This window comes from Pseudomonas sp. H1_F01 (assembly GCF_054681425.1).
In genome coordinates this window covers 3782930-3837563 of record NZ_CP162823.1, presented here as the reverse complement: position 1 = coordinate 3837563, position 54634 = coordinate 3782930, and the positions used below count along the sequence as shown (strand labels likewise).

60 protein-coding genes (2 of these 60 cut by a window edge) are annotated in these 54634 nt (G+C 59.2%); 32 read left to right on the top strand and 28 right to left on the bottom strand.

Translation table 11 applies throughout. The features are described 5' to 3' along the window. Positions 1–794: the 5' portion of a LysR family transcriptional regulator gene (locus AB4O09_RS17500; protein WP_028237056.1), read on the bottom strand. 91 nt of this gene lie to the left of the window's left edge; 794 of the gene's 885 nt are visible here — the first part of the coding sequence; the start codon lies at positions 792–794; its stop codon lies off the left edge, out of view. Between the two features lie 113 nt (positions 795–907). Here AB4O09_RS17500 and argC point away from each other — a divergent pair, with 113 nt between their 5' ends. Beyond that, the gene (argC, locus tag AB4O09_RS17495) at positions 908–1837 is read left to right on the top strand and encodes an N-acetyl-gamma-glutamyl-phosphate reductase (RefSeq protein WP_431093313.1); all 930 of its coding nucleotides are present in this window, start codon (positions 908–910) and stop codon (positions 1835–1837) included. A 28-nt stretch (positions 1838–1865) separates the two neighbouring features. Here argC and AB4O09_RS17490 read toward each other — a convergent pair whose 3' ends face one another. After that, the gene (locus tag AB4O09_RS17490) at positions 1866–2657 is read right to left on the bottom strand and encodes a response regulator transcription factor (protein ID WP_431093312.1); all 792 of its coding nucleotides are present in this window, start codon (positions 2655–2657) and stop codon (positions 1866–1868) included. A gap of 138 nt (positions 2658–2795) precedes the next feature. On the opposite strand from AB4O09_RS17490, the gene AB4O09_RS17485 reads away from it, so the two are divergent. The 3 genes from AB4O09_RS17485 (at position 2796) to AB4O09_RS17475 (ending at position 6109) form a co-directional block, all read left to right on the top strand. Next, positions 2796–3899, top strand: coding sequence for a polyamine ABC transporter substrate-binding protein (locus tag AB4O09_RS17485; RefSeq protein ID WP_013693184.1), 1104 nt, complete (start codon positions 2796–2798; stop codon positions 3897–3899). A 152-nt stretch (positions 3900–4051) separates the two neighbouring features. Further along, positions 4052–5380 carry a type VI secretion system tip protein TssI/VgrG gene (gene tssI, locus AB4O09_RS17480; protein ID WP_003201251.1) on the top strand — a complete coding sequence of 443 codons (1329 nt, stop codon included), beginning with the start codon at positions 4052–4054 and terminating at the stop codon, positions 5378–5380. Positions 5381–5647: 267 nt separating this feature from the next. Continuing rightward, positions 5648–6109: a GNAT family N-acetyltransferase gene (locus AB4O09_RS17475; protein WP_013693185.1), complete on the top strand. Its 462-nt coding sequence runs from the start codon at positions 5648–5650 to the stop codon at positions 6107–6109. Between the two features lie 185 nt (positions 6110–6294). Here AB4O09_RS17475 and AB4O09_RS17470 read toward each other — a convergent pair whose 3' ends face one another. Then, complete coding sequence (locus AB4O09_RS17470) at positions 6295–7191, bottom strand: LysR family transcriptional regulator (protein ID WP_003201254.1); 897 nt, start codon at positions 7189–7191, stop codon at positions 6295–6297. 163 nt (positions 7192–7354) lie between these two features. On the opposite strand from AB4O09_RS17470, the gene AB4O09_RS17465 reads away from it, so the two are divergent. The 3 genes from AB4O09_RS17465 (at position 7355) to AB4O09_RS17455 (ending at position 9477) form a co-directional block, all read left to right on the top strand. After that, positions 7355–7993 carry a hydrolase gene (locus AB4O09_RS17465; RefSeq protein ID WP_003201256.1) on the top strand — a complete coding sequence of 213 codons (639 nt, stop codon included), beginning with the start codon at positions 7355–7357 and terminating at the stop codon, positions 7991–7993. Between the two features lie 122 nt (positions 7994–8115). Next, the gene (locus tag AB4O09_RS17460; RefSeq protein ID WP_027912264.1) at positions 8116–8652 is read left to right on the top strand and encodes a dihydrofolate reductase family protein; all 537 of its coding nucleotides are present in this window, start codon (positions 8116–8118) and stop codon (positions 8650–8652) included. Positions 8653–8763: 111 nt separating this feature from the next. Then, positions 8764–9477, top strand: coding sequence for a class I SAM-dependent methyltransferase (locus AB4O09_RS17455; protein ID WP_460069180.1), 714 nt, complete (start codon positions 8764–8766; stop codon positions 9475–9477). 15 nt (positions 9478–9492) lie between these two features. Here the strand turns inward: AB4O09_RS17455 and AB4O09_RS17450 are convergent, their stop codons facing one another. Both AB4O09_RS17450 and AB4O09_RS17445 read right to left on the bottom strand, forming a co-directional pair. Beyond that, positions 9493–11196, bottom strand: coding sequence for a S8/S53 family peptidase (locus tag AB4O09_RS17450; protein ID WP_460107260.1), 1704 nt, complete (start codon positions 11194–11196; stop codon positions 9493–9495). 187 nt (positions 11197–11383) lie between these two features. Further along, positions 11384–11683, bottom strand: coding sequence for a hypothetical protein (locus tag AB4O09_RS17445; protein ID WP_003201264.1), 300 nt, complete (start codon positions 11681–11683; stop codon positions 11384–11386). 126 nt (positions 11684–11809) lie between these two features. Between AB4O09_RS17445 and AB4O09_RS17440 the strand changes: the two genes are divergently transcribed. Continuing rightward, positions 11810–12115: an NIPSNAP family protein gene (locus tag AB4O09_RS17440; protein WP_039011797.1), complete on the top strand. Its 306-nt coding sequence runs from the start codon at positions 11810–11812 to the stop codon at positions 12113–12115. Between the two features lie 96 nt (positions 12116–12211). Here the strand turns inward: AB4O09_RS17440 and arsH are convergent, their stop codons facing one another. Next, positions 12212–12946, bottom strand: coding sequence for an arsenical resistance protein ArsH (arsH, locus tag AB4O09_RS17435; RefSeq protein ID WP_003201268.1), 735 nt, complete (start codon positions 12944–12946; stop codon positions 12212–12214). 206 nt (positions 12947–13152) lie between these two features. On the opposite strand from arsH, the gene AB4O09_RS17430 reads away from it, so the two are divergent. Continuing rightward, positions 13153–13869 carry a class I SAM-dependent methyltransferase gene (locus AB4O09_RS17430; RefSeq protein ID WP_212795821.1) on the top strand — a complete coding sequence of 239 codons (717 nt, stop codon included), beginning with the start codon at positions 13153–13155 and terminating at the stop codon, positions 13867–13869. Positions 13870–13892: 23 nt separating this feature from the next. Here AB4O09_RS17430 and AB4O09_RS17425 read toward each other — a convergent pair whose 3' ends face one another. Together AB4O09_RS17425 and AB4O09_RS17420 are read right to left on the bottom strand one after the other, a co-directional pair. Beyond that, entirely contained in the window at positions 13893–14054 is a 162-nt protein-coding gene (locus AB4O09_RS17425; RefSeq protein WP_080766468.1) for a DUF2986 domain-containing protein, read from the bottom strand. 36 nt (positions 14055–14090) lie between these two features. Then, the gene (locus AB4O09_RS17420) at positions 14091–15029 is read right to left on the bottom strand and encodes a hypothetical protein (RefSeq protein WP_039011801.1); all 939 of its coding nucleotides are present in this window, start codon (positions 15027–15029) and stop codon (positions 14091–14093) included. Positions 15030–15348: 319 nt separating this feature from the next. Between AB4O09_RS17420 and AB4O09_RS17415 the strand changes: the two genes are divergently transcribed. Next, entirely contained in the window at positions 15349–15900 is a 552-nt protein-coding gene (locus tag AB4O09_RS17415) for a cytochrome b (protein ID WP_003201275.1), read from the top strand. A gap of 162 nt (positions 15901–16062) precedes the next feature. Here AB4O09_RS17415 and AB4O09_RS17410 read toward each other — a convergent pair whose 3' ends face one another. Both AB4O09_RS17410 and AB4O09_RS17405 read right to left on the bottom strand, forming a co-directional pair. After that, positions 16063–17091 (bottom strand): alpha/beta hydrolase, encoded by a 1029-nt coding sequence (locus AB4O09_RS17410; protein ID WP_460107259.1) that lies wholly within the window; start codon positions 17089–17091, stop codon positions 16063–16065. Between the two features lie 25 nt (positions 17092–17116). Then, positions 17117–17563, bottom strand: a complete 447-nt coding sequence (locus AB4O09_RS17405; protein WP_460107257.1) for a cyclophilin-like fold protein — start codon at positions 17561–17563, stop codon at positions 17117–17119. Between the two features lie 125 nt (positions 17564–17688). On the opposite strand from AB4O09_RS17405, the gene AB4O09_RS17400 reads away from it, so the two are divergent. The 6 genes from AB4O09_RS17400 to AB4O09_RS17375 all read left to right on the top strand — a co-directional run bounded on the left by AB4O09_RS17400 (position 17689) and on the right by AB4O09_RS17375 (position 25709). Next, entirely contained in the window at positions 17689–18582 is an 894-nt protein-coding gene (locus tag AB4O09_RS17400) for a LysR family transcriptional regulator (RefSeq protein WP_305444455.1), read from the top strand. Between the two features lie 230 nt (positions 18583–18812). After that, complete coding sequence (locus tag AB4O09_RS17395) at positions 18813–19295, top strand: formate dehydrogenase subunit gamma (protein ID WP_003201284.1); 483 nt, start codon at positions 18813–18815, stop codon at positions 19293–19295. Next, positions 19289–20848 (top strand): formate dehydrogenase beta subunit, encoded by a 1560-nt coding sequence (locus AB4O09_RS17390; protein ID WP_003201286.1) that lies wholly within the window; start codon positions 19289–19291, stop codon positions 20846–20848. The genes AB4O09_RS17395 and AB4O09_RS17390 overlap by 7 nt, the downstream gene beginning before the upstream one ends. Further along, complete coding sequence (gene fdhF, locus AB4O09_RS17385; RefSeq protein ID WP_013693204.1) at positions 20845–23721, top strand: formate dehydrogenase subunit alpha; 2877 nt, start codon at positions 20845–20847, stop codon at positions 23719–23721. The genes AB4O09_RS17390 and fdhF overlap by 4 nt, the downstream gene beginning before the upstream one ends. Then, positions 23718–23939, top strand: a complete 222-nt coding sequence (locus tag AB4O09_RS17380; RefSeq protein WP_003201292.1) for a formate dehydrogenase subunit delta — start codon at positions 23718–23720, stop codon at positions 23937–23939. The genes fdhF and AB4O09_RS17380 overlap by 4 nt, the downstream gene beginning before the upstream one ends. 99 nt (positions 23940–24038) lie before the next feature. After that, positions 24039–25709, top strand: coding sequence for a hypothetical protein (locus AB4O09_RS17375; protein WP_212795823.1), 1671 nt, complete (start codon positions 24039–24041; stop codon positions 25707–25709). 99 nt (positions 25710–25808) lie between these two features. Here AB4O09_RS17375 and AB4O09_RS17370 read toward each other — a convergent pair whose 3' ends face one another. The 6 genes from AB4O09_RS17370 to AB4O09_RS17345 form a co-directional block, all read right to left on the bottom strand. After that, on the bottom strand, positions 25809–26330 hold the full coding sequence (locus tag AB4O09_RS17370; RefSeq protein ID WP_003201296.1) for an AidA/PixA family protein: 522 nt from the start codon (positions 26328–26330) through the stop codon (positions 25809–25811). A gap of 310 nt (positions 26331–26640) precedes the next feature. After that, positions 26641–26952: an isochorismate lyase gene (locus AB4O09_RS17365; protein WP_003201298.1), complete on the bottom strand. Its 312-nt coding sequence runs from the start codon at positions 26950–26952 to the stop codon at positions 26641–26643. A gap of 60 nt (positions 26953–27012) precedes the next feature. Then, positions 27013–27531: an isochorismatase family protein gene (locus AB4O09_RS17360; RefSeq protein WP_003201300.1), complete on the bottom strand. Its 519-nt coding sequence runs from the start codon at positions 27529–27531 to the stop codon at positions 27013–27015. A 422-nt stretch (positions 27532–27953) separates the two neighbouring features. Next, positions 27954–28235, bottom strand: coding sequence for a hypothetical protein (locus AB4O09_RS17355; RefSeq protein ID WP_013693209.1), 282 nt, complete (start codon positions 28233–28235; stop codon positions 27954–27956). 637 nt (positions 28236–28872) lie between these two features. After that, the gene (locus AB4O09_RS17350; RefSeq protein WP_460107255.1) at positions 28873–30012 is read right to left on the bottom strand and encodes an epoxide hydrolase family protein; all 1140 of its coding nucleotides are present in this window, start codon (positions 30010–30012) and stop codon (positions 28873–28875) included. 17 nt (positions 30013–30029) lie between these two features. Then, on the bottom strand, positions 30030–30491 hold the full coding sequence (locus AB4O09_RS17345; RefSeq protein WP_013693213.1) for a GNAT family N-acetyltransferase: 462 nt from the start codon (positions 30489–30491) through the stop codon (positions 30030–30032). Positions 30492–30620: 129 nt separating this feature from the next. Here AB4O09_RS17345 and AB4O09_RS17340 point away from each other — a divergent pair, with 129 nt between their 5' ends. Then, complete coding sequence (locus AB4O09_RS17340; RefSeq protein ID WP_003201306.1) at positions 30621–30920, top strand: DUF2628 domain-containing protein; 300 nt, start codon at positions 30621–30623, stop codon at positions 30918–30920. Between the two features lie 20 nt (positions 30921–30940). Here AB4O09_RS17340 and gcvA read toward each other — a convergent pair whose 3' ends face one another. Further along, a complete protein-coding gene (gene gcvA / locus AB4O09_RS17335) occupies positions 30941–31855 on the bottom strand; it encodes a transcriptional regulator GcvA (protein ID WP_003201308.1) in 915 nt (304 codons plus the stop codon). 106 nt (positions 31856–31961) lie between these two features. Between gcvA and AB4O09_RS17330 the strand changes: the two genes are divergently transcribed. Next, a complete protein-coding gene (locus AB4O09_RS17330; protein WP_003201310.1) occupies positions 31962–32570 on the top strand; it encodes a LysE family translocator in 609 nt (202 codons plus the stop codon). 9 nt (positions 32571–32579) lie between these two features. On the opposite strand, the gene AB4O09_RS17325 is transcribed toward AB4O09_RS17330, so the two are convergent. The 4 genes from AB4O09_RS17325 to xylA form a co-directional block, all read right to left on the bottom strand. Next, positions 32580–33716, bottom strand: coding sequence for a sugar ABC transporter permease (locus AB4O09_RS17325; RefSeq protein ID WP_003201312.1), 1137 nt, complete (start codon positions 33714–33716; stop codon positions 32580–32582). Beyond that, complete coding sequence (gene xylG / locus AB4O09_RS17320) at positions 33717–35273, bottom strand: D-xylose ABC transporter ATP-binding protein (protein WP_060613825.1); 1557 nt, start codon at positions 35271–35273, stop codon at positions 33717–33719. A 178-nt stretch (positions 35274–35451) separates the two neighbouring features. Then, the gene (xylF, locus tag AB4O09_RS17315; RefSeq protein ID WP_013693217.1) at positions 35452–36453 is read right to left on the bottom strand and encodes a D-xylose ABC transporter substrate-binding protein; all 1002 of its coding nucleotides are present in this window, start codon (positions 36451–36453) and stop codon (positions 35452–35454) included. Positions 36454–36599: 146 nt separating this feature from the next. Next, positions 36600–37916: a xylose isomerase gene (gene xylA, locus AB4O09_RS17310; protein ID WP_013693218.1), complete on the bottom strand. Its 1317-nt coding sequence runs from the start codon at positions 37914–37916 to the stop codon at positions 36600–36602. Between the two features lie 154 nt (positions 37917–38070). On the opposite strand from xylA, the gene AB4O09_RS17305 reads away from it, so the two are divergent. The 3 genes from AB4O09_RS17305 (at position 38071) to AB4O09_RS17295 (ending at position 40980) form a co-directional block, all read left to right on the top strand. Further along, the gene (locus AB4O09_RS17305) at positions 38071–39258 is read left to right on the top strand and encodes a XylR family transcriptional regulator (RefSeq protein ID WP_003201321.1); all 1188 of its coding nucleotides are present in this window, start codon (positions 38071–38073) and stop codon (positions 39256–39258) included. Between the two features lie 96 nt (positions 39259–39354). After that, positions 39355–40482, top strand: a complete 1128-nt coding sequence (locus AB4O09_RS17300; protein WP_060613827.1) for a saccharopine dehydrogenase family protein — start codon at positions 39355–39357, stop codon at positions 40480–40482. 3 nt (positions 40483–40485) lie between these two features. After that, entirely contained in the window at positions 40486–40980 is a 495-nt protein-coding gene (locus AB4O09_RS17295; RefSeq protein WP_003201326.1) for a DUF2269 family protein, read from the top strand. Here AB4O09_RS17295 and AB4O09_RS17290 read toward each other — a convergent pair. Then, the gene (locus tag AB4O09_RS17290; protein ID WP_043042853.1) at positions 40977–41462 is read right to left on the bottom strand and encodes a thiol-disulfide oxidoreductase DCC family protein; all 486 of its coding nucleotides are present in this window, start codon (positions 41460–41462) and stop codon (positions 40977–40979) included. The genes AB4O09_RS17295 and AB4O09_RS17290 overlap by 4 nt on opposite strands. Positions 41463–41574: 112 nt before the next feature. Between AB4O09_RS17290 and AB4O09_RS17285 the strand changes: the two genes are divergently transcribed. Then, on the top strand, positions 41575–42513 hold the full coding sequence (locus AB4O09_RS17285) for a hypothetical protein (RefSeq protein ID WP_032833048.1): 939 nt from the start codon (positions 41575–41577) through the stop codon (positions 42511–42513). A 131-nt stretch (positions 42514–42644) separates the two neighbouring features. Here AB4O09_RS17285 and AB4O09_RS17280 read toward each other — a convergent pair whose 3' ends face one another. After that, entirely contained in the window at positions 42645–42881 is a 237-nt protein-coding gene (locus tag AB4O09_RS17280) for a hypothetical protein (protein WP_003201330.1), read from the bottom strand. A gap of 151 nt (positions 42882–43032) precedes the next feature. Here AB4O09_RS17280 and AB4O09_RS17275 point away from each other — a divergent pair, with 151 nt between their 5' ends. Next, positions 43033–43374 (top strand): hypothetical protein, encoded by a 342-nt coding sequence (locus AB4O09_RS17275; RefSeq protein ID WP_003201332.1) that lies wholly within the window; start codon positions 43033–43035, stop codon positions 43372–43374. 114 nt (positions 43375–43488) lie between these two features. Here the strand turns inward: AB4O09_RS17275 and AB4O09_RS17270 are convergent, their stop codons facing one another. After that, positions 43489–44382, bottom strand: coding sequence for a LysR family transcriptional regulator (locus tag AB4O09_RS17270; protein WP_003201334.1), 894 nt, complete (start codon positions 44380–44382; stop codon positions 43489–43491). 93 nt (positions 44383–44475) lie between these two features. On the opposite strand from AB4O09_RS17270, the gene AB4O09_RS17265 reads away from it, so the two are divergent. The 4 genes from AB4O09_RS17265 to AB4O09_RS17250 all read left to right on the top strand — a co-directional run bounded on the left by AB4O09_RS17265 (position 44476) and on the right by AB4O09_RS17250 (position 48158). Further along, positions 44476–45483, top strand: coding sequence for an aldo/keto reductase (locus tag AB4O09_RS17265; protein ID WP_013693221.1), 1008 nt, complete (start codon positions 44476–44478; stop codon positions 45481–45483). A 111-nt stretch (positions 45484–45594) separates the two neighbouring features. Further along, positions 45595–46389 (top strand): DeoR/GlpR family DNA-binding transcription regulator, encoded by a 795-nt coding sequence (locus AB4O09_RS17260; RefSeq protein ID WP_003201338.1) that lies wholly within the window; start codon positions 45595–45597, stop codon positions 46387–46389. Positions 46390–46520: 131 nt separating this feature from the next. Beyond that, the gene (locus AB4O09_RS17255; RefSeq protein ID WP_003201340.1) at positions 46521–47447 is read left to right on the top strand and encodes a Gfo/Idh/MocA family protein; all 927 of its coding nucleotides are present in this window, start codon (positions 46521–46523) and stop codon (positions 47445–47447) included. A 15-nt stretch (positions 47448–47462) separates the two neighbouring features. Next, a complete protein-coding gene (locus AB4O09_RS17250) occupies positions 47463–48158 on the top strand; it encodes a tRNA (adenine(22)-N(1))-methyltransferase (RefSeq protein ID WP_013693223.1) in 696 nt (231 codons plus the stop codon). 47 nt (positions 48159–48205) lie between these two features. Here AB4O09_RS17250 and AB4O09_RS17245 read toward each other — a convergent pair whose 3' ends face one another. After that, positions 48206–48583 carry a hypothetical protein gene (locus AB4O09_RS17245; protein ID WP_027911756.1) on the bottom strand — a complete coding sequence of 126 codons (378 nt, stop codon included), beginning with the start codon at positions 48581–48583 and terminating at the stop codon, positions 48206–48208. Positions 48584–48697: 114 nt separating this feature from the next. Here AB4O09_RS17245 and AB4O09_RS17240 point away from each other — a divergent pair, with 114 nt between their 5' ends. Then, on the top strand, positions 48698–49324 hold the full coding sequence (locus AB4O09_RS17240) for a hypothetical protein (protein WP_003201348.1): 627 nt from the start codon (positions 48698–48700) through the stop codon (positions 49322–49324). Between the two features lie 25 nt (positions 49325–49349). On the opposite strand, the gene AB4O09_RS17235 is transcribed toward AB4O09_RS17240, so the two are convergent. After that, positions 49350–49715, bottom strand: a complete 366-nt coding sequence (locus AB4O09_RS17235) for a CPBP family intramembrane glutamic endopeptidase (RefSeq protein ID WP_223528722.1) — start codon at positions 49713–49715, stop codon at positions 49350–49352. 102 nt (positions 49716–49817) lie between these two features. Between AB4O09_RS17235 and AB4O09_RS17230 the strand changes: the two genes are divergently transcribed. Further along, positions 49818–50030 (top strand): hypothetical protein, encoded by a 213-nt coding sequence (locus AB4O09_RS17230; protein ID WP_223524342.1) that lies wholly within the window; start codon positions 49818–49820, stop codon positions 50028–50030. Positions 50031–50165: 135 nt separating this feature from the next. Here AB4O09_RS17230 and AB4O09_RS17225 read toward each other — a convergent pair whose 3' ends face one another. Both AB4O09_RS17225 and AB4O09_RS17220 read right to left on the bottom strand, forming a co-directional pair. Next, a complete protein-coding gene (locus AB4O09_RS17225) occupies positions 50166–50936 on the bottom strand; it encodes a class I SAM-dependent methyltransferase (RefSeq protein ID WP_013693225.1) in 771 nt (256 codons plus the stop codon). A 188-nt stretch (positions 50937–51124) separates the two neighbouring features. Beyond that, a complete protein-coding gene (locus AB4O09_RS17220) occupies positions 51125–52369 on the bottom strand; it encodes an acyl-CoA dehydrogenase family protein (RefSeq protein WP_060613828.1) in 1245 nt (414 codons plus the stop codon). 377 nt (positions 52370–52746) lie between these two features. Here AB4O09_RS17220 and msuE point away from each other — a divergent pair, with 377 nt between their 5' ends. The 3 genes in view from msuE to AB4O09_RS17205 are tightly spaced (at most 40 nt apart) and all read left to right on the top strand, a layout consistent with a single transcriptional unit that may run on beyond the window. Then, positions 52747–53310, top strand: a complete 564-nt coding sequence (msuE, locus tag AB4O09_RS17215; RefSeq protein WP_013693227.1) for an FMN reductase — start codon at positions 52747–52749, stop codon at positions 53308–53310. A 40-nt stretch (positions 53311–53350) separates the two neighbouring features. Then, complete coding sequence (gene sfnG, locus AB4O09_RS17210) at positions 53351–54448, top strand: dimethylsulfone monooxygenase SfnG (protein ID WP_027911753.1); 1098 nt, start codon at positions 53351–53353, stop codon at positions 54446–54448. A 14-nt stretch (positions 54449–54462) separates the two neighbouring features. Continuing rightward, positions 54463–54634, top strand: the 5' portion of a protein-coding gene (locus tag AB4O09_RS17205) for an AMP-binding protein (protein ID WP_060613829.1). It continues 989 nt past the right edge of the window; only the first 172 of its 1161 coding nucleotides appear in the window; it begins with the start codon at positions 54463–54465; its stop codon lies off the right edge, out of view.

The following is a 54634-nucleotide window of genomic DNA, read 5'->3' as shown; positions in this document are numbered from 1 at the left end:
CACAATAAGGGCTTTAGTGGCCGCATGACGATCCTGTTATCGAGCAATGGCGTGGCCGCCTCATGGGGCAACAACGTCGCACCATATCCTGCCGCCACCAGGCTTTTGATCGCGTCGTTGTAGTTCAGTTGGATGCGCGGCGCTGGCTGCTGCCCATCGCTGGCGAACCACTCCGCCGTCAAGCGCGAAAGACGCGTGGTGGCGTCATTCAAAATCAACGGCTGAGCGGCCAGCCAAGCGGGGGTCACAACCTCCGGGGACTCCCAGCGAGCCGGCAGGAACGCCATGACCGGATCCCGTCGCCACGGCTCGATCCGCAAGCCCTTCACCGGCGGCTGCGGCAGCGCGACCAAACCAACCTCCAAAGCGCCCTCGGCAAGTTTCTTCAAGGTTTCCTGGGAGGTGAGCACCGCGACTTGTACATCGATAGCGGGGTGACGTTGGCTCAACGTCTCCAACGCATGCGGCAGCAACTGTGCGATGGCCCCCGTGGAGGCGCCTAACCGCACACGCCCGGCCAACCCTTGAACCTGACGTTCAACGTCTTCAAGCGCCTGCTCTGCGTCCGCCAATAGGCGCCGCGCGCGTTCCACCAATGTGTTCCCTATCGCTGAAGGCTGAACGCGCCCGCGGGTGCGCGACAACAGCTTGCCGCCCACGCGCGCCTCCAGGTCGGCGATATGCAGACTGACGGTGGGTGGCGCAAGGTGCAGCACACGGGCGGCCTCGGCAAACGACCCCAGGTCGGCAATCGCTACCAAGGTGCGCAGACGGTCGAGGCTGATTTCGCGCATGAGGGATTCCTTGTTCAGAAAAACTGAATTTCATCGTTTATAAATTCAACTTTTCCTATCTTAGAGCCTCGCTGAAGATTGGGCTCCTGATTTCCAATGTCCGAGAGCATTCCATGACAAGTCCCCTTGTATTCATCGATGGCGACCAAGGCACCACCGGGCTGCAAATCCATCAACGTCTGCGCGAGCGCAGCGATCTGCGGCTTTTCACCCTCAGCCCTGAACATCGCAAGGATCCGCAACGTCGCGCCGAAGCCATCAACCACTGCGACATCGCGATTCTCTGCTTGCCCGACCAAGCCGCACGCGACGCGGTAGCGACCATCGAAAACTCCGCCGTTCGGGTGATCGATGCGAGCTCGGCGCACCGCACCCATCCAGACTGGACCTATGGATTCGCAGAGATGAACCCGCAACAGGCCCAACGCATCGCCGCTGCGCGCCGGGTCAGCAATCCCGGTTGCTACCCAACGGGGGCGATCGGGTTGCTGCGTCCATTGCTGGAGGCCGGATTAGTGCCCAGGGATTACCCGCTGAACATTCATGCCGTGTCGGGTTATTCCGGAAAAGGACGCGTTGGCGTGCAAGAGCATGAGGGCGCAGGCGCAGCACAGGCGTCGGCGTTTCAGGTCTATGGGCTGGGGCTGGCACACAAGCATATTCCGGAGATTCAGCAGCAAAGCGGGCTGACGGAGCGGCCGATGTTCGTGCCGGCCTATGGCGCTTTTCGGCAGGGGATCGTGCTGACCATTCCCTTGCAAACCCGATTGCTGGCGCCAGGCGTGAGCGCGGTGCAGTTACATGGGTGTTTGATGCAGCACTACGCCGATGCGCGCCATGTACAGGTGATGTCGATGCAGGAATCCAAGGAGTTGACGTCCCTTGATCCTCAAGCGCTTAACGGAACCGATGATTTGCGCTTGTCGGTGTTTGAGAATGATGAGACCGGGCAGGTTTTGCTGGCTGCGGTGTTTGACAATCTTGGGAAGGGCGCCGCTGGCGCGGCGGTGCAGAATCTGGACTTGATGCTTGCAGGCGCATGACCGCGCAAATCAGCTCGCTGCCCTGACTTCAATGGGTAGTGGGAATATTCTGTTTGGGCATGAAGAATCGAGCAAAGAGCTCAGATTGTGACTTAATATTTAATTTTGCGTAAATGTTGCGGCGGTGAACTTTTATGGTCTCCGCCGAGAGGGACAGCTTTCCGGCTATCTCTTTATTGGAGAAGCCGCTGAGCAATAAACGGAGTACATCACTCTCGCGTGCTGTTATTTGGGTGCCAAGTTGATTGACCGTTTCCGGCCACAGAGGCGGTTCAGTCAGGGTTTTCTCTACGTCAACTTCAAAACCCATGCGCTGATGCATTAATGCAGTCACCCACGGTTTGATGATGTCAAGCATGGTTATTTGTTCTTGGCTAAAGCGAACTTTGCTGCCGATGGAAATGCACAACGTTCTGTCGGGGTCGAGCTGGACATTGTACTGTGCCTCATCCATGGAGATGTATTGTGCAAAATACTTGTGGTAGTACTCGGTTTCAAGAAAGTATGCCGGTGCAATATCCAATAGGTGGAAGAAACCACTCTGTGGATTTTCCCGATTGGCTATATAGAACGGATCCAGCAAGTAAAGACCCTTCACATAGCGATGAATGAACGCGTCGACTTCTTCCGCGTCTGCTATCTCAGGAAGGCTAACGACCTGCACGTGTTGATTGCTGAAAATCAATACAACCCAATTATCGATCTGTACATATTCATTTAATGTGCGAACAAGTGAACTCCAGAAATCTGGACGGTTCAGCTGCATGATCAGCTTCCCAATCGATCGATGCCAAGCCAGGCTGTGGAGGTCAAACGGCATTTTCTACCCCTTTAGGGTTAGGGATTCGCAGGTCAAAGGTAAGTATTCGTAGGTATTTACTATTCGGTAACACCCGGTATATTCGCTGCCAGGGTTAACGATGGCCATGAGGGCATATCGTCTTGACAAGGATGTTGCATGAGAAAGTCACATTTGCGAACCATTTTTTCCGCCTCGCTTCTCTGTGCAGGGATAAGCACATCAGTAGCGGCTGTAGAGCCCGGGATGTATCTGTATAACTGGTTCGGGTTGCTTGCGCCGGAGACGCCAAAAGAGTTTGAACAGGAAACTGGCACGAGCGTGCATATGGATGCGTTCGACAGCGCCGAAATCATGCAGAGCAAGGTCATGGCTGGGCGCACCGGTTATGACGTGGTTGTGGCGACCTCCAATGTGTTGCCCAGCCTGATCCAGGCGGGAGTCCTTCAGCCGTTGGATCGTAGTCAACTGAGTAACTTTTCACATATCGATCCTGAGCTCTTGGCACAGCTCGCGGTCAATGACCCTGGTAACCGCTACGCCGTACCTTATCTATGGGGCACTACCGGCATTGGTTATGACGTTGACAAAGTCAGGGTGGCATTGGGTGATAGTGCTCCGGTGAATAGTTGGGACCTGATCTTCAAAGAAGAAAACATTAGCAAGCTCCAGTCATGTGGTGTGGCAATGCTTGACTCTCCAAGTGAGATCATTTCCATTGCCTTGAATTACCTTGGACTCCCTAGCAACAGCAAGAACCCGGAGGATTACCAGAAAGCTCAGGCTTTGCTGTTGAAAATCCGTCCTTATGTCCTCTATTTCGACTCATCCAGAATCGACGCCGACCTGGCTGACGGCAATATTTGTGCAGTTGTGGGATGGGCCAATGGTGCCCTTGCGGCACAGGCCATCAACGAGAAGACCAACACAGGGCGCAAGATCGCCTACAGCCTGCCTCGCGAAGGAGCGCTGTCCTGGTCGGAGAATCTGGTTTTACTGAAAGATGCTCCCCATCCCAAAGAAGGCATGGCGTTCATTAATTATATGATGCGACCAGAAATTATCGCCAAGACCTCAAACCACACGCTATACCCAAACGCCAATAAAGATGCCACCGAGTTTGTCGAGCAGAAGCTGCGAGACAATCCTTGGATTTATCCAGACAAAAAAACGGTCGCAACACTTATTCCGCTTGAGCCACTGCCATTGAAGTTGGAGCGGATCCGCACGCGGATCTGGACCAAAGTGAAGAGTGGTGTCTGATCTGACTTGATTTGCATGTCTGGAAAGTAAGACGCAAACGCCGATATACAGGGATGCTGGGCGGGTGGGTGAGTACCTGTTAATCCATCAACCCAGTATTACTCAGGGTCTTCCGGTCCATTGCGCCGCCTTATGTAAGAAGAGAACAGCGGATGTTCAGCCCAGCCAATCAAACGCACTTCAGTTTGACCATCGACGGTTTTGAGCACGATTTTCAAGTGCTCGCATTCACTGGAGAAGAGGCGATCAGCAGGCCTTACCTCTTCAACGTGGAATTTGTTAGCGAGCGGCCTGACCTGGATCTCGAAAACCTCTTCGACGTAGAGGCTTTTCTGACCTTCGACGCGAAGGGCAACGGCATTCATGGACGGGTCTACCACATCGCTCAAAGCAGTAACGGTGAGCGTTTGACGCGCTACAGGCTGGCCCTCGTACCGCACCTGTCCTACTTGCGCCATCGCATCAGCCAGAGGATCTATCAACAGTTCTCGGTGCCGAAAATCGTCGCCTTGGTACTGGAAGAGCACGGCATTCTGGGCGACGCCTATCGGTTTCATCTGGGGGCGACCTACCCCGAGCGTGACTACTGTACCCAGTACGACGAAACGGATTTGCACTTCATTCAGCGCTTGTGCGAAGAAGAGGGTATCCACTTTCACTTCCAGCACAGCGCTCATGGCCACGTGCTGGTCTTTGGCGATGATCAGGCGGTTTTTCCCAATATTGGCCAACCCACTGCTTATGGGCATGAGAGCGATAGGGTGGCCAACGAGCCATTGATCAAACGCATCAACCTGCGTCTGGGACAGCTCACCAGTCGTATCTCGCAGCGCAATCATGATTTCGAGCAATATCTGGACAATGAGAAAGATGACAGACCGGAGCGTTTCACCGGTCATGAGCACGGCAAGCAGATACGCCTTCGGACTATGGAGCGCCGCCATGTGGCCTATCGACAAGCCGAGGGGCAAAGTGACCAGACTCGGTTAGTCAGCGGCCACGTGCTGGAAATCTCAGGCCATCCGCGCCAAGAGTGGAACACTCTATGGCTACTGACCCAGGTCATCCACGAAGGTCGGCAACCACAGGTGTTGGGTGAGGACGTCGCCAGTGACAACACTGGGAACGACGATGACTTTCATCAGGGTTACCGCAACCGCTTTGTCGTTCTTCCGTGGAATGTTTCCTATCGTCCGCCGTTGGCTCACAAGAAGCCTCAGGTACCAAGCCTCCAGACCGCTGTAGTCGTCGCTTTGGAAGGCGAGGGGATCCAGAGCGATCGGCGCTTCGGGCGGATCAAGGTCAAGTTCCCCTGGGACCGCGAAGATAGATTTGACGACAAGAGTCATTGTTGGCTGAAGGGAACCGCCGATTGGAGTTGTGAGATGGGGCCGCCTCGGACGGGCATGGAAGTCGTGGTTACATTTCTTGAGAATGACCCTGATCAGCCGGTGGTCAGCGGTTGTCTGTGTTGTCGCTAAGGGGGACAGACCCTTACATTGATGTTGCTGAGCGCCAGTTTTTGGCCGATTGCTGCCAGTCACAAGTGACTGCAATCGACTTTGGTGACCTTACGAACTGCCTTCGCTACGGATCACTCTATAGGCGCACATCAAAGAGGTTGCCTATACCGCAGAGCGGTCCGCGCGGGTTAATCTGCGACCACAAACGATCATATCGCAGCGTCGGTCGGGTGCCTTTACTGTCTTCCCGAGCGGACATCACACAGACATTCGTCAGGATTTACCATGGGCGAAATACAAATGATCCGCCAAGCAGTTGCAGACGATGAAGTAGCAGTGCGTGCTTGTGCCGAGCAAGCGTATGCCCCGTATGTTTCGGTAATAGGACGAAAGCCTGCACCGATGTTAGCGGATTTCGGTGCTCAGATTGCAGCCGGTTTTGTGCACCTTTCAATCGGAGAACAAGACGAATTGCGAGGCTTCATCGTCTTCTTTCCTGTGGGTCAGCAGATGTTTCTCGAAAATGTAGCCGTGTCCAAAGAAGGTCGTGGGAAAGGGATCGGCAAAGCACTCATTCAATTTTGCGAGGCGCAGGCGACGCGCTTGGGCTTTGGTAGTGTTTGTCTCTATACGAATGTGAAGATGACCGACAATCTGTCAATTTATCCTCGACTTGGTTACGTCGAAGTCCAGCGGCGCTCGGAGGATGGATTTGATCGTGTCTACTTTGAAAAACGTTTGGGTTGACACTTTTTCAAGCTCAAAGTCGTGGTAACCACTGATTGCACATGGCCGATTTCTGCCTGCCGCGATTGCCATGGATGCCCGCTTCAGCGCCCTCGCTGCCGGAGCCTAGGCAGACCTCATTGATGCAACGAACCGGGTTGTTCGATGAGTCGAGTCACGACGAGCATTGTGGTCGCTGTCATGCCTCAGACCGGCGGCAGCGCCGCAAGGTGTGGAGAGTCGCCGAAGTACTCGATCAGGAGTTCGGTGAGGACCCGTATCTTGCGTGCGGGATGCTGGCCTGACGGGCGAATGACATAGGCACCTGCCGGGGGCGGTGGATGACGCGTCATGATCGGCACCAGTGCCCCCGAGGCCACATGTTCAAAGGTGAGGCAATCGGGCAGGTAAGCGATCCCAAGGCCTGCTGTTGCCGCAGCGACTAACGCGATGCCGTTGTCGGCTTTGAAGCGGCCCTGCGGACGAACCGTGATGATCTTGTCCCCATCCATGAATTGCCAGGCTTCGGTGCTCTGCATCAGGGCCTGATGGGCGACAATCTCCTCCGGCGTCTCAGGTGATCCGTGCGCCTTGATGTAGTCCGGACTGGCGAGGAGCTTCCCATAGATCGGGCCGATGCGCCTTGCGATCAAGTTGGAGTCCTGAAGGTAGCCAACCCGTATCGCACAATCGTAACCCTCCGTGATGAGGTCAACGAAACGATCGCTGTAGCAGGTCTGGATATGAAGCTGGGGGTGGCGTCGTGCCATTTCCGCGAGCACGGGCGCGAAATGCGTCGGGCCGAAAGAGAGTGGTACGGCGACTCGCAAACGGCCACGAAGGGCTCCGGCGGGCAGGATCGTTTCCTTGGCTATGTCGATCTCGGCGCAGACTCTGGCGGCGTAGTCGCGGAACGTAGCCCCGGCTTCTGTGAGAGCCGCCCCGCGTGTGGATCGTGCAAGCAACTGGACGCCAAGTTCCGTTTCAAGCCGAACGAGCCTGCGACTGACGATCGATTTGGACACGCCAAGCCGAAGCGCGGCAGGTGAAATGCCCCCCGCATCAGCCACTTCGACGAAGGTCTGCAGCTCTTCAATGTCCATTCCAGCGTTCCCCATTTTGCGACACAGCTCGCCTCGCAATGCTACTACTGCACCGAATAGGGGAACAGCACAATGCTGCTTCCGGGCAACGTCGCCGCTGGTGCATGTCTCCCGGAAAATCATTTCTCCCACAAGCGTGGATTACCCATAAAAGGATTTGCCAATGGCAAGCGAGAATATCCGCAACCCGCAGACCGACCAACTCCTGTCCCCCGAGAACTCGGCATTGATCATCATCGACTACCAGCCGATCCAGGTCTCCTCGATTCGCTCGATGTCCCGTGACGAGCTCGTCTTCAACATAACGAGCGTCGCCAAGGCGGCGGTCAATTATAATCTTCCGATTATTCACTCGACCGTCAACGTCGCGACCGGCCGCAACAAACCACCGATCCAGGAGCTGCAGGACGTGCTCGGCCATCTGCCAACCTATGACCGCACCTCGATCAACAGCTGGGAAGACACAGAGTTCAAGCAGGCGGTCAAAGCGATCGGCCGCAGGAAGCTCATCATGACTGCGCTCTGGACCGAAGCATGCCTGACGTTCCCGGTACTCGACGCGATTCAGGAAGGTTATGAAGTCTATGTGCCGGTCGATGCGGTCGGCGGCACGTCACTGGCCGCGCACGAGGCGGCGTTGCGCCGAATGGAACAGGCGGGCGCGAAGCTCATCAGCCGCGTGCAGATGTACTGCGAACTCCAGCGCGACTGGGCGCGAGCGTTGACCGTTCCCGGCTTCATGGGTGTCTTCGATAACTTCGATGGTTTCAACGCCGAAAAGGCCCATGGAGGCACGCGCTAAGAACGCCTGACTGATACGTGATGAAAGTGGCGTTCGCGAATGCGGCCGCTACTTTCATTTCCATAATCGGCGTTGATGGTCTTGCATTGGTGCTCAAGTAAAACAACAAGGAACCCTCAAAAATGCCCACCGCCCACGTCTTCATCGCCACCAGCCTGGATGGCTTCATCGCTCGCCCCGACGGTGACATCGACTGGCTTCTACAACGTGACGACCCATCCGAAGACCACGGCTATTCAGCCTTCATCGCCGACAAGGAGGTGATCGTGATGGGGCGCGGGAGCTATGAAAAGGTGCGGACCTTCGACACCTGGTTCTACGACCGGCCCGTGATAGTGCTGTCCGAACAGCTAGCCGATTCGCCAGTGCCCGAGGCGTTGAAGGGCAAGCTGCGTTTCTCCGATCTGGCCCCCAAGGATTTGATGGCTGAGCTGGAGAGTCAAGGCGTGCAGCGCGTCTATGTGGATGGTGGGCGGGTGGTGCAGTCGTTCCTGCGCGATGGGTTGGTCACCGATATGGTGATCACCACCGTTCCTGTATTGATCGGCTCGGGGCGGCCGTTGTTTGGCGGGCTTGAGCGGGATGTGGATTTGAAACTGGTATCCAGCCGCAGCTTTCCTTCGGGGCTGGTGCAGTCCACCTACCGACTGGTCCTATGACTGGCGATTCATGCCACACAACCGGTGGGGCTTGACAGCCATGGGATACTGAAAGCGTAGCCACATCCATCGCGGCTTCATCCCGTCACGACGCAAAGGAAGGTGCTCTCCATGCGCAATGAAGAACTCAAGGCCTTATTCGATCAGCAGGCCGCCAGCTACGATAAGCAGTGGGCGGGAATGGCGCCCATTCGTGACGCCCTGTACACCCTGCTCGACGCGGTGTTCGCTGACTTACCGGAGAATGCCCGGATACTCTGTGTCGGTGTGGGCACTGGGGCGGAACTGACCCACCTGGCCAAGCAGAACCCCGGCTGGCATTTCACCGCCGTTGATCCCTCGGACGCCATGCTCGATATCTGCCGACAGAAAGCGGTACAAGAAGGCTTCCTTTCGCGTTGCAGCTTTCACCATGGTTACCTTGACGCGCTGCCTGCCGAGCCTGACCACGACGGCGCTACCTGTTTTCTGGTGTCTCAGTTTTTGCTCGAGCCACAAGCCCGTATAACTTTCTTCCACGAGATCGCCCGCCGGCTTAAGCCGGGTGGAATACTGGCAAACGCCGACCTCGCCGCTGATACCGAATCACCTGCCTATGAGGCGCTACTGCGCAACTGGATGACGCTGATGTCCTCTGCAGGCGTACAGCCGGAAATGCTGGTGATAGCTCGTGCCGCCTACGCTCGAGACGTGGCTATCCTGCCGACACAGCAGGTCGCCGGTCTCATCGAGAGCGCTGGGTTCGAGGCTCCGGTACAGTTCTTCCAGGCGGGGCTGATGCATGGGTGGTTTTGCCCGCGCAAGGCAGACATCGTCTTGAGTTAGACGTGACCTTGACTTTCAACGCACGCGGTCGCGGCTTTGTGCGGCCAGGTCCAGGGCCTTTTGCATGTCCAGCCGCGCCGAGCGGCCGACGTCTTTGTCGTTGAGTTGGTAGCGGCGCTCCGACGGCAGAATGGGGGCGGTGAGGTCTTCGGCGTCCATCTGTTCGAAGTCGTGATTGTCGCCGATGGTCATGGCGCTGCGGCGTAGCAGCATGCGCAGTTGCTCGGGTTGCAGTTGCGGGTTGATGGACAGCATTGCCGCCAGCAGCCCCGCGACCATGGGCGTGGCGTAGGACGTGCCGCAATGCACTGCGCCTTGCTGGCCTGCGTTGGTCGTCGAGGCATGTGCGCATGCGGCGGCGGTGATGTCGACGCGCATGTCGATGTTCGAGGAGCTGCGTTTGACCGCGTAGGCCGGGTCGTCGACGGCGACGCCGGTGTGCTCGCTGCGCTGGTGCCCGCCGACCACCAGCAATTGCTCGGTGATGAAGGAGGAGGGCAGGCGGTATTCATCGCTGCCCGAGAACGAAGCGCCATTGCCGGCGGAGTTCACCACGATGACGTCGGGATGTTCCTTGCGCAGCCAGAGGAAAAACTCCTCCAGCAACTCCTCGTACCCGCCCATGGCGATGCCCGAGCGCAGCAGCGAGTCGACGTCATCGCCTTTGATGTCTTTCGCGCCGACGCGGTGGATGCCCCAGCTCCAATTGAGTACGCGTACACCGTCCTCCACGAGGTTGACCGAGGCAGCGATGTTGGCGGTGATCCCGGCATCGGAATTACGTTCGACGATGACCTCGAAGCCACCGCTGGTTTTGTCCAGCCCGCGGAGAAAACCAGTGTTGCCGCTGTCGTCCCAGCGTGCTGCGAGAATGCCGGCGACGGTTGTGCCGTGGTTGTCCGGTTTGTCTGCATCGCGGGCGTAGACGCAGGTGCGTGGTGGTGAGCAGGCGCCAAGGTAGTCTGCAAAGTCCGTCGTGTCGAAATCCACATCACGCTCGATCAGGCCGATGCGCACCGGTTGCGGCTGGATGGGCGGCTGTCGTCCGGGGATGCGTCGTTGGTAATAATTCACCGCGTCGAGAAAACGATTCGCGGCCCACTCGTCGGAGTCCAGGGCTGGCTTCTTCGGTTCTTCAGGATGGACTGCGGCTTGCTCGGTTTCTTCGGCCGAGGATTCTTCGATGACCACGGCGTCCACGCTGGTCTCGCTGCCCAGGCGCAGCACCAGGGCGTCGCGCTGCACCAAGTCCTTGGCCGGCAGGTGAAGTTGGTACAGGTTCAGCGGCGCGATGCTGCCGACCACCGTTGCCCCGTACTTGTGGGCCAGGCGCTCGGCTTCCTGGCGGCCATCACGGTCTTCTTCGATCAGCACGCTGACCAGGTCGACATAGGTGGTCAGGCCATCCATGTTCTTCGCTACTTCGTCCGTTCCGGCGGCCAGTACGTGACTGTTGCGCAAGGTCAGCCAGGCGGCATTGCTGGCGCGTGGGCCGTCCTGCAGCCAGAGCGGGCCGCTCTGGTAGTCGGCGCTGTCCAGGCGCAAGCGCAGGCTTTCTCCTTCGCGCTGGACCTTGTCTGTGGGTATCATCTTTGCGCCCAGTTTCAGTTGCGGCGTTGCGTTGCCCAGTCCGCGTACGGTCAGGCACCAGTCCTGCTGCTGGCTTTGTAGCAGGTCGCCGCAGCGTTTCAGGCTTTCCAGGCGCAGCGGTTCAGGCACTGCGGCAGCTGCGCAGGCACTGCGGCAGCTGCGCAGGCAGACAAAGAGAACAACGTAGCGAGGGCAGCGGATCGTAGGGGCATGAGCCAGGTTTCTTTGCCGAGGGGCCTGTTGCTCCGACTGTTGCGTTGCTTGCTTCGTTCAGCGCAATAACGCTACCCAGCGATGACGCCTCTTCGTTCAGAAGCTATCGAGGCGCACACCCAACATGAACGCGATACCTGATATCCCGATCAAAACTGTCTTCCGGGTTTTCATAAGCTTCCAGTGTTTCCAAGAACCCTGTGCGCTCAAGACTCACCAGATCCTCAAGGGACCAATCAAAGGGGAAGTCGCTGGAAAAGCTTTCGCCCTGGTATTCAATCCAATGAAAAACCGGGAAGGGCAGGTAACCGAGCCACTCTGATCGATAGGTGATCTCGTCGGATTCGCTGCTCGTCACCACGGCGTGGATCTTGTTCTTGATGGTTGCTTGGCGTTCATCCATGGTGTTTCGATCCTGGGTGATGAGATGGAGAGAGCAGCAAAGTTGTTCGGCTAATGGCAATCATCGACGACATGCCTCGTATCCTGTGTAGAATCCGTTTTTTCCAGTTTTCAAAGGATTGAGCCCGTGATTACTTGCCATGTCAGGTACGTCATTGACCCCTACCAGATCCCAGCTTTCGAGAGCTACTCGCGCCAATGGATTGAAGTGGTGACCCGAATGGGGGGCGTCCATCATGGCTACTTTCTTCCCGCCGAAGGCGCCAACAATATCGCCTACTGCCTGTTCAGCTTTGCCAGCCTGGCCGACTACGAAAATTATCGAAGGAAAGCCGAACAGGATCCAGCGTGCGTTGAATTGGTGACCCAGGCGACGGAACAACGATTCATTCTGAGTTATGAGCGTAGTTTCCTGCGCCCTGTTCTTGATTGAGCGGGTGGCTGCTTGAATCAATGTCAGATTTCAAGCCATGAGCCAACGTTCGTTAAAGTCCTACATCACACCGAAGACCTATTACTATCGCGGCACCTAGATAGACCTCTGGTTAACGCGTTTGGATAGCGCTTCGGCGCTTTCCTTGCGCTCGGAGTAGCGGTCGACCAAATAGGTTTCTCTGCCGCGCACCAGCAAGGTGAACTTCATCAGTTCCTCCATGACATCGACGACCCGGTCGTAATAGGACGAGGGCTTCATGCGCCCGGCTTCGTCGAACTCAAGGAAGGCTTTGGGGACGGAGGATTGATTGGGGATCGTGACCATGCGCATCCAGCGACCCAGCACGCGGAGTTGGTTCACTGTGTTGAAGGATTGCGAGCCGCCACATACCTGCATCACCGCCAATGTCTTGCTTTGGGAAGGACGAACCGCGCCCAGTGCGAGCGGGATCCAGTCGATCTGCGCCTTGAACACCGCCGACATCGAGCCGTGGCGTTCCGGCGAGCACCAGACCTGGCCCTCCGACCACATCACCAAGTCGCGCAGTTCCTGCACCTTGGGGTGATCGACGGGCGCATCGTCCGGCAGTGGCAACCCGGACGGGTCGAAGATAGCGGTTTCGGCGCCCATGAGCTCCAACAGACGCGCCGCTTCGCGGGTCAGCAACTGACTGAAAGAGCGTTCGCGGGTTGATCCGTACAGCAAAAGTATGCGCGGTTTATGTTCGGGTTCTGCGCTCTTTGCGAGTTTTTCCGCTGTTGGTACGTCGAAGAGTGACAGGTCAAGATTTGGGAAGTCATGCGGGGTTTCGCTGGAGAATTCAGTCATTACACAGCTCCAATCCGGTCCAGAACATACGGAAAAAAGCATATTCGTATTTCCATATGTTTATCGCAAGCCGCAATTGGCTGACCGCGCAAAATTCTGCCGATGGAAAACGATATTCCTTATGGGAATGCCGCGCATAAAATTAATGAATTTTTATTATCCATAAGCGCGGTGTAGCTTGATTTCAGCACACGGAGAACTGCGCCTTGAAATCATCCTCGTTAAATTCAGCGGAAAAATTTGATACCTCACGGGCCAACGAGTACGGCCGGCAGAGTCGCATTGCGCTCGCTGGATACGACGCCTGCCAGGACTTGGCGGCGTGCATGCTGGCAGCGACCCTTGGGAATGTGGGCTCGGCGAAAATACTGGTGGTGGGCGCCGGCGGTACGGCGCAAGAGATCATTGCAATGGCCAAGCTGGAGCCGGGTTGGCGCTTCACTGCCGTCGATCCGTCCGAGCCTATGCTGGAGGCCGCGAAGCAGCAATTAGTCGCAAACAACGTGCTTGAAAGAACCGCCATGCATCTTGGGCATGTTGAAGACCTGGTAGCCAACGGGTCGTACGATGCTGCCACCTTGATCGGTGTGCTCCATCATCTCGATGGGGATGAAGCCAAGTTGAAAATATTGCGGTCCATCCAGGCACGTCTAAAGCCGGGAGCGCCGCTGATTGTCGCCGGGAACCAATATGCGTATGCCAGTCAGCCGTTACTCCTCGCGGCCTGGGGGCAGCGCTGGCGACAGCATGGCGCCAGCCCGGAAGAAGTGACGGTCAAGCTTGGCAAGATTCTTCAAGGCGCCGACCCTCCACATTCCGAGGCGGCGGTTCAAAAACTGTTGAATGATGCAGGATTCGGCAGTGCTACCCGGTTCTTCAGCAGTCTTTTCTGGAGCGCCTGGTTAACGTGCAAAACGGCCTGAGCATGGAGCTTCAGCGACCTGGATCAGCTTTCCGGGGGCGTGATGGGGGCGTCGCTGGCTTCTGCCGCCAGCTTCAGTCGGTCGGCTTTGCTGATGTATTGAGTCTTGTTTTTGGGAGCCAGCTTGGCGCTGGCTTTTTTGGCGTTAGCCTTTAACAACTGGTTTATTTTCTTGCGGCGATTCATGGTGTTCTGCTCAGCCTGTCAATTTTCCGGATGGTATCAGCTTTCCGTTTTCTCAGGATTTTTCCTCATCTTTGCAGTGGGCTTCACACGGCGCTCGATAATGATCGAGTCATTCGGGATCTCCAACCGGATCGCCGTTTCCCCGGCGTGCATTTCAATGAGCGTCGAATTGCCAATGCCTCGGAAAATCACCGTCGCATTTTCAAATTTTTTGTAATTTTCCAGCGGGGAATCCCTGGGGGCAGGCAATAGATTGGCGTAAGGCGGTTTCACCAGAATCGTTGCCCTTTCTATACGTATTTGCGCGAAGCTCATGGCCACTTGCAACAAGTCCGAAGTCACGCCCCCCATGAGAAGGGGCGTCAGGAGGATGACCCCAACGATCACTGCCCTGGTTCTCTTCAAGGGTTTCATTTCGGCGTGAGGATTCTGGTCAGGATGCTCGGAATCGACGACTTCAGGTGCCGATGGCTGCGCTGCTTTTATTTTCTTGTTCTGCTCCAGATAGGCGGAGTAAACGATGTACTGAAAAATGGGCAGAAGGATGAGCTGAATGTGTTCCAAGGGGCTTTTATGAGTAAGGAAATAAATGGTCACCGCGCCGAATATTCCAAAAAATACCGAGAGGAAGGTTATTTTTGGTCGTTTGAATTCCAGTATGGGTTTTTTATCGGTGATTTTTCCATGTAGCCAGACGAAGCTTCTCAGCACGGGTATGAAGAACGGCGAAAGCAATATCCCGACAGCCGTGACGGAGACTGAAAAGTAAACACAAACCAGTCCGAAGCAAAACGCCGTGACCAGAAACAACAAACTGTCTCCAACGGATACGCCTTGTGGGTAATGACCGTTGCTCAATAAATAACTGACGATGCACGTGCCGCCAATCAGCAATCCGATTTTTGCCGACAGGGAGAGTAGTTTTGTAGCGATCTCTATCTGTTTTTCCAGTCCGGTGGTTGCTTCCCGCATCATAGAATCCTCCTTGATATTAAGCAGCAGATGGTCGCTTCCCGGACGCATCTATCCGTAGAGCATAGCGATGCTTTGGTTGTTCGTGGCGTGTGAGTGCGCGCAGAGTTGGGGCGAGGTTGGCGAATGCTTCCCATGAGTCTCTGGAGGTGATCGCGGGTTCGCACTTGGTACAACGTCTAAATGTAAAAAAAGCGTCTTGAAATGCCGGTCTTCAGACTGCCTTAAGACTTTACCCGCAGGTTGGCAGCATCGCTTCCCAGCGATCGGATCGGGGCTGCCGAATGAGTCGGCGGCTCGTCAGACTTTCACGAGGCGCGTTATGACCCGCGATATTGCCGTAAACCGTTATGGAAAACTGTCGATCACCCTGCACTGGTTGATGCTGGCGCTGTTCGTCGGCGTGTATGCCTGCATTGAGATCAAGGGTTTGTTGCCCCGTGGCAGCACCGGGCGAAGCCTGTTCCTGGGGTTGCACGGGCTCTTCGGGTTGAGCATTTTTGCACTGGTTTGGGTCCGCCTGTTCGGGCGCTTGACACCGCGCCCGCCAGTCACTCCCGCGCCGCCGGCCTGGCAGACGGGTATTTCCCACCTGATGCATGCGGCCCTGTATGGCCTGATGATCGCGACACCGGTGCTGGCCTGGCTGATGCTGGCCGCCGGAGGTAAGCCCATACCGTATTTCGGGTTCTTCTTGCCGGCCCCCGTGGCGGTGGATCCCGATTTGGCCAAACAGCTCAAGTATTGGCACGAATTGCTCGGCAGCAGTGGCTACTGGTTGATCGGCCTGCATGCGGCGGCGGGTCTGTTCCATCATTACTGGGTGGGTGACAACACCCTGGCGCGGATGCTGCCGGGGCGAAACCGCTCTTGACTACTCGGCTGACGCGATGAGTGCTGCGCTGGAAACGCCTGTCTGACTCAGCCCAATTGCGCCGGTTTTGTCAGGTATGTTTGCTCGCACGAACATATCTGACAAATCGGCGTTCCTGTTTCGGTGTTCCCCCGGAACTCCGTGAAGAACCTAGTCCCTTTGTCACTTCAGATTGCTCTGGAAGAAGCTCGTCAGCTTATCGAACGGAATGAGGTTGACCCGATCATAAAGATCGACATGGCCAGCCCTGGGAATGATGACAAGTTCCTTGGGTTGACCGGCGAGCTTGTAAGCCTCCTCGCTGAACTCCCTGGAGTGCGCATCGGCGCCAGCAATGAATAACATCGGATGAGGCGAAATGGTCTCGATGTCATTGAGCGGGTAGAAATTCATGAACTTGATGTTGCTTGTCAGCGTCGGGTGCGTGGTCAGGTCTTTGGACGAGCTCGATGGCGTGAACTCACCGCGGGGGGTGCGGTAGAAGTCATAGAACTCACGTTGGATAGGATGGGTGTTTTCATCCAACTGATGCACCGTACCGCTGGTGTAAAGCGTTTCACCGCCCGCGAACTCCACATTACGCTGCTGTGTGGCCTGCGCGATGATCGCCCGGCGCTGTTCAAGCGTTTGGGAGTGCTTCAATCCGTTGCGATTGACGGCACCCATGTCATACATGCTCACCGTTGCGATGGCTTTCATGCGCGGGTCAATCTTGGCTGCACTGATAACAAAGCTGCCACTGCCGCAGATGCCGATTGCGCCAATCCGCTCTTTATCGACAAAAGGCTGGGCGCTGAGAAAGTCCACCGCTGCGCTGAAGTCTTCGGCATAGATATCCGGCGAGACTGCATTGCGCGGCTGCCCCTCGCTTTCGCCCCAGAATGACAAATCCAGGGAAAGGGTCACGAAACCTCTTTCCGCCATTTTCGTGGCATAGAGATTGGCGCTCTGTTCCTTCACTGCGCCCATCGGGTGGCCTACGACAATTGCCGGATTCCTTGTCTTGCCATTGAGTTTTTTCGGGATGAACAGATTGCCTGCCACGTTCATCTGATATTGGTTTTTAAAATTGACCTTCTGTACGGTCACTTCGTCGCTGGAATAAAAATTGTCTGCGCCATTAGACATATCGGCCCCTATTGCTGACAGTGAACTGACAAGCAGCGTCAGTAAAACGATGATCTTTTTCATTGGAAATCCTATCGATGCGGAGTAATCAATTCTGGGAAAACATCACTTGCACACCCCGCCGGCCCAGCGCCTGAGCCAGTCTTGCGGGGTCGTCCACACGCCCCAGGCGCGTGTATGCGTAGGTTGAAACGAAGTTCGTATAGAAGATGACCAGGGTGTCCGGGCCATACAGCATGAGATCGCCGCTGTGGATCGTTCCCGGCTTGCTCGCTTGGGTAGGTAGTGCTTGGGGGAGGGCGGCGTACTTTTCATTGCGGTTGAGATCACTCATGTCCAACGTCAGTGGCAATAACGCGACAAGCGCGCGGGCAGCTGCGTTGTTGGCCAGGGTGATGGGGAAGCGTTGTTCCCCGACGGTCATCCACATGCCAGTGTTCTCCGTTAGCGAAGATGCCGATGCGGCTTCATTCATTGTCGAGTAGCTGCCGAGCACGAGCATCGAAGCCAGCAAACCAAGCCAGGTCGCCCTCATCGCAGTTCTGCTTTCATTCCTGTTCATGGGGAACATGGTGAGCGACGGACAGTCACGCGACTAGCTAATGAATGCTTAACAGGGCTATAAGTAAGGCTAATTAATAGGCTTAGATGTGTTTCACCATGATCAAAAGAAATCTCAATGATCTGCTGTCTTTCGTCACGGTCGCGCGCGAAGGCAGCTTCACACGCGCTGCCGGGGCATTGGGGGTCACACAATCTGCACTGAGCCAGGCAATCAATGGCCTGGAAGCACGCTTGCAGATCCGGTTATTGACGCGGACCACTCGCAGCGTTTCGCCGACCATCGCTGGTGAGCGGCTGCTGCAAGCGATAGGCAATCGCTTCGATGAAATAGAAGCGGAGCTGGATATGCTGACGGAGATGCGCGACAAGCCCGCGGGCACCGTACGCATCACCTGCGGTGATCATGTCTTGCGCACGACCTTGCTACCCAAACTTACCGGGTTGCTGCACGACTACCCGGATATAAACGTTGAATTTGACGTGTGTTATGGATTCCGAGACATCGTGGCGGATCGGTTTGATGCTGGTGTGCGCCTGGGGGACACCATCGACAAAGACATGGTTGCCGTTCCGATAGGCCCTCCATTGCGGATGGCTGTCGTCGCTTCGCAAGCGTACTTCGCTGCCCACGCCATTCCCAAGGCCCCGCGCGACCTGATGAGCCATCGCTGTATCAACCAGCGCATGCAGACATCAGGCGGGCTCTATGTCTGGGACTTTGAGCGGCGAGGCAAACAGGTGAACGTGCGAGTTGACGGCCAGCTGATTTTCAACACGTCGACTCATATCGTGCAGGCGGCAGTGGCCGGGCTGGGCGTTGCCTACCTGCCAGAAGAAGAGTTTGAACCGTACCTGCAAGAAGGCCGGCTGGTGCGGGTGCTGGAAGATTGGTGTCCGCCGTTTTCAGGCTACTATTTGTACTATCCCAGCCGGCGACAGCCTTCGCCTGCATTTACATTGGTTGCTAATGCTTTGCGCAAAGACATCTAAGAAAGTAGTCGCTTTCAGAACACGTTTCGTCGTCCATGTGCAATCGCCAACCCCCGGGAGTGGCAAGCTGTGAGGATGCCCCGGACCAGATGCGCCAAAGACACCTGGCCGGAGAGCGAGAATGGCGATCGGATGTGCCACGCGACCGTGACGTGGGCCGCACGCCCAAGCCAAGACTCCGGACGGCGGCCGCTATGCGGCGGTGGCGTTCGAGATGCCGAGGTACGTTTATGCCCGATGAGACGCTTCACCTGCCTTTGATCCACAGCGTGCTTGCGCGCGAAAAGGACACCCCCGGTGCCTTGCTGCCTATTCTCCATGCCATCCAGGCAGGCTGCGGGTATGTCCCCGACAGCGCCGTCCCGGAGATCGCCCACGCCCTCAACCTCAGCCAGGCTGAAGTGCGCGGGGTCATCAGTTTCTACCACGATTTCCGCACCACGCCGCCGGCGCGCCATACCCTGCGCCTGTGCCGGGCCGAGTCCTGCAAGAGCATGGGCGCCGAGACCCTGGCTGCGCAGTTGCGCGAGCAATTGGCGCTGGACGATCACGGCACCAGCGCCGATGGGAGCATCAGTCTGCGGCCAGTCTATTGCCTGGGTGCCTGCGTCTGCTCGCCGGCCCTGGAGCTGGACGGGGAGTTGCACGCGCGGATCACGCCCGAGCGTCTGCGTCAGTTGGTCAATGACTGCATGGAGGAGGGCGCATGCTGACGCTCTGTATCCCCCGCGATTCGGTAGCCCGTGCCGTGGGCGCGGACAAGGTGGCCGATGCGTTGGCCCTTGAGGCTGAGCGTCGACAGCTGCCGTTGACGGTGTTGCGCACCAGTTCCCGTGGCCTCTATTGGCTGGAACCGCTGGTGGAGCTTGAAAGCGCCGGCGTCCGGCTGGGCTTTGGCCCTGTCACACCGGCCGATGTGCCGGGCTTGCTGGATGCGCTGGCAGGCGATCCCGGCAGCCATCCGCTGGCCCTGGGGCCGGTGGAGGAGATTCCCTATCTCAAGAGCCAGCAGCGCCTGCTGTTCGCGCGCGCCGGCATCACACAACCGCTGTCCCTGGACGACTACCGTGCCCAGGGCGGCTTCCTGGGCCTGGCCCGGTCCATCCAGATGGATGGCGCAGACGTGGTCGCCAGCGTGCTGGATTCCGGCCTGCGCGGTCGGGGCGGTGCGGCGTTCCCGGCGGGCATCAAGTGGCGCACCGTGCGTGATGCCGTGGGGGCGCAGAAGTATGTGGTGTGTAACGCCGATGAGGGCGACTCCGGCACCTTCGCCGACCGCATGCTGATGGAAGGCGACCCCTTCCTGCTGATCGAAGGCATGATCATTGCCGGCATCGCCGTAGGCGCGACGATGGGCTACATCTACGTGCGTTCGGAATACCCGGCCGCCATCAGTACGCTGAACGAAGCGCTGCGCATCGCTCGCGACGCCGGCTATCTGGGCGCGAACGTGAGCGGTAGCGGCCGCGCCTTCGACATCGAGGTTCGTGTCGGAGCCGGCGCCTATATCTGCGGCGAAGAAACCGCACTGCTGGAATCCCTCGAGGGCAAGCGCGGCACGGTTCGCGCCAAACCGCCACTGCCGGCGATTCAAGGCCTGTTCGGGCTGCCGACCCTGGTGCACAACGTGGTGACCCTGGCCTCGGTGCCGATCATCCTGGAGAAGGGCGCGCAGTTCTATCGCGACTTCGGCATGGGCCGCTCCCTGGGCACGATGCCGTTCCAACTGGCCGGTAACGTCCGTCAGGGCGGTCTGGTGGAGCGCGCCTTCGGCCTGAGCCTGCGTGAACTGGTGGAAGGCTACGGCGGCGGTACTGCCAGCGGTCGGCCCCTGAAGGCCGCGCAAGTGGGTGGGCCGTTGGGTGCCTGGGTGCCGCCTGCGCAATTCGATACACCGCTGGACTACGAAGCGTTCGCCGCCATGGGCGCGATGCTTGGCCACGGTGGCGTGGTGGTCGCCGACGACAGCCTGGACATGGCCCAGATGGCCCGGTTCGCCTTGCAGTTCTGCGCTGAGGAGTCCTGCGGCAAGTGCACGCCGTGCCGGATCGGCTCCACCCGTGGGGTGGAAGTGGTGGATCGCTTGATCGCCAGCACCGAAGCCGGTGCTCGCCAGGAACAGGCCCTGCTGTTGCAGGATCTGTGCGACACCCTGCAATACGGTTCGCTCTGTGCCCTCGGCGGGATGACGTCCTACCCTGTCGCCAGTGCCCTCAAGTATTTCCCCGCCGACTTCGGTCTGGCGACCACGGAGGCCGACCAATGATCAACATCTTCGATCCCAGCAGCGATATCGACCTGGGCACCCCGGCGCGCGAAAGCGACGTGCAGGTCAGCCTGACCATCGACGGGCGCGAAATCAGCGTCACCTCCGGCACCTCGGTCATGCGTGCCGCGGCCTTGCTCGGCACCACCATTCCCAAACTCTGCGCCACCGACAGCCTGGAGGCGTTCGGCTCCTGCCGCATGTGCCTGGTGGAGATCGATGGCATGCGCGGCTACCCGGCCTCCTGCACCACCCCGGTAACCGAAGGCATGGTGGTTCGCACGCAAACCTCCAAGCTCGCCACGCTGCGACGCAACGTGATGGAGCTGTACATTTCCGATCACCCGCTGGACTGCCTGACATGCTCGGCCAACGGCAACTGCGAATTGCAGACCGTGGCGGGGCAGGTGGGCCTGCGCGAAGTGCGCTACGGCTACGAAGGCGCCAATCACCTGGATGAAGCCAAGGACGTTTCCAACCCCTATTTCGAGTACGACCCGAGCAAGTGCATCGTCTGCAACCGCTGCGTGCGTGCCTGCGAGGAAATCCAGGGCACCTTCGCCCTGACGATCACCGGACGCGGTTTTGACTCTCGAGTGGCGGCGGCCGGCGGTGACAACTTCCTCGATTCCGAATGCGTGTCCTGCGGCGCCTGCGTGCAGGCATGTCCGACGGCGACCCTGATCGACAAGAGCGTCGTGGAGATCGGCCAGCCGGAGCGCAGCGTCATCACCACTTGCGCCTACTGCGGTGTGGGTTGCTCGTTCCGCGCCGAGATGAAAGGCGAACAACTGGTGCGCATGGTCCCGGACAAGAACGGCCAGGCCAACCACGGCCACTCCTGCGTCAAGGGCCGCTTCGCCTGGGGCTACGCCACGCACCCGGACCGCATCACCAAGCCGATGATCCGCAAGCACATCGACGACCCGTGGCAGGAAGTCAGTTGGGACGAGGCGGTCACTTACGCCGCCAGCGAATTGCGCCGGATCCAGCTCAAGTACGGGCGCGACTCCATCGGCGGCATCACCTCCAGCCGCTGCACCAACGAAGAAACCTACCTGGTGCAGAAACTGGTGCGCACTGCGTTCGGCAACAACAACGTCGACACCTGTGCCCGCGTCTGCCATTCGCCTACCGGTTACGGCCTCAAGCAGACTTTGGGCGAATCCGCTGGTACCCAGAACTTCGACTCGGTGATGAAAGCCGACGTCATTCTGGTGATGGGCGCCAACCCCACTGACGCGCACCCGGTGTTCGGCTCCCAGCTCAAGCGCCGCCTGCGCCAGGGCGCACGGCTGATCGTCATCGATCCACGGCGCATCGACCTGGTGGATTCACCTCACGCCCGTGCCGAGCTGCACCTGCAACTGCGTCCGGGCACCAACGTGGCAATGCTCAACGCGTTGGGTCATGTGATTGCCACCGAGGGCTTGATTGACCAGCCTTTTGTCGAGGCACGCTGCGAGGCGGCGGACTTCGCTCGCTGGCGCGATTTCGTCAGCCTGCCGGAAAACTCCCCCGAGGTCCTGGGCCCGGTGTGTGGCGTGCCTGCCGAGCAGATCCGCGCCGCCGCACGGCTCTACGCCACCGGCGGCAACGCGGCCATCTACTACGGCCTCGGCGTCACCGAGCACAGCCAGGGCAGCACCTCGGTCATGGGCATCGCCAACCTGGCCATGGCCACCGGCAACATCGGTCGCGAAGGTGTCGGGGTTAACCCGCTGCGTGGACAGAACAACGTCCAGGGCTCCTGCGACATGGGTTCGTTTCCCCACGAGCTGCCGGGCTATCGGCATATTTCCAACGAAGCGGTACGCGCCGAGTTCGAGCAGGCGTGGAACGTCACCCTGCAACCCGACCCGGGCCTGCGCATTCCCAACATGTTCGAGGCGGCCCTGGACGGCACCTTCAAGGCGCTCTATTGCCAAGGCGAGGACATCGCCCAGAGCGACCCCAACACCCAGCATGTGACGGCCGCGTTGTCCGCTTTGGAATGCGTGATCGTCCAGGACATCTTCCTCAACGAGACGGCCAAGTTCGCCCACGTGTTCCTGCCGGGCAGCTCGTTCCTTGAGAAGGACGGCACCTTCACCAACGCCGAGCGTCGCATCTCCCGCGTTCGCAAGGTGATGGACCCGCTGGCCGGCAAGGCCGACTGGGAAGCCACCATCGCCCTGGCCGACGCCTTGGGCTACAAGATGCACTACAACCATCCTTCGGAAATCATGGATGAAATCGCCCGCCTGACGCCGACTTTCACCCGCGTCAGCTACGCCGAACTGGATCGTCACGGCAGCCTGCAATGGCCTTGCAACGATGCCGCACCGGACGGTACGCCGACCATGCACATCGATCAGTTCGTGCGCGGTAAAGGGCGCTTCATGCTCACCGGCTACGTGCCCACCGATGAGAAGGTCAACGGCCGCTACCCGCTGCTGCTGACCACCGGACGCATCCTCAGCCAGTACAACGTCGGCGCCCAGACTCGACGCACCGACAACGTGGCCTGGCACGAGGAGGATCGGCTGGAGATTCACCCAACCGACGCCGAGAACCGCGGGATCGTCGACGAAGACTGGGTGGGTATCGGCAGTCGTGCCGGGCAGACGGTGCTGCGTGCGAAGGTGACCGAGCGGGTGGCACCGGGCGTGGTCTACACCACGTTCCATTTCCCTGAGTCGGGCGCCAACGTGATCACCACCGACAACTCCGACTGGGCCACCAACTGCCCGGAATACAAGGTGACGGCGGTCGAGATCGTGCGGGTCAGCCAGCCTTCGGAATGGCAGAAGCGCTACCAGGCGTTCAGTGATGAACAAAGCCGCTTGCTGAGGGAACGTCGTCATGCCGAGAAAGCCGAGGTGCGTCGATGAGCTCTGACAGCTTGATCAAGATGGCCAACCAGATCGCCCAGTACTTCGCCACCGAGCCGGATCACACATTGGCGGTGAATGGCGTGCGCCAGCACATCAAGAGCTTCTGGACGCCGGGCATGCGCCGGCAATTGCAGGATTGGCAGCAGATGCATCCGGGGGCTGTCCTGCACCCCCTGGTGCTGGAGGCGCTGACTGAGCCGGAGGGGACGACCTAGCGCGGTTTACTGGCGTCAAGTTATCTGCGTTGCGCTTATCAGGTGGCTGTCCTAATCTCCGAGACAAGGCATTGTGCCAGCAACGACTAGGGGAAAGGGATGTTCACCGAAAACGCACCGGTTCAGGTAGCGAAGGCGTTGCGCGCAGCCTTCAGCACTCGATTCGCATTGGTATGCGGATTGTCACTCTTCATCGTCGGTTGCGCCGTTCCAACAGGGACGGCGCATCTTTTCAAGGTTCAACCTGCTCGTCCCTCGAGCGTCGTCGATAAGCAGTTCGAAGAGGCGGCAGCACTAAAGCTCAAGTGGCAACAAGCCCAGCAGGCCCACGCCGCCCTGGTGAAAAAAGGGGCGACCTCCGCCGACCTCGCTGCTGCCGATGCACAAACGCAGCAAGCAAGAAAAGAATTCCAGGACGCCATCCGCAATTTGAAAGCCGAGCGCCTGCGCATCGATGGCGACATCTTCAGCGCCGATAAAGCTGGCGCTATTCGTAAACCTGACAGCGAGGGCAACGGTGGCGATGTGTTCGCTGTCTATTTGACGGATGCTTACTTTAAGTACCTCAAGGATCTCGGTGGGGTGAACGAAGTCGTGATCGTTGCCGAGTTCACCGAAGTGGGTGGCGAGAATAAAAGCGAAACGGTGACCAAAGTACTCGGGCCTTATCTCGGGGTCGCCGATAACGCCAAGCCGAACCTGCTGAATAAATTGTTGTACGGCCCCAAAAAGCTTGAGTCCGATCACCTGTCGATGAAATTGACTGTTCTGGAATACGACCAGGGCGAGAACGAAGACTCCGCTGCATTTCTCGATTTTATCGGCTCGGCCAGCAAGACATTGTCCCTGGCCAACCCGATAACAGCTGCTGAGCAAGTATTTGCCAAAGAAGTCGCCAAGAGTCTGCTGGCCCTCAACAAAGACGACATTGTGTTGCAGATCGACGTGGATCTGGTGGCTGGCCCCGACGATGAGGCAGTGGAAGATAACGGTTCGGTCTTGGCGCTCAGGCCTGGGAATTATGTGCTGATCAACCAGGAGCGCTGTGCCCCCACCAATTGCTATTTCTATTTGACGAATCGTGGCAATAAAGAGAACCCGCTGGCTTGGCTGGGGGATACGCTGATGCTGGTGCCTACCGCCATGCGGCGCGGTTGGACTGACACGCCAGACGGTACGTCGTTGGAGGACATACAGGCTGGAGAGATCGAGTACGCCAATCACGGTCTGCAACAGCGCGGCAAGAACGAGACGTTCCTGGACAAGACCTGGGTGTCGTTTGCGGTCCGCAAGGGTGGCGATGACGTGCTCTGGGGACGGCGACGTGCGTTGATCGAGGCAGAGAAAGCCGTCCAATACATCAACAGGCAAGAGACGAGTGCGCTGTTGAAGAGTGCCGACTATGAACGTGCGCGGACGGCCCTGGATGCTGCCCAGCAGGCCGAGCAAGAGAGCCGGAGTGGGATAACGTTCGTTTCCCCCCTGGATGCCAAGGGTCGATTCGCGCCTTCAGCCAAGAACGACTCGTTTTGCCTTACCCACGCCAAGCCGGTCAGCAACCCCCAATATTCGTTCTATCAATTGAACGAGGCTGCTGAGCCTACGCCGATCAAGAGCGTGGCTATTGTTCCGGGTAAATCCACCTCCAGCGTGTCGTGCTTCAGTTATCCCGCAAACACTTTGCTTGTTGGCAAGTATCAATTGGTGGTGACCACGCCCGGGAAGATGATCCCGGTGACCCAGACTGCGGCCTTTGAGATGTTGCCATGAGTTGAAGAGGGGAGCGCAAGTGCTTCGATAGGCAACCCTGGCCGGCATCGTCATGGCGAATAGCAAGCCGGCCAGGGTTGTTTACAACTCAGTGAACAGTCAATTGACGGTGACGTACGGGTCCCAAGTGTTGGTCGGGCCAATCTGGTTCAGGTCACGATCCAGCAGAACGAAGTAGATTTTGTACCAGAGCTTTCCTGCGCTCAGCGCCGTCGATTGCCACATGGTGTACATCACATCGGTTTTGGAAATACCGCCGGGAGCAGCCTTGTTCAGATAGGGCACCACACCGGGGATGTTGAAAGAGTTAGGTTTCGAAATGGTGCCCTTGTAATCACCGCCCTGGTGGGGGTCGCCGATCTCGATGTCCTTGATCAATGCGATGCGGTCGAAGTTGCGCGACAGCGTGGTGGCGCGCCAGCGAATGTTGTCACCAGGGTTTACGTCGAACCACAACTCGTTGCCGCCTTCGCCTTCGCCGGCATTGGTGTTGGCATGGCTGTCGACGGCACCGCGGGTCACCAGCATGGCAATCGCCCCGCCTACGTCTTTGGGGTGGGCGAGCAGGTAATCGGCGTCAACGTTGACGAGCACATCAATGGTTTGGGTCGCTCCAGACATGTTGTTGCTCCTTGAGAGTAATGGCATTGACGACCGCCCTTGCAAAGGGGTGTCCGGGCCACCCGGTCCCTGGGTGCGGTCTCGAGAGGAACGATAGGTGATGGCCTTGTAGTGTCAAATTTCCAATTCTTGACGCTGGCGAAACGGAGCGAAGCGCAGCACAACCAAGGCTTTGATTTACCTTTGTCGTGGTCGATCTCTTAATGGGTTTTTGGTTGTTTTCTGAGGGCATCAGTGGACAAAGGCGCACAACCCTTGTCGGTGACTGCTTCTGATCCTGCGGAAGATGGGAGCCATTACCGACCGCGGTTCAGTTGTGGGACTGATTCGCCGTCCAGCGCTTCATCTCTTCGGCAATGAAGTGATGCACCAGGTCGCTGTACATCTTCTCGATGGCGTCCGGGCTCAAACCTTCGGCCTCGGCCCACTTGCGTCGTGTCGCCAGCATGGCCTTGAGACGCTCCGGTGCCTGCACCGAAGTTGCCGATGTCTTGAATTTCGAGGCCGCGAGCACGTATTGATAGCGCTTGCCCAGCAGCGTGATGACCGCCTGGTCGAGGGCATCGATTTCGCGTCGGATGTCCTCCATGTTTGCGCATTGCGAGGGTTGCAACGGGTCCATGCAGTGAGCTCCGCTTGTTGAACAAGACCGGCCCGACGCGAGCCGATCTTCTGATGGAGTTTAGAAGCACCAGTCTTCAGCGCGAACGACACGACAGAAGGCGCCTGCCAGGGTTGCGTTGTGATGGGCGACGATCATTTCTGCCTTCAATTCAGGCGTGTCGGAACAGGTATGACCGTCGGCGATCAGGACCGCGTCGAACCCCAGGTCCCGAGCGGCTCGGCAGGTGCTGTCGATACAATACTGGGTTTTCATACCGGTGATGACCAGGCCTTCAGCAGCGCAAGCCTTTAGCCGCTCTGCCAGGCCTGTCTGGGTGAAGGCGTTGGGGCGATTTTTTTCGAAGATGACTTCATCACCCTCCAACTGCAGTTCCTGCACCAGTTGCGTCAACGGGCTTCCAGGCTCGATGGGCGAGCCAGGCGGGCCTACGTGGCGAACCAGGAAAATCGGTGCGCCAGCCCTCCGGGCCTTGAGCAGCAAGCCATTCAATGTGTCCAGCAACGCTTCGCCGGCCCAGGGTTTATCCGGGCCGTGAAACAACCCAACTTGCATATCGAGAATCAACAGAGCGTGCATGGTGCTTTCCTTGCGTTTGGGCCAGCGACGCAAGGGCAAAAGAAAAGGCCCTTACCATCGCTGGCGGGCCTTTGAGATACGTGTGTTATTGGCTCACGACACCTCACGACCCGCCTTGGCGGTCGTGGTTGTGGTGGTCGAGGCAATCTGTGGCAGGTTCATGGTGCTGACAGTAGCTTGCGGCCGTCAGGTTTGGCAAGCGGGTATGTCACCTGCTTGCGAAAGCCGTCGATCGTTCCCACGCTCCTGCGTGGGTACGATCAGGTTGCGGGGCCTGTGGAAGATCGTTCCTCACGCTCCGCGTGGGAATGCCGCCAGGGACGCTCCGCGTTCCGCTTCTGGAGGGTGACGCAGAGCGTCACGGGATGCATTCCCACGCAGAGCGTGGGAACGATCAATTGTGCCGTCGCCGTCTCAACGGTTTAGCCCTCGAGCCCGCGTTGTTCGATCACGCCAAACACATCCGCCACATCCTGTACCAGGATCCGGGCAACGTTGGTGATGGTGTTGATGTCACTCGATGCCGAATCACGCAGGCTGCTGCACGCCACCAAGGTCAGGTAATCGAGCGTGGCGTGCAGGCGTTCGCTGGCACAGGCGTGGAGTTCGGGGAGTGGGGCGTGGGTGTCGATCAGCAGGACGGGATGGGTGGTGGCGGTTTGGGTCAGGGGGGTGAAGCGTTGATCCAAAGGATTCTGGCGCATAGTTACTAATTTCCTCATATCAAGAAAGATAGCTACTGCAATTCGCTGCGAAACGAACGGGTGGTAGCTGCATGTGGGTTCGCAGACCGAGGATACGAGGAACTCGGCAGACCCGAAGATCTCCCACACACAGCCACCATAAGTGACGTTGAACGCCAAACGCGCCCATTGTTACTTTTATGATGCCTGGTTGCCAGCGTATCTATCGGGCTGCGAAACCCAGCCACCGGCCAAAGCCAGCGACGCCCCAACTATAGAAGTCGATCCCGGCACCCACAACCGACCTGTAGGACGCACGCTTCCCCTGTGGCGAGGGAGCTTGCTCCCGCTCGGCTGCGCAGCAGTCGCAAAACCGGTGCCTGCGGTATACCTGGCGAAATAAGGTGTCTGGTTTGTGGCCGCTTCGCAGCCCAGCGGGGATAAATCCCCTCGCCACAGAGGTAAATTCCTACGAGATTTTCGGACCGATTTTTGCCGCTACCACTGGAGTGCACGACTTTCTGTGGGAGCAAAGCTTGCTCGCGATGCAGGCACCTCGGTTCCCCGGAAGACCGCGTCGTCTTCATCGCGGGCAAGCCTTGCTCCCACAGGAACAGTGCTCCCACAGGAGGCTTGCGGCGAGTATCTTCAGATTTTTCTAGCGACAGCCGCGAAAAAAAGCCCTGACATCCTCCGCCAACAACTCCGGCTGTTCCAACGCGGCAAAGTGACCACCGCGAGGCATGACGGTCCAGCGATCCACGTTAAAGCAGCGCTCCACCCAGCTCCTCGGCGGCATAGGCAGTTCCTTGGGAAACAGCGCAACCCCAACAGGCGGTTTCAGCCGTTCACCGTCGTTGAACAGCAACGGCCGCTTGCCACCTTCCACATACTGGCGAAACGACGAGCCGATGCAGTTCGTCAGCCAATACAGCGTGACATTGGTCAGCAACCACTCTCGGTCGATAGCGGGGCTGTCATCGCACCAGGACAGGATCTTTTCCCCCATCCACGCCAACAGTCCCGCCGGTGAATCATTCAGGCCCACCGCCAGGCTCTGCGGCTTGGTTCGCTGAATGTGCCCATAGGCGCCTTCGGCATCGGCAAAGGCAGCAGCGCGTTGCAGGAAGGCCGTTTCTGCCTCGGTCAGCGCGGGCTCGGTTTCGCCAAGGGGAGGGCGATAGGACCCGGGGATGTAATTGAGATGAATGCCCGTCACCCGCTCGGGAAAGCGCACGCCCAGCCACGTCGACACGCCTGCACCAATGTCCCCGCCCTGGGCGCCAAACCGGTCATAGCCCAACCCGCTCATCAACTCACTCCACAAACCCGCCACTTCATACGGCCCCATGCCGGATTGCTGGAACGGTGCGGAAAAGGTGTAGCCGGGCAGCGACGGCACCACCACATCGAAGGCGTCCGCAGGATCACCGCCATGGCGGGTCGGGTCCGTCAGCAATGGGATGATGCGCTGCATCTCGATGAACGAGCCGGGCCAGCCATGGGTGAGGATCAACGGCATCGGCTTCGGCCCGACGCCACGTTGATGAATGAAATGGACCCTTTGCCCATCGATGTGGGTGACAAATTGCGGCAAGCGATTGAGCACCGTTTCCTGGGCACGCCAATCGAACGTGTTCGACCAATAGGCGAGAAGCTCCCGAAGCACATCCATGTCCATGCCTTCGCTCCAGCCTTGGCCGGCCAGGGGTTCTGGCAGCCTTGCGTTCAGCAGGCGGTGGCGAAGGTCCTCAAGGGCGCTGTCGGGGATGTCGATGGAGAAAGGTTCGATGAGCATGCGTGTTTTCGTCCTGATTACCTAACATCTGAAAATGATATGACATGGGTCGCAAAATCATCTTCTACCGGCCGAAATCCGCAGCGCAGGTAAAAGGCTGCGCCCTCCGGCGTGTCTGTAGACAGGCGCACCGCTTGGAACCGTGACGCTGCGTGTTCCAAGAGATGTTCCACCAAAAACCTGCCCACCTTCAGCCCCCTTGAGGTTCGCGTGACATATACCCTTCGTAACCTACCGACACTCGGGGCGGCATAGGGATCACATGAAAGTCCGCCAACAGCAATCAGTTGCCCGTTGTCGAAGACTCCTAGAAAGCACTCCCCAGGTTGATCGAATCGATTGGACCCGTTTCTCCAATCGATGATCAAGCGAGTAAGAAACCTAAAACCCTCTGTAACAGATTCTGCCTCCAGTTGCAGAATCGCTGGAGGAAGTTCTAGCAGTTGCCGTACCGTCAGTGCTCGTACTGATTCAATCACTGGACATTCCTGTGTTGCTTTTAGTTGCCGGCACGACTTGGGCGCAGCTAGTGTAGCCACGATGGCCGTGCTTGATGCTGGACGAGTGCAGCAGATTAAAAATGGAAATATCTAACGAAGGAGTGGTACATGGCACGCTATTTCAAGAGCCCGGACAGTGATCAAGTTGAAGAAGTGGACGCGTTCCAGGTGTTGGCGATCCTGTTCTTGGGCGTGATCTATCTGTTTTTCGCAGGGCTCTGGCGACACTTGTTGATCTGGCTCGGCATCCTGGCGATCGGGCTTGTGGCGGGGCCGTCATGGATGGCAGGGGCAACGGCGCTACTGCATGTCGTCTACTGTTTCATGATCCGCAAGATTGTTGCGCAGGATTATTTGCGCAAGGGTTGGATTGAAGTCGTTGATCCAAAAGTTGTTGCTGGAAATTGAAGGCAAGCGGCTTTGCAGCTCTACGAGCTCTTTACTGGACCCTGTCCATCCCAATCCTGCTGGACCTGAGAAAACAACCAATCAACAAAAACCTGCGTCTCAGCCACCGCATCCCCGGACACCCCGTAGTAATAGCGGGCTAACGGCAGGCGCAACGACGGCAGTGGACAGGTCAGGCGCCCGTTGGACAAATCCCTGCCCAGCAGCGAAGCCGGACACAGCGCCACGCCCAGCCCATCGACGGCGGCCTGCAGCACGAGGTGCATGTGATCGAATTGCAGGGTCGGCGAGTTGTTTAATGACTCGATCCCAGCGTGTTCCGCCCAGTCTTGCCAATCGCTGCTGCGCGTCCTGCCCGACAACAAGGTGTGTCGGGCCAGGTCGTGGATGGTTTCCAATGGCACGCTGTGCAGCAACGACGGGGCGGCGACCAGCAGCAGGTCGTCTTCCAGCAGCACCGTGGGCTGTACATGGGGCGACCAGCCGGCGTGCCCGCGGCGGATGACCACGTCGAACGTTTCCCGTGATGGATCGGGAGGTAGGGTGCTGGTGACGATGTCGGGCTTGATGTCCGGGTGAAGCGCCATGAAGTCGGGCAGTCGCGGGATCAGCCAACGCACCGCGAAGGAGGGGCGTACGTTGATGGTCACTTTGCGCTGGGCAGCGTTGCGCGTCAGTGCGGTGGCGGCGTTGGCGATCTGGGTCAGGGCCTCGCTGACCTGTTCGTAGAAAGCCCGGCCGGCCGGTGTGAGCAAGGACTGGCGGGTTCGACGTTCGAACAGCAGCACGCCCAAGCGCTCTTCGAGCAACTTTACGTGGCGGCTGACGGCACTGTGGCTCACGTGCAGTTCTTCGGCGGCGCGGCTGAAACTCTGGTGGCGAGCGGCAGCGGCGAAGGCGCGGACGGCGTTCAACGGGGGGAGGTTGGCGATCATGTGTCTAATTTAGTCACATATGTAGTGCAATTAAAGCGTTTGTCAGCGTCCCGGTGCCACGCCACCCTGAGGTCCACAACAATTCGCTTTCAATGTGGAGTGATGCATGGCCGGTTACGGACTTTTTCTGATCCTGGCGACCCTGACGGTGCTCAGCCCGGGCCCCGGTGTGGTGCTGACGATTTCCAATGCCTTGCGCCATGGCTGGCGCGGTGCGCTGCCGGGCATTTTCGGTATCGCGTCGGGCGCATTTATCGTGGCGGGTATCTGCGCTAGCAGCTTGGGGTTGATCCTGGCCGCCTCGGCGACGGCCTTCACGCTTTTGAAATACATCGGCGCGCTGTACTTGTTGTACCTGGGCATCAAGATGTGGCGAACCCAACGCTTCGTGCCCGAACTCACAGCCACGTCCACGCGCCCGTGGCGGCGATTCGGCGAGGCGCTGTCGATCCAGTTGCTCAACCCCAAGGCCGGGTTTTTCTTCCTCGCCGTGTTCCCCCAGTTCATCAAGCCGGCGGGTGACTACTACAGCCAGTTCTTCTTGCTGGTGTCGTCCTACAGCGTGCTTGTGGTGCTGGTGCATTCCGGTTATGCGCTGATGGCCAATGGCGCCAGGGGCTGGCTCTCCTCAAGCCAGGGCGCCAGGGTTGTCGGCAAATTCTCGGGCATCACCTTCCTGGGCTTTGGTGTGTTGATGGCGTCTGCCAGCAAATGATGAGCTTCCTCAACGTCGCCCTGTCCGCGTACTGACATCCACCCACACCGCCAGCACCAGAATGCTGCCTTTGACGATCATCTGCCAGTAGCTGTCGACATCGAGCATGGACATGCCGTTGTCCAGGCTGGTGATCACCAGCGCGCCGAGGAGGGCGCCGTAGACCGTGCCGGAGCCGCCGCGCATGGAGGTGCCGCCGATGAAGCAGGCGGCGATGGCGTCGAGTTCACCCATGTTGCCGGCAGAGGGTGAGCCGGCGGCCAGGCGTGCGGTATTGACCACGCCGGCGAGGGCGCACATCACGCCCATGATGCCGAAGATCCACAGCTTCACCGCCTGTACGTTGATGCCGGACAGGCGCGTGGCTTCCATGTTGCTGCCTACCGAATAGACGCGGCGGCCGAACACGGTCTGGCTGGTGACGTAGCTGAACACCCCCAGCAGGATCAGCAGGAGCAGCACCGGCACCGGGATGCCATCGTAGCTGTTGAGGGTATAGACGAACCCGGCCAGCACCGCGCCGATCACCACCACGCGCAACACGTCACGTACCAGGGAGTGGGCCGCGAGGCCATGGAGCGCGCGGTTGCGTCGCTGTTTCCAGGTCAGGAACAGAGTCAGGGCGAACAGCAGGATACCGAGCCCGGTCCCGACCGTGTGCGGCAAATAACCCTGGCCAACGTAGACCAGTTCCGGTGACACCGGGGCAATGGTGGTGCCGCCGGTCACCCCCAGCAGGACGCCGCGAAACGCGAGCATGCCACCCAGGCCAACGATGAACGACGGGATACGCAGGTAGGCGGTCATGTAGCCGTTGCCCAAGCCAATCACCAAGCCGCACAGGGCTACCAGGCTCAGGTTCGCCAGCAGCGGAATGTGATAGACCACGTCGAGAATCGCCGCCAGGCCACCGAGCAGCCCAAGCAATGAACCCACCGACAAATCGATCTCGCCGCTGATGATCACCAGCACCATGCCGCAGGCAAGGATCCCGGTGATGGACATCTGCCGCAGCAGGTTGGAGAGGTTGCGCGGGGTCACGAACCCACCCTCGGTCTGCCAGCTGAAGAACAGCCAGATCAGCGCCACGGCGATCACCAGCGCGAGCATTTTGTAGCGGGAAAACAGCTGTTTGACCTGATTCATCTACGCGGACTTCCGATCATTATTGTTATGGCCATCGGGATGGCTGAGCGCGGCGGCGAGCACCTGTTCCTGGGTCAGTTCGTGGTTGATGAAGTCGCCGCGCAACTGACCTTCGCCGATCACCAGGACGCGGTCGGAAACCCCCAATACTTCGGCCAGTTCCGAGGACACCATGATGATCGACACGCCTTCGGCCGCCAGCGCGCCCATCAGCTTGTAGATCTCGTACTTGGCGCCGACGTCCACACCCCGGGTCGGTTCATCGAGAATCAGCACGCGGGGTTTGGTCAGGAGCATTTTCGCCAGCACGGCTTTTTGCTGGTTGCCGCCGGAGAGACTGGTGATCGGCAAGAACGGGCTCGCGGTCTTGAGGTGCATGCGCGCGATCTCCTTGTCGATGCTGCCCAGTTCGGCTTCGGCGTCGATGCGCGTCAGTTTCGAATAATTGTCCAGCACCGCCAGGGTGATGTTCTGGCCCACGCCCAGGTCCGGAATGATGCCTTGGCGCTTGCGGTCTTCGGGGACCATGCACAGGCCGGCACGGATCGACTTGAGCGGCGTGCGCGTGTCGATTTGTTGGCCGCCCAGCCAGACTTCACCTTCGTAGCGGCCGGGGTAGGCGCCGAACAGCGCTGACACCAGTTCCGTGCGGCCGGCGCCGACCAGCCCGGCGATGCCGAGGATTTCCCCGCGCTTGAGAACGAATGAAATGTCGTCGACCCGTTTGCGCCTGGGGTTGTCGACGTCGTAGCAGGTGAAGTGGCGCGCCTCGAAAATCACTTCGCCGACGTCATGGGGTTCAGTGGGGTAGAGGTTGCTCATTTCCCGTCCGACCATCTGGGTGATGATCTTCGGGATGCTCATGTCCGCCATGGCGGTGGTAGCGATGTGTTTGCCATCGCGGATCACCGAGATGGTGTCGCAGACGGCGGCCACTTCATCGAGCTTGTGGGAGATGTAGACGCAGGCGACGCCTTTGGCCTTGAGGTCGCGGATGATGTCCAGCAGCACCTCGATTTCCGAACGAGTCAGGGCCGAGGAGGGCTCATCGAGGATCAACAGCCGCGCCTGCTTGTTCAGCGCCTTGGCGATTTCCACCAATTGCTGGTAGCCACCGCCGTACTGCGAAACCGGCAGCGAGACGTTCATGTCCGGCACTTTGAGTTCACGCATCAGGGCTTCGGCGCGGTGGATCATCGCCGGGTAGTTCATGCGCCCGCCGGGCAGCGTGAGTTCGTGGCCCATGAAGATGTTTTCAGCCACCGACAAGTCGGGGACCAGGGTCAGTTCCTGGTGAATGATGACGATCCCGGCGGCTTCGGTTTCGCTGATGGACTGCGCCTTGAGCGGCTGGCCGTCCCAAACAATTTCACCCTCCCAAGTGCCGTAGGGATAGACCGCCGACAGCACCTTCATCAGCGTGGATTTGCCGGCGCCGTTCTCACCGCACAGGCCTACACACTCACCCGGCTTGACCTTGATGTCGATGCCGTTCAGGGCTTTGACACCGCCAAAGGTTTTGACGATGCCGTTCATTTGCAGCAGGTAGTCGGACATGGCAAGGACTCATGAAAAAGGGCTCACACATCAGCAGTGGGGCAGGCAGCCAAGCCATGTGACCTGTGGGAGCGAGCTTGCTCGCGATAGCGGCGGTTCAGCTTGCATCAATGTTGGATGTGCTGCCGTCATCGCGAGCACGCTCGCTCCCACAGGGGGGCTTGATTGCCTGGTCAGATCACTGCCCGGCGATCTGCGCCTTGGTGTAGAACCCGTCCTTTTCCAGCAGGTCGATGTTGTCCTTGGTCAACGGCGTGGGGGTAAGCAGGATGGTGTCGACTTTCTTGCTGCCATTGTCGTATTGCGAGCTGAAGGTCGGCTTCTCGTTGCGCGCCAGTTGCACCGAGAGCTTGGCGGCTTCGGAGGCGATCAGTTTCAGCGGCTTGTAGACGGTCATGGTCTGGGTGCCATCGATCACCCGCTTGACCGCTGCCAGGTCAGCGTCCTGGCCCGAGATCGGCACCTTGCCGGCCATTTTCTGGGCGGCCAGGGCTTGGATGGCGCCGCCGGCGGTGGCGTCGTTGGAGGCGACGATGCCATCGATCTTGTTGTTGTTCCGGGTCAGGGCGTTTTCCACGATGCTCAGGGCTTCGGTGGGGTTCCATTCCTTCACCCACTGCTGGCCGACGATCTTGATGTCACCCTTGTCGATGGCCGGCTGCAGCACCTTCATCTGGCCTTCGCGCAGGACCTTGGCGTTGTTGTCCGTAGGGGCGCCACCGAGCAGGAAGTAATTGCCCTTGGGCGCGGCCTTCAGCACGCCGCTGGCCTGCATCTCGCCGACCTTTTCGTTATCGAAGGAAATGTAGGCGTCGATATCGGCGTTTAGGATCAGTCGGTCGTAGGACACGACCTTGATCCCGGCCTTCTTGGCTTCGGCGACGGCGTTGGTCAGCACGGTGGCGTTGAATGGCACGATGACGATCACATCGACGCCGCGGGAGATCAGGTTTTCGATCTGCGAGATCTGCTTCTGCTCGTTGGCATCGGCCGACTGGACGAAGACCTTGGCGTCGAGTTTTTCCGCCGCCGCGACAAAGTAGTCACGGTCCCGTGACCAGCGTTCCAGGCGCAGGTCATCGATGGAAAAACCGATTTTCGGATGGGCCGCATCGGCCATGACCGGAAGCGAGAGCAGGGCGAGGGCGCCGGCGAGCAGGGTACGTTTGAATGTATTCATGTGGTGCGTCCTTTTATTGTTGTTTGAAAGACACTGCCTGACGATGAGCGTGATACCGGGTAGAACTGTAGAGCGTTGCAGCGCGCCGTGGGCACAGATTTGTCGCGCGAATGTAACAGCCCCTGGGCCCCGACCATTGCCCGTTGTCAGGGGTAGATGAACCGATTGACCACGTTTTCGAGCATCTCCTGTCGACCGCTGACGGCTTGGGGATTCAGCTCGTTGGTGAAGGCATGCTCGGCCAGTGATTCAAGGCTGAAGTCACCGGCCAGTACCGCTTTGCCAAATGGTTGCTGCCAGCCGGCGTAGCGCTGGTCCTTGAACTGTTGCAACTGATCGTTCTGCACCATGGCCGCCGCGCGTTCCAGGGCGAGGGCGAGGACGTCCATGGCGGCGACATGGCCGTGGAACAGATCGAGCTCGTCCAGGCTCTGGCGCCGGACCTTGGAATCGAAGTTGAACCCACCATTGCGAAAGCCCCCGGCCTTGAGGATTTCATAGGTGGCCAGGGTCATTTCCTCGACGCTGTTGGGGAACTGGTCGGTGTCCCAGCCGTTCTGCGGGTCGCCACGGTTGGCGTCGATGCTGCCGAAGATGCCCAGGGAGACGGCCGTGGCGATCTCGTGATGGAAGCTGTGCCCGGCCAGGGTCGCGTGGTTGGCTTCGATGTTGACCTTGATCTCGTTTTCCAGGCCGAACTGTTGCAGGAAGCCGAACACCGTGGCGCTGTCGTAATCGTACTGGTGCTTGGTCGGTTCCTGGGGCTTGGGCTCGATCAGCAGGTCGCCCTTGAAGCCGATCTTGTGCTTGTGCTCGACCACCATGCGCATGAAGCGGCCCAACTGTTCGCGCTCGCGCTTCAAGTCGGTGTTGAGCAGGGTTTCGTAACCTTCACGGCCGCCCCACAACACGTAGTTGGAGCCTTTGAGGCGCTGGGTGGCGTTCATGGCGCTGAACACTTGCGCGGCGGCGCAGGCGAATACTTGCGGGTCCGGGTTACTGGCGGCGCCGGCGGCAAAACGTGGGTTGCTGAAGCAGTTGGCGGTGCCCCACAACAGTTTGATCCCGGTCTCTTCCTGATGGCGCTCCAGATGATCGACCATCAGGGCGAAGTGTTCGCGGTACTCTTTGAGCGAACTGCCTTCGGGGGCGACATCGGTGTCGTGGAAGCAGTAGTAGTCGATGCCCAGCTTGGAGAAGAACTCGAAGGCCGCTTCGGCTTTGCCGGTGGCCAGTTCCATGGGGTCCCCGGCGTGCTGCCACGGGCGCTTGAACGTGCCGGCGCCGAACACGTCCGATCCCGGCCAGACGAAGGTATGCCAGTAGCAGACCGCCATGCGCAGGTGCTCGCGCATGGGCTTGCCGAGCACCAGTTTGTTGGCGTCATAGTGACGGAAGGCAAGCGGCGAGTCGCTGGCGGGACCCTCGTAGCGAATCTTGTCGACAGCAGGGAAGTACGACATGGGCGAGTTCCTTTTTATTCTTGGCGGTGTCTCGATACTAACGCCGGCCCCGTGGCTGCTGATTATGAAAATCACCAACAGGGCGTTCGATTTTGAGTATTGAGGTTCGTCGCTTGCACGCCTAGTCTGTGTGCATCGGCCCAGGGTTAAACCAATGAAAACCGTCCCGCCCGTTCACCGCATTGCACTGTTGTTCAACGGCAGCAAGATCTACGACCGCGGCATCATCAGCGGCATCGGCAACTACCTGAGCAGCACGCGCGCGTCCTGGGACTTGTTCCTCGAGGAAGATTTTCTCTGTCGCTTGAAAGGGATCGAGCGCTGGCAGGGCGACGGGATCATCGCCGACTTCGACGACCCGCTGATCGGCGAGGCGCTGGCCGGGATCAAGCTGCCGGTGGTGGCGGTGGGCGGCTCTTATCAGGATGAACGCGCCTACCCCAAGGGCATTCCCTATGTCGCCACCGACAATGATGCGTTGATGACGTTGGCCTACGAGCACCTGATCGAGGCCGGGCTAACCCGTTTTGCCTGTTTCAGCCTGCCTGAAGCACAAGCCAATCGCTGGGCCCAGGAACGGGAAAAAGCCTTTCGCCGGCTGGTGCAGCGCGATGGCCTGCACGCCGAGGTCTATCGCGGCATGGGCACCAGCGCACCGCTGTGGGACAGCGCCGTCGAACAACAGATCGCCTGGCTGCAAAGCCTGCCCAAACCCATCGGCATCATCGCCGTCAGCGACGCCCGCGCCCGGCAGTTGCTGCAAGCTTGCCTGACCGCCGGGATCGCCGTGCCCGAGCAGGTGGCGTTGATCGGCATCGACAACGACCCCCTGACCCGCAGCCTGACGCGGGTGCCGCTGAGCTCGGTGATCCAGGGCACCGAAACCATGGGCCGCACCGCCGCACGCCTGCTCCATCAAATGCTGCACGGCATGCCGTCCACCGGCACACAGATTCTGATACCGCCGGATGCGATCAATGTGCAGGTGTCGAGCCTGCATCAACCGTTGGGCAACCCTTATGTCATGCAGGCACTGCTCTTCATCCGCCAATACGCCTGCCAGGGCATCAAGACGGCCCAGGTGGCGGCCTATGTGGGAGTGTCGCGCTCATCGCTGGAATCGCACTTTCGCAAGGAGCGCGGTTGTAGCGTCCACGACGAAATCCTGCGCTTCAAACTGGCCGCCGCCGCCAACGGATTGGAAAACACCAATTCGCCGATTGCTGACATCGCCCAGAATTGCGGCTTCAAATCGGCGCAATACCTGCACACCGTGTTTCGCCGCGAGTTCGGCTGCACCCCTCGGGAGTATCAACAGGGAACTAATGCGGCCACTCACTGACCTCCTGCCGAACCGCTCTTGTGGCGAGGGGGTACACCACCGAGTCGTCCTTGTGGCAAGGTTGCTGGCTTTATCGAATATTGAGGGAAGGATGGAATGACGCTCAGGGTGATGGTGGTCGGCGGGTATGGAAACTTCGGCAGTATCGTTTCCAGGCACCTGGTGGTGATGCCAGGTGTACAGCTAGTGATTTCGGGGCGTGACGCCCAAAAACTGCAGCTCAAAGTCGAGGAGTTGAACGCTCAATCGGGCACGGTGTGTGAAAGTTGGTGCGGCGACGCCATGGGAGCGGGCTTCAAATCCATCCTTGGATTGATGAACATCCAATGGGTCATCCATACCGGTGGCCCATTCCAAGGGCAATCCTATGCCGTGGCCGAAAGTTGCATCGACGCGGGTGTGAACTACTGTGACCTGTCCGATTCCAGAGACTTCGTCACCGGCATTGGCGCACTCGACGCCCGGGCAAAACAAGCAGGCGTGGCGATCTTCAGTGGTTGCAGCTCAGTGCCGACGCTCTCGGCCGCACTCATTGATCAGCAGCGGCATCGCTTTAAACGTATCGACACGATCGAACATGGTATTTCCTCTTCGGCCAAGATGCCGGGGTTGTCCACCGTCGAAGGCGTTCTGGCCTATGCAGGCAAGCCGATCAAGCAACTCAGGAATGGCCGAGTGCATGAGGTCCTGGGATGGCAGGATCTGACACTTCGCAGAATGCGCCATATGGGAACCCGGGTATTGGCCAATGTCGACGTGCCGGACATGGATATCTTCGCCAGCCGCTACGGTGCCCAGACCCTGACCTTCAAGGCCGGCTCAGGCTTGAAGCTCGGCGGCATTGCCAATTATCTGCTGGCCCAGGCAATGAGGATGGGGGTGGTGCGTGACCATGTTACTTGGGCCGCCAGGCTTCATCGGTGGGGGCTCTGGTTCGAACGATTTGGCGATGGCAAAAGCGCAATGTACATCGACGTCCATGGCATGGGGGCCAATGGCGAACCGTTGTCGATGAACGTGCAGCTCACCGCCATGAACGACAAGGGCCCGGAGATTCCCAGCTGTGCAGCCGTTGCCTTGGCGGCAAAAGTCGCCCAAGGGTATCTGCCCGAATCCGGTGCTCGGGCCTGCGTGGGTGAAATCACCGTTGACGAATACATGGCTGCCATCAACGACCCCGAAAACTTGAGCCTGTCCGTTCACTTCTCTGACGAGCAGGGCTGACAGATGCTCTATCTTTGCCTGAAGTACCTCCACATCATTGCTGCCATTTTCCTGTTCGGCTTCGGCATGGGGTCCTACCTCTACCTGATCGCGGCCAGCCGCACCGCCAACCCTCAGATCATTGCCCACGTGGCCAGGACGGTCGTCCAGTTCGACACTTGGATTACCACGCCGGCGGGCTTTATTCAGATTGGGACGGGCTATCTGTTAATGAGACTGGCCGGACTTCCCCTGACCACGGAATGGATAATGACGTCGTTGATCATTTTCTTTTGCGTGGGGGCGCTGTGGCTTCCTGTGCTGGTGCTCCAGAAGCGTTTATACGTGATGGCTTCGAGCGCGCTTGGGGACGGGCGGGTGCTCGGTGATCGATACTCATCCGTGTATCAAAAGTGGTTCTGGATGGGGGTTTTTGGCTTTTTGGGGATGTTTGTCATTGTGCTGATCATGGTGACGAAGATGACGCCACCTCAGTGGATCGAGCTACTGAAGGGCTAAGTACCGATCCGTTCCACCGGATTGCTCCCAGGCGTTGGAGCCGTCAAGAAACGCCGCTCATGATCCGGGCTCGGTAAAAGGCACACGTCGTATTTGCCAAACAGCCGATAACGATTCAGGGCAATGCGATCATAAGCCCAATCCCGAAGCCTGCGGGGGACGTAGCGCAGCAGTTTCACCGGGCGCCAGGGCCAGGGCAGCAGGGCTACGACTTCAAAAATCGCCTCCGAACGCACCCAGTAATGCTGATCGCGAACCACGGCCATGGTGTCGAACTGCTGCAAGGGCAGGCCCGCCCAGGCAAGCAAGGCTTGTCCTTCGGGCGACTGTACGGAGGCCAACCGCACGCGGCGGGCGTGGTCATGGCGGATCAGGAACTTCGCCCAGCCATTGCACAGTTTGCAAACGCCGTCGAACAGGACCACTGTCTCGCCTGGCTTGAGCAAGGGCGCGGGTGAGGGACGAGTTTGGGAGATCGGCATGAATGGGTGTCTACATGGCGCCTGGTTATCCGGATAATACGCCTGTTCCAGCGTCAAGGGGCGACCCGGAGGGTTGCTCGACCATGATGACTTCAAGGGCATGATCCGATCCATGAGTGATGACACCTACAGCCTGTATATACGCTTCCAGACCCCCGATCCTGACATCGGCCCACGGGAGCGGGTGCCGATGCTGGAGCAGGAGCTGGCCTGGGCGCGGGAGCACGCAACCATGCATCGCTTCAGCTGGATCATGGTGCTGGTGCCGCCGTTGGGCCTGGGTCCGGTGTTGCCAGGCATCGCGTTTTCGCTGGGGCTGCTGGTCTATCAAGGGTTATCCGCCCCAGGCGTCAACCTTGACCGGATCGTCGAGGCCTCCCTTGACTGGCTTGTACTCGCCACCTTGCTGTTCATGGCTGTCTGGGTCCTGCATAACTACTTGCGCGATAAGCGCGACCCGACCAAGCGATATTGGCAATCGATGCCCGATCAAGGGCTGGTCGAGCTCGAACACCATACCCTGGTCTGCGGCGTCAACCTGTGGTCCAACGACTATGATCCGGACTGCAACACCCTCATGCAATGGACCGACGGCAAGTTGAAGTGCGTGCAAGACAGCGGTGTATCGCAATGGATTCTGGCCAAGACCGCGGCGGGGCACTGGCTGGTGCTCAAAGAGCAATTTTCGGGCGACTTCAGCTACGGACGGGAAGGGCAAATGCCTGCACCGGACAAGCTGTTGCAACCTCGCCAGCAACTGGCGATCGCTTTCGCCCCCGGCACAAACCTGCAACTGGGCCGGCGTTTCGATGGGCCGCCGATGCCATTGGTGGATACGCCGTACTGGCTGTCTGCCGATGAGCTCAAGCGCCTTGTCGAGGCCGCCCATCACTGGAATTTTCTACCGCCGAACCGCTATGGGGTGATCAATGACCAGGATGCCGCGTGGGTGCAACGGTTGCTGAACAGGGCGCAAGCGAGCGTTGGGCCTGTAGGAGCTGTCGAGCGAAGCGAGGGTGCGATCTTTCCCAGACATTTGAGCCACAAGTGAAAGATCAAGAAATCGTCCGAACGCGGCCTGAGCCTTCGGCATCTCCTACAGCGCAGTCCAGCGGGAGCAAGCTCCCTCGCCACAATGAGTCGAACACATTCCTGGAAGTCCGGCCTGTCCTTGGCCGGGCGCTAAAGCCACGTATTCACCACCCGCCGATCCAGCTCTTCCCAATCCGCCATGCCCAGTACCCGAGTGGTGTTCAACCCGCGCAAATAACCGCGCAGTTGATTGGCCGTGGCGCGCCTGAGCTCCGGGTCGGGTTCGGTGCTGCTCAACAGCACGCTTTCGTACTGGATCAGGTAATCAGCCACCCGCTCACGGAAGTCGGGCAATACCGCGTCGCGAATCAGATCAAACGTTCTCATGGCTATACCTCATCAATCTTTCTCGGCTTGCAACTATTGCTAGGAGTAATAGTGACCATTACGAAATGCAAGTTCTGCTTTGCCGACAATCATTGGAAAATCAGCGCCATCGAACACGCAACCGATTATTTTATTTTCAGGACCCCCACTCATGCGCCCTTTATTTTTGCTTCCCCTGGCGTTTTCCCCGTTGTTGCTGGCCGGTTGTGCCTCGGCGCCGAACGATCCGACCCTGACCTTGCAGACCAGCAAGACACCGGCCCAGTACGCTGAATGCGTCATACCGAAATTGCAGGGCAATGCCTTGAACCCGATGGTCTCGCAGACCCAGCGCAGCTACCGCATCGTGGTGCCGAGCAAAGTCTCGGCAGACAACGTGCTGGAAGCCTACAAGGCTGGCAGCGGCGGCAAGGTATTCATCTACGAGCGACATTTGCTGGCTTCCAACCTCCTGCCTTCGAGTTTTGAACGCGCCGCGCAGGAATGCATCTGACCGGCCCGTAAACGTTTTTCACTGTGCTCCTTTGGTTGGCCGCAACCAACCAATTTCCTTGCCCCGCACCGTATTCGGTCGCGGGGCTTTTTTTGTCTGCCGGTTTCAGGTTGGTCAATCATCTGCCCGGATGAACTCGATGAACGCTTTCAGGGCCGGTGGTACGTGACGCCGGCTGGGGTAGTAGAGAAAAAACCGGCTTGGCGGCGCTTTCCATTGCGCGAGCAGTTCCGTGAGCTGCCCATTGCGGATGTCATCGCGCACCAGCTCCTCGTAGACGTAGGCAATTCCGGCGCCATCTTTTGCTGCCTGGATCATCAGCGCATCGTCTTCAAGAATGAGCGGTCCGGTGACGGACAGGCGGATCGGTTGCCCTTGTGCCTGATACTCCCAGGCATAGAGTTTGCCGCTGGGAAAACGTCGGGCGATGCAGGCATGGTCGAGCAAGTCGCGTGGAGCCTGGGCGATTCCCTTCGCGGCCAGATAGGTGGGCGAGGCCACGGTCACGAACGATTGAGGGGGGCCGACAGGGACGGCGATCATGTCGCCGGCCAGGCTTTCGCCAAAGCGCACACCCGCGTCAAACCCGCCGTTCACGATATCGGTCAAGCCATCATCGGTGACCAGGTCCAGTTGAATACGTGGATACCTGGCCACGAATGGCGCGAGCACTTTCGCAAATACCGCACGCGCCGCCGGACGCGCCACGTTGAGACGAAGCTTGCCGGCAGGCACTTCCTGCATCGAGGTCAGTTGCGCCAGTGCATCGGCAACCTGCTGCAGGGTCGGGGCCAGCGTTGCCAATAGCTGGTGGCCGGCCTCGGTCGGGGTAACGCTGCGCGTGGTTCGATTGAGCAGCCTGACACCCAGGCGTGCTTCCAGTGCACGCATCGCGTGACTCAAGGCAGACGCCGAAACGCCACGCTCGTCGGCGGCCTTGCGAAAGCTGCGATGGCGAGCGACGGCCGCAAAGGCATCCAGTTCGGAAAGATCGGGGTGCTGACTCATGAATTCTGTTCAGTAGTTCAAATAAGATTACCTATCTTATCGTCATGAGATTGCTCCCGGATACTGGCCCACATCATCTGTGGAGTACTCGCTATGCAAAAGAATCGTCTTGGATCATCGGATTTTCTGATTTCGCCCATTGGCCTGGGAACCTGGGCCATTGCTGGCACCGGCTGGGAATACAGTTGGGGCGCGCAGGACGACGAGGACAGCCTGGGCGCCCTTGAATATGCCGTCGAGCGTGGTGTGAACTGGATCGATACCGCGGCGGTTTATGGCTTGGGCCACGCCGAACAACTGGTTGGGCAACTGTTGCGCCGGGTGCCGGCTTCACGGCGTCCGTTGGTGTTCACCAAGGGCAGTCTGGTCTGGGACCCGGTCACGAAGGCGATCTCGCACTCGCTGGCGCCTCAATCGCTGCTTGCCGAGGTCGAGGCAAGCTTGCGCCGGCTGCAAGTCGAAACCATCGATCTTTATCAGATCCACTGGCCGGCCTTTCCTGCCGACGGCAGCAGTGAAGGAATCGAAAGTGCGCTTTCGGCGTTGGACACCGCCCGCGAACAGGGAAAAGTTCGCGCTATCGGCGTCTCCAATTTCGATGTCGCGCAACTCAAGCGGGCCCAGGCGGTAACCGAGATCGTCTCACTCCAGCCACCTTATTCCGCCCTGATGCGAGATATCGAGGAAGACGTCCTGCCATTCTGCGAGAAGGCGGGGATGGGTGTCCTGGCCTATTCCACCCTTCAATCGGGCCTGCTTTCGGGGAGCATGACGCGCGAGCGCATCGCCCAATTGCCCGATGACGATTGGCGCAAGGCCCGCAGCGCGGACTTCCAGGAGCCGCGCTTGAGTGCGAACCTGGCGCTGGTCGAGGTTTTGGCCGGTATCGGTGAACGGCACGGGGTGAGCGCGGCGGCAGTCGCCATCGCCTGGGTACTGCGCAAGCCGGTGGTGACCGGCGCCATCGTCGGTGCCCGCCGTTCCGCGCAGGTCGATGGGCTGATTGCCGGCGCACAGCTGCGCCTCAGTGCCGAGGAAATCGATGAGATTCAACCTTTCCTGCCCTTGGGTATGGGCACGAATGTCCCTGGGGCCGCTTGATCTTTAACGTTTGACAGCCCGCTTGACGAGCGGGTTTGACGCCTCGCTGCATAAGCGGCACTATTTGCTCGTTTGTGATCATTAGTGCTCGTTTATGCAGGTTGTACTGTCATGACTTCTCCTCACGAAGCGTTCCCCGGCGAACGCCAGCAATTGATCAGCCAGCGTCTTGCCCGGTATGGCCGGGTGATCGCGGCCGACTTGGCCAGCGAATTCAATGTGTCCGAGCATTCGATACGGCGTGACCTGGGCGCGTTGGCAGCGGCGGGGGTGTGCAAGCGCGTTTATGGCGGCGCGATACTCTTGCCCGCTCCCGAAGGGCCGATGGAGGTACGCGTGCGCAAAGACCCGGCGCGCAAGGGCAGTCTCGGCCAAGCGGCCGCTGCACTGCTGCGCGCGGGCCAGCACGTCTTCATCGACGCCGGGTCGACCAATCTGGCCGTGGCCTGCGCCATCGATCCGCAACTGCAGCTGACCCTCACCACCAATTCGCCGCTGATTGCGGTTCAGTTGATGAAGCTGCCCCGCGCTGAGGTCATCCTGCTGGGTGGCCGCTTGAGTCCTAACGCGGGTGGTGTGATCGGGCTGACGGCTGTCCAGCAATTGCGTCAGTTCAGTTTTGACGTGTGCTTCCTCGGTGCCTGCGCCATCGATCCGGACAATGGCGTCACGGCGTTCGGCCTGGATGACGCGGAGTTCAAGCGCGCGGTGGTCGCGGCAAGCGGGCAGGTGATCGCGGCGGTGACCAATGAGAAACTCTCCAGCGTTGCCCACTATCAGGTGGCCGCCTGCGAAGAGGTCGCCACCCTGGTGGTGGAGCACGATGCGCCGCGTGAGCGACTCGAACCCTTCTTCGGCCGGGTGACCAACGTCGTGACTGCAGCCAGTGAGCTACGGCACAGCTGAGGTCTTTGCGGCACTGCTGTTACCCAATTGCGCAGGACCATCGTATAGATACTGCACGGCCCCCATTGTCCGCCGGGCGATTTGCGTCTAGTTTGCTGGCCGATCACAAGTACAAAAATCAGGAGTCATCGATGCAACCGATTCGTCTCGGGCTGGTGGGCTACGGCAAGATTGCCCAGGATCAACACGTTCCAGCCATCCACGCCAACCCCGCGTTTCAACTGGTGGCTGTCGCCACGCAAGGGCTGCCTTGCGCCGGGGTGGATAACTTCCGGTCCCTGGGCGAACTGCTCGAAAACGGTCCGCAGGTCGATGCCATTGCGTTTTGCACACCGCCACAAGGTCGATTTGCCCTGGTGCAACAGGCGCTGGCGGCTGGCAAACACGTGCTGGTGGAAAAACCGCCGTGCGCCACGCTGGGAGAAGCCATGGCGTTGGTGGAGCAGGTCCGCGAGCAAGGCGTCAGCGGCCTGTTCGCCTGGCATTCGCGTTACGCGCCGGGCATCGCAGCCGCCCGTGACTGGCTGGCGAGTCGCACCTTGCAGAGCGTGCAGATCGACTGGAAGGAAGACGTGCGCAAGTGGCACCCCGGCCAGGCGTGGATCTGGCAACCCGGTGGCCTGGGCGTCTTCGATCCGGGTATCAATGCCTTGTCGATTGTGACCCATCTGCTGGCGTTGCCGCTGTTCGTGGAGTCCGCCGAGTTGCGCGTGCCGGACAACTGCCAGTCGCCGATTGCCGCCAGCATCAAGATGGCCGACGCGCGCCACCTCGATGTTCGTGCGGAGTTCGATTTCGACCATGGGCATGACGAGCTCTGGAGCATCGAGATTCGCTGCGCCGAAGGCGTCCTGCGCCTGGACAATGGCGGTGCGCTGTTGAGCATCGACGGCGTGGGCCAGGCTGTTTCCGAGGAAGGCGAGTACGCGGCGGTGTATCGACATTTTCAACAACTGATTGCCGACAAAACCAGCGACATGGACCTGCAGCCGCTGCGGTTGGTCGCGGACAGCTTTTTTGTCGGCAGTCGGACGGCGGTTGAGCCGTTCTACGATTAATCCAGGGAACTGCAGTTGAACGAACAGACCTTGTCCATGCGCCTGGAGCGCGTGGCGGCGCATATGCCGGCAGGTGCGCGCCTGGCCGACATCGGCTCGGATCACGCTTACCTGCCGGTGGCCTTGCTGCGCCGTGGCGCCATCGCGATGGCGGTGGCTGGCGAGGTGGCGCTGACGCCGTTTCGCGCCGCCGAACGCACCGTTGGGGAGAATGGCCTGGAACAGCAGATCAGCGTGCGCCTGGCCAATGGCCTGGCGGCGATCGAGCCGGAAGACGGGATCACGGCGATCAGCCTCTGTGGCATGGGCGGCGAGACGATCCGCGACATCCTGGACAGCGGCAAAGCGCGGTTGAGCGGCCAGGAGCGCCTGATCCTGCAACCCAACGGCGGCGAGCAACCGCTGCGTCAATGGCTGATGGAGAACGACTACCGCATCCTCTGCGAGGAAGTGCTGCGGGAAAACCGTTTCTACTACGAGATCATCGTCGCCGAGCGCGCCGGGCCGGTGACGTACACCGCCGAGGAGCTGTACTTCGGCCCGCTGCAGCTGCAAGCCCGCACCCCGATCTTCCTGGCCAAGTGGCAGCGCCTGCTGTGCCAGAAGCAAAAGACCCTCACCAGCTTCGCCAAGGCGCGGCAAGCCGTGCCGGAAGAGAAGCTGCAAGACATAGCCCGGCAGGCCCGTTGGATCACTGAGCTGTTGGCTTGAGTTGCATTGAGGTCATCGGCTAAATGCCACGGTCCCCAGGTGACTGATTATCGACCCCCCACCGGGTAGTGCTTGATACGACACGCATAGGAGTTGCCGTCGCCTTTACAAACGCCATCGAGGTAGCGGTAGTCCACCCGTACCGACTGCCCTTTGCCGGGCCATTGTCGGCGGGGCAGCGTGGCTTGGTAGTCCGGGGTTTCCGGGGTGAAGGTGAGCGATGAGCCTTGCGCGGGGCACTCCACCGAGGCGGATTTCGGCCTGGCTTTCACGATCTGCGCCTGAAGCTGTGGGTAGGGTTGTTTCAAGACCTCGACGATACGCAGCTCCAGGTGGCAGATCTGCCACGTCGAGGCCTGGACGGGCCCACTCAGGAAGGCGAGCGTCAAGGCAGACAGTCCGAGGCACGCTGCGTGAGAGTTCATGGTTGCCCTTGTTTGAGGTATTGACGTTTGCGAAATCATAGCGTGGCATTGTAGCCAGCAGGAGGGTGGTGGCACTATGCCAAAAACCTTCAGGCCGATACAAGGAAGTGACCCATGCCCGGAATTCCTGACGTCGCATCCGCGTTTCGCGACTTCATGCAATCGTGGAAGGAGGACCGCAAATACCTGCCGTCATCCATCAGTGCCCTGGCCAACGGTTTCGAGGGCTGGCTGAAATTCGAGTTCTATTTCTGGTTGATCCACGCCCGTGGGCTTCGTGGCCCCGACCGCGAGCTGGCCGATGTGGGTGTCGAGTACAAGGTGGCGCTTGATCAGCGTTGGTCGCAGATGGATATCGTCTCCAAGCAATGCGACCTGTGGATCCGCGACCAGGATGAAAAGCGCTTTCACTTCATTGAACTCAAGACCCCCTTCGCCAATGCCAATCAGGGCAAGATGTTCGACAGTGCGGCCAGAGACTATTGGTACATGACCCGCTTGAAAGCCCAGGCGGAAAAGGTGGCCACGGGCAGCGTCATTATCTTTGGCGTGAACTTTGATCAGGCGCGCTGGGAAAAGCATCTCCAGTACGTCGAGGAATATGCCGGCTACGTCGAGCATTCATCCAAGGCCTCCGACACCGTGCCAGGCGTGGAGGGGCTGAGGTGGGCGGTCCTGACCATGCATTACTCACCGCTGGGCGAGCTTCCTCTGCCGCAAGTCGAGGTTCAGGCGCCATAAAGGGCTCTGGCCTGGCACCGCTGGCTTAGCCGTAAAGCCCCATCAGCGAGAAAGACTTATCAGTGGTCAGTGCAACCATTTCGGCCAGCGAATGCAGGAGCACCGGAACCAGCAGGCCACCGCTGACCACTCTTGCGATAGCGAATATGCCCCCACAGGCGAAGATCAGCACGACGGTGATCCAGTTCCCGTATTGGATGTGCATGGCGGCGAAGATGGCCGACGTAACGATGACCGCGATCCATGTCCAGGCACGGCTGTTCTCGTAGGGGAACAGTCGGAGCATGTAATGGCGGAAAAACAACTCTTCGGCGATGGGTGGCAGCACGATCAGCGAGGCGATCTTGATCGTGGCCTGCCAGCTGTTGAGCCCGTCCAGAAGCTCGGCCATGAACACTTCTCGTGGCAACCCCAGCACGAGGGTGGCAACCCCGAAAAACAGGTAGGCGCCAACGATGCCAAGCGCACCCCACCGCAGGGGGGTGCCTATGTAATGACCACGCCATTGAGTGCGCGCATCGGCGCGGTACTGCAGGGCGAAGAGAGCGAGGAGAACGAGCGCGGTGATACCCGAGGTGGTCGTGAACGTCAGGTAGGCCTGCATGTCTGCGGGTATGAACAGGACTTCGGGCACTGCTGCCAGGAAGACTACCAGGGTCGCAAGTACAAACATCCCGAGCCGGGGAAAGAGGCGGTAGGGCGGTAAAGTGGCGGCGGGAGCAAACTCAGGGGCGGCACAAAGATTCGTCACAGTCACTCCATGAGTGCAAGGAAAAAGGCACGATGCCAGTGTTTTGGGGGCGTCAGGTACGAGTTCCTGCCGGGTTGATGGCGTCGTGATTCAATCCAGGCGGCGACATGAATAAGCGTGGGTCTGATAAGGGAACTCAATGTGCTTGCGCCCGCGCAGCGCCGGATGGGTCTGAATCAAGGCCCGTAGTTGATCCGCTACCTGTTTTTTCTCTGCGTCAGGCAGCGCTGCGATGAAGCTCACGGACAGAAAGCGATCCAGGATGACCGTCTCGGGGCTGCCTGCGTGGCTGTAACTAAAACAGGTCAGTTCGGGCTCCGAGAAGTAACGTCCGTTGAAGGGGCGTCGCCAGTTTCCGGTATGAAAGCGTGGGGTATCGCCTTCGAAGGGGGTGATGATTTTGGTGATGTCGGCCACCCAGTCCACTGACTCATCACGCACGTTCCAGATCAGACCGAGCCGGCCGCCCGGTTTGAGTACTCGGTGAATCTCTTGGAGCGCGGTTTCATTCGCGAACCAGTGGAAGGCTTGAGCGCATACGAGCGCCTGCGCCGCCCCTGCCTCGCGGGGAATGGATTCGGCCGTTCCCTCCAGAATCCTGGTGTTCGGCAGATGCTTGGCAAACTCGATTCGCATCGCCTCGACCGGTTCGATGGCGATGGTATTGATCGTCATCGAGTCCAGCAGGCGAGTGAACTTACCGGTACCGGCTCCTAATTCAATGACTGTCGATCCTGGGCTGATTTCCAGTGCACTGCTGAGCCAGGCCTGTATTTCGCTTGGGTAGTCTGGGCGCCCTTGGGTATAGGTGCGGGCTTCTGCTGAGTATCCTATCTGAGCGGCCTTATGGATAACTGTCATCTTCAGCGACCCTTCGGGTGGATGGGGGTAGATCGATTATGCGGTGTGTTTGGGTCGTCAGCTAGTTGATCCTTTTTGTGCTTGGTCTTGTCTGTTTGTATTGGGGTAAGTCGCTTGTTGGGTTTTTTTGGGGGGAGGGGGTGTATATCCGTTCCTGCGGTAACGGATATACACACCAACCCACCTACTCAAAGCTGCTTGGACCCCCCGCCAATCTGCCAGACATACGGCGGTTCCGTACCATTGATTTCCCAATCACCAATAATGCGCTCCTTGTAGATCAACGGATTGTGCGAAGCGGCGGTTCGGGCATTGCGCCAGTGACGGTCGAGGGCCTTGCTGGTGCTGGTGGCCGAGGCACCAAGGGCATTGAACAGGTCGCTGGTGGTGCGTAGCACCAGGTCGGAGATGACCACCTGGGCCTGGGCCGATTCCAGTTCAGCGGCGATGTTGGCGGTGTGTTCGGTCTCGGTGTTCTGACTGAAGCGGCTTTCGTAGGCGCGTTGGGAGGCGCTTGCGGCTCGCAGGGCAGTGGCTTCGGCGGCATAGACCTGGGCCGAGGCCCTGCCGACCACTTGCTGCACCTGCACGTCCTGGCTCACTTCGCTGGCATTGCCGGTGCTGAAGACCCGCGTGCGTTTGCGCACTTGCTCGGTAATGTCATGAACCGCAGCGCGGCCGGCACCGATCAGCACGGCCAGCAAGACCAGTTGATAAAACGCGGTCTGGTATTTGAAGCGGGTGGAGAAGTCGATGAGGTTCTGCGCCTCGACCAACGCATTCTCGAACAGCGACGTGCCGCTGCCGGTAGTGCGTTGGCCAAAACCGTCCCAGTCATCGCTTTGCTTGACGCCCGACTGGTGCACGCGCACGGCGGCAATCACGTCGGCGCCGTTGTCGTCGCGTTGGGCATACACGTCGATCCAGTCGGCGAAGATACTGCCGGTGCTGTAGTACTTGGTGCCGTTGACGACCCATTGATCACCCAGGCGGGAAACCCGGGTGCCGACGTCGCCGATTTTCACGGCGCCGACTTCCGTCCAGGCATTGCCCACCAGTTCACCCTCGACGAAGCGCTTGAACCAGATGTCTTGTGGGCTGCTGGCGTGGGCGTTGAGGCGGTCCTCGACAAATGCAAAGTGCCCGCGAAGCGCCTGGGGCAGGTTGGAATCGGCTTCAGCCAGTTCGATCAGCAGTTGCAACAGTTGCGGCAACGACGCCCCGGCGCCGCCATATTCGACCGGTACGCGAATGGCACCAAAGCCTGCTTCCTTCAGCCATTTCACCTGTTCAAAGGGCAAGCTGCGCGTCTGCTCACGCTCCAGGGCGCCGGCCTGGATGCGTGTAAAGATCGGCCGAAAACGTTCGGCCAAGGGCTCATAGTCGGTGCCGGTGGAAAGGATCGGCGGCAGGTGTTGTTGCTGTGCGGTCATGGTGATGTTCCTTCTTATGACGAATAGGTGGGCAGGGGGAGAAACCTGCCGGTGCCAGTGGCTATTGCACAGTCCATGCCCGAGGCCCAACGCCTGTAAATACGGGGCTTGTACAGCGTTCATCAGGGAAAGGGCTGCCCTCGCTGCGAACAATCTGTTGCGCAAGTGTGTGCCCGGCAACAGTTGCTGCCACAAACATCGACGCAGCGAATGTTCGTCAGGCAACAGTGGATCAACAGCTTGTCCGTCAAGCGACAGTGACATGATCCGGCTAAGATCCTAAGCAGTTGATTAATAAATGAATATTCAACTGGCACGGTTGCTGCTCTACACCTTGTGCAGACGCTGAGGTGGCGTCTCCAGGCATGGGGTAAGCGATGAGCAAGCAATTCAAAGTGGTGGCGGTGTCAGGCAGCGTGCAGCACCCGTCACGCACGCTGGTCCTGCTCCAGGCATTGGTGGACAGGCTCGGGCAGCAACTGCCGATCGAGCTGCGTTTGATCGAACTGGCCAAGGTCGGTCCACAGTTCGCCGGGGTCTTGCGTCGCGAGGCGTTGCCGGCTGCCGTGCAGGATGACCTGCTGGCCATTGAGTCGGCTGATCTGTTGATCGCCGCCAGCCCGGTGTATCGGGCCTCGTACACCGGTCTGTTCAAGCATCTGTTCGATTTCGTTCATCACGAAGCCCTCAAGAATGTACCGGTACTGCTGGCCGCGACGGGGGGCTCGGATCGCCATGCCTTGATCATCGATCACCAACTGCGACCCCTGTTCGGCTTCTTCCAGGCCCTGAGCCTGCCGGTGGGGGTCTATGCCAGCGAAACCGATTTCACCCAATACCGGATCTCCAGCGCACAGGTATTGGAGCGTATCGAACGCGCCGTCGAGTCGGCGTTGCTGAGCCTGGTACCGAGCGTTCGACGCGACGCCAGTGCCGCTTGATCAATTTCTTCCTTTCAAAACGAGCCGTGGAGTACATGCAATGAGCCAGGACACGATCAAATTTGCCTACTGGGTGCCCAACGTCAGTGGCGGGCTGGTGGTCAGCAAAATCGAGCAACGCACCGACTGGGGCATCGACTACAACCGCAAGCTGGCCCAGATCGCTGAAGCGGCCGGCTTCGACTACGCCCTGTCCCAAGTGCGCTTTACCGCCGGTTACGGCGCCGAATACCAGCATGAGTCCGTGGCGTTCAGTCATGCCTTGCTGGCCGCCACCACGCGCCTGAAAGTCATTGCAGCGGTTCTGCCGGGGCCGTGGACGCCGTCGGTGTTGGCCAAGCAGATCGCAACCATCGATCACCTGACAGGCGGCCGGGTGGCGGTCAACATCGTGTCGGGCTGGTTCAAGGGCGAGTTCACCGCCATTGGCGAGCCATGGTTGGAGCACGATGAGCGCTATCGCCGTTCCGAAGAATTTATCACCGCGCTGAAGGGCATCTGGACCACCGACAACTTCACCTTGCGCGGTGACTTCTACCGCTTCCACGACTACACCCTCAAGCCAAAACCACTGCAGCAGCACCCGGAGATTTTCCAGGGCGGCAGCTCGCGGGCGGCACGGGACATGGCCGCCCGGGTATCGGACTGGTACTTCACCAATGGCAATACCGTGGAAGGCGTCAAGGCGCAGATCGATGACCTCCAGGCAAAAGCCGCGGCCAACAATCACAAGGTCAAGGTCGGTGTAAACGCCTTCGTCATTGCTCGCGACACCGAAGAAGAGGCGCGGGCGGTCCTTGCCCAGATCATCGACCAGGCCGACCCCGAGGCCGTCAATGCCTTCGGCGATGCGGCGAAACAGGCCGGCAAATCAAGCCCGGAAGGCGAGGGCAACTGGGCCAAGTCCAGCTTCGAGGACCTGGTGCAGTACAACGATGGCTTCAAGACCAACCTGATCGGCACACCGCAGCAGATCGCCGAACGCATCGTCGCGCTCAAGGCCGTGGGTGTGGATCTGGTGCTCGCCGGCTTTCTGCACTTCCAGGAAGAAGTCGAGTATTTCGGCCGCAAGGTGCTGCCGCTGGTGCGTGAGCTGGAGCAACGCAAAGTGGCAGCCAAAACGGCGGCAGTCGCTTAGGCGCGGGAGGCAGTATGGGCACGTTCACCGACACTCTCGACGCGGCACCGGCCAGCTTGCCCCAGTGGTTGCGGCAACAGGCGCATTGGCATGGCGCGGATGTCGCGTTGCGCCATAAGCACCTGGGTGTCTGGCAAGAGCGGAGCTGGGCGCAAGTGGCCGATGAGGTGCGCCGTTTGGCGAGTG

What these genes read in the sequence shown, in the direction of transcription:
- argC (WP_431093313.1), top strand. Translation starts at nt 908, where the DNA reads ATGACAAGTCCCCTTGTATTCATCGATGGCGACCAAGGCACCACCGGG.
- AB4O09_RS17490 (WP_431093312.1), bottom strand. Translation starts at nt 2,657, where the DNA reads ATGCCGTTTGACCTCCACAGCCTGGCTTGGCATCGATCGATTGGGAAG.
- AB4O09_RS17485 (WP_013693184.1), top strand. Translation starts at nt 2,796, where the DNA reads ATGAGAAAGTCACATTTGCGAACCATTTTTTCCGCCTCGCTTCTCTGT.
- tssI (WP_003201251.1), top strand. Translation starts at nt 4,052, where the DNA reads ATGTTCAGCCCAGCCAATCAAACGCACTTCAGTTTGACCATCGACGGT.
- AB4O09_RS17475 (WP_013693185.1), top strand. Translation starts at nt 5,648, where the DNA reads ATGGGCGAAATACAAATGATCCGCCAAGCAGTTGCAGACGATGAAGTA.
- AB4O09_RS17470 (WP_003201254.1), bottom strand. Translation starts at nt 7,191, where the DNA reads ATGGACATTGAAGAGCTGCAGACCTTCGTCGAAGTGGCTGATGCGGGG.
- AB4O09_RS17465 (WP_003201256.1), top strand. Translation starts at nt 7,355, where the DNA reads ATGGCAAGCGAGAATATCCGCAACCCGCAGACCGACCAACTCCTGTCC.
- AB4O09_RS17460 (WP_027912264.1), top strand. Translation starts at nt 8,116, where the DNA reads ATGCCCACCGCCCACGTCTTCATCGCCACCAGCCTGGATGGCTTCATC.
- AB4O09_RS17455 (WP_460069180.1), top strand. Translation starts at nt 8,764, where the DNA reads ATGCGCAATGAAGAACTCAAGGCCTTATTCGATCAGCAGGCCGCCAGC.
- AB4O09_RS17445 (WP_003201264.1), bottom strand. Translation starts at nt 11,683, where the DNA reads ATGGATGAACGCCAAGCAACCATCAAGAACAAGATCCACGCCGTGGTG.
- arsH (WP_003201268.1), bottom strand. Translation starts at nt 12,946, where the DNA reads ATGACTGAATTCTCCAGCGAAACCCCGCATGACTTCCCAAATCTTGAC.
- AB4O09_RS17425 (WP_080766468.1), bottom strand. Translation starts at nt 14,054, where the DNA reads ATGAATCGCCGCAAGAAAATAAACCAGTTGTTAAAGGCTAACGCCAAA.
- AB4O09_RS17420 (WP_039011801.1), bottom strand. Translation starts at nt 15,029, where the DNA reads ATGATGCGGGAAGCAACCACCGGACTGGAAAAACAGATAGAGATCGCT.
- AB4O09_RS17415 (WP_003201275.1), top strand. Translation starts at nt 15,349, where the DNA reads ATGACCCGCGATATTGCCGTAAACCGTTATGGAAAACTGTCGATCACC.
- AB4O09_RS17410 (WP_460107259.1), bottom strand. Translation starts at nt 17,091, where the DNA reads ATGAAAAAGATCATCGTTTTACTGACGCTGCTTGTCAGTTCACTGTCA.
- AB4O09_RS17405 (WP_460107257.1), bottom strand. Translation starts at nt 17,563, where the DNA reads ATGAGGGCGACCTGGCTTGGTTTGCTGGCTTCGATGCTCGTGCTCGGC.
- AB4O09_RS17400 (WP_305444455.1), top strand. Translation starts at nt 17,689, where the DNA reads ATGATCAAAAGAAATCTCAATGATCTGCTGTCTTTCGTCACGGTCGCG.
- AB4O09_RS17395 (WP_003201284.1), top strand. Translation starts at nt 18,813, where the DNA reads ATGCCCGATGAGACGCTTCACCTGCCTTTGATCCACAGCGTGCTTGCG.
- AB4O09_RS17390 (WP_003201286.1), top strand. Translation starts at nt 19,289, where the DNA reads ATGCTGACGCTCTGTATCCCCCGCGATTCGGTAGCCCGTGCCGTGGGC.
- fdhF (WP_013693204.1), top strand. Translation starts at nt 20,845, where the DNA reads ATGATCAACATCTTCGATCCCAGCAGCGATATCGACCTGGGCACCCCG.
- AB4O09_RS17380 (WP_003201292.1), top strand. Translation starts at nt 23,718, where the DNA reads ATGAGCTCTGACAGCTTGATCAAGATGGCCAACCAGATCGCCCAGTAC.
- AB4O09_RS17375 (WP_212795823.1), top strand. Translation starts at nt 24,039, where the DNA reads ATGTTCACCGAAAACGCACCGGTTCAGGTAGCGAAGGCGTTGCGCGCA.
- AB4O09_RS17370 (WP_003201296.1), bottom strand. Translation starts at nt 26,330, where the DNA reads ATGTCTGGAGCGACCCAAACCATTGATGTGCTCGTCAACGTTGACGCC.
- AB4O09_RS17365 (WP_003201298.1), bottom strand. Translation starts at nt 26,952, where the DNA reads ATGGACCCGTTGCAACCCTCGCAATGCGCAAACATGGAGGACATCCGA.
- AB4O09_RS17360 (WP_003201300.1), bottom strand. Translation starts at nt 27,531, where the DNA reads ATGCACGCTCTGTTGATTCTCGATATGCAAGTTGGGTTGTTTCACGGC.
- AB4O09_RS17355 (WP_013693209.1), bottom strand. Translation starts at nt 28,235, where the DNA reads ATGCGCCAGAATCCTTTGGATCAACGCTTCACCCCCCTGACCCAAACC.
- AB4O09_RS17350 (WP_460107255.1), bottom strand. Translation starts at nt 30,012, where the DNA reads ATGCTCATCGAACCTTTCTCCATCGACATCCCCGACAGCGCCCTTGAG.
- AB4O09_RS17340 (WP_003201306.1), top strand. Translation starts at nt 30,621, where the DNA reads ATGGCACGCTATTTCAAGAGCCCGGACAGTGATCAAGTTGAAGAAGTG.
- gcvA (WP_003201308.1), bottom strand. Translation starts at nt 31,855, where the DNA reads ATGATCGCCAACCTCCCCCCGTTGAACGCCGTCCGCGCCTTCGCCGCT.
- AB4O09_RS17330 (WP_003201310.1), top strand. Translation starts at nt 31,962, where the DNA reads ATGGCCGGTTACGGACTTTTTCTGATCCTGGCGACCCTGACGGTGCTC.
- AB4O09_RS17325 (WP_003201312.1), bottom strand. Translation starts at nt 33,716, where the DNA reads ATGAATCAGGTCAAACAGCTGTTTTCCCGCTACAAAATGCTCGCGCTG.
- xylG (WP_060613825.1), bottom strand. Translation starts at nt 35,273, where the DNA reads ATGTCCGACTACCTGCTGCAAATGAACGGCATCGTCAAAACCTTTGGC.
- xylF (WP_013693217.1), bottom strand. Translation starts at nt 36,453, where the DNA reads ATGAATACATTCAAACGTACCCTGCTCGCCGGCGCCCTCGCCCTGCTC.
- xylA (WP_013693218.1), bottom strand. Translation starts at nt 37,916, where the DNA reads ATGTCGTACTTCCCTGCTGTCGACAAGATTCGCTACGAGGGTCCCGCC.
- AB4O09_RS17305 (WP_003201321.1), top strand. Translation starts at nt 38,071, where the DNA reads ATGAAAACCGTCCCGCCCGTTCACCGCATTGCACTGTTGTTCAACGGC.
- AB4O09_RS17300 (WP_060613827.1), top strand. Translation starts at nt 39,355, where the DNA reads ATGACGCTCAGGGTGATGGTGGTCGGCGGGTATGGAAACTTCGGCAGT.
- AB4O09_RS17295 (WP_003201326.1), top strand. Translation starts at nt 40,486, where the DNA reads ATGCTCTATCTTTGCCTGAAGTACCTCCACATCATTGCTGCCATTTTC.
- AB4O09_RS17290 (WP_043042853.1), bottom strand. Translation starts at nt 41,462, where the DNA reads ATGCCGATCTCCCAAACTCGTCCCTCACCCGCGCCCTTGCTCAAGCCA.
- AB4O09_RS17285 (WP_032833048.1), top strand. Translation starts at nt 41,575, where the DNA reads ATGAGTGATGACACCTACAGCCTGTATATACGCTTCCAGACCCCCGAT.
- AB4O09_RS17280 (WP_003201330.1), bottom strand. Translation starts at nt 42,881, where the DNA reads ATGAGAACGTTTGATCTGATTCGCGACGCGGTATTGCCCGACTTCCGT.
- AB4O09_RS17275 (WP_003201332.1), top strand. Translation starts at nt 43,033, where the DNA reads ATGCGCCCTTTATTTTTGCTTCCCCTGGCGTTTTCCCCGTTGTTGCTG.
- AB4O09_RS17270 (WP_003201334.1), bottom strand. Translation starts at nt 44,382, where the DNA reads ATGAGTCAGCACCCCGATCTTTCCGAACTGGATGCCTTTGCGGCCGTC.
- AB4O09_RS17265 (WP_013693221.1), top strand. Translation starts at nt 44,476, where the DNA reads ATGCAAAAGAATCGTCTTGGATCATCGGATTTTCTGATTTCGCCCATT.
- AB4O09_RS17260 (WP_003201338.1), top strand. Translation starts at nt 45,595, where the DNA reads ATGACTTCTCCTCACGAAGCGTTCCCCGGCGAACGCCAGCAATTGATC.
- AB4O09_RS17255 (WP_003201340.1), top strand. Translation starts at nt 46,521, where the DNA reads ATGCAACCGATTCGTCTCGGGCTGGTGGGCTACGGCAAGATTGCCCAG.
- AB4O09_RS17245 (WP_027911756.1), bottom strand. Translation starts at nt 48,583, where the DNA reads ATGAACTCTCACGCAGCGTGCCTCGGACTGTCTGCCTTGACGCTCGCC.
- AB4O09_RS17240 (WP_003201348.1), top strand. Translation starts at nt 48,698, where the DNA reads ATGCCCGGAATTCCTGACGTCGCATCCGCGTTTCGCGACTTCATGCAA.
- AB4O09_RS17235 (WP_223528722.1), bottom strand. Translation starts at nt 49,715, where the DNA reads ATGGCCGAGCTTCTGGACGGGCTCAACAGCTGGCAGGCCACGATCAAG.
- AB4O09_RS17230 (WP_223524342.1), top strand. Translation starts at nt 49,818, where the DNA reads ATGACCACGCCATTGAGTGCGCGCATCGGCGCGGTACTGCAGGGCGAA.
- AB4O09_RS17225 (WP_013693225.1), bottom strand. Translation starts at nt 50,936, where the DNA reads ATGACAGTTATCCATAAGGCCGCTCAGATAGGATACTCAGCAGAAGCC.
- AB4O09_RS17220 (WP_060613828.1), bottom strand. Translation starts at nt 52,369, where the DNA reads ATGACCGCACAGCAACAACACCTGCCGCCGATCCTTTCCACCGGCACC.
- msuE (WP_013693227.1), top strand. Translation starts at nt 52,747, where the DNA reads ATGAGCAAGCAATTCAAAGTGGTGGCGGTGTCAGGCAGCGTGCAGCAC.
- sfnG (WP_027911753.1), top strand. Translation starts at nt 53,351, where the DNA reads ATGAGCCAGGACACGATCAAATTTGCCTACTGGGTGCCCAACGTCAGT.